We start from the raw sequence: 44,028 nt of genomic DNA, 5'->3' as shown, positions 1-44,028 counted from the left end.
CGCCGAAGACGAACAGGTCGCCGCTGCGCAGCTCCACGTCCGTGTACGGGCGGGTCCGGGACACGGTGTTGCCGAAGCGGAAGACGCAGCTGTCGCCGAGGCTCAGCGACACCACGGGCGCGTGTGACGTCTCGTCGCTGTCCCGGTGCATCCCCATGCGGGCGTCGGCGTCGTAGAAGTTGACCAGCGCGATGTCGTACGCGGCCTCCCGTGCGGCGTGCGCGCCGAACGCGTCGGTCAGCGCGCGGCGGCCCAGTTCGCCGAGCCGCCGGGGGAAGGGTTTCACCGGCGCACCGTCGCCGTCCACGACGGTGCGCGCGTAACCGTACGGATACCAGTGCCATCCGAGGCACACCTGCCGGGCGGTCATGGTGCCGCCTCCGGGCGTGCGCACGGTACGCAGTCCGGCGGGCGGGCGGGACCACGCGCGGCAGTGGTCGAGCAGTTCGCGCTGCTCCCGCGCGTCCAGCCAGTCCGGCAGGTGCACCGCGCCCGGCGCGATCTCGCTCCGCTCCCTCGGGAACAGCTCGGTGTCCATGCCTCCCATCCTCCCCCATACGTGCTGAGCTGCGGCTCGGCTAGCCTGGTCGGACGATGAACGACCGTATGACGACTCCGTGGGGCGAGCCGGTGCTGGCCCGGTTCCCCGAGGATCCGCGGGACAGGCTGCGCGCCTGGGACGCCTCCGACGAGTATCTCCTCAGGCATCTCGCCGACCGGCGGGTTCCGCTGTCCGGCACGGTAGTGGCCGTCGGCGACCGCTGGGGGGCGCTGGTGACGGCGCTCGCCGCGCACCGGCCCACGCAGGTCACCGACTCCTGGCTCGGGCAGGAGGCGACGCGGCTGAACCTGGCGCGCAACGGCGTGGAGCCCGGCGCGGTCCGGCTGCTCACCACGCAGGACCCCCCGCCCGCCCGGATCGACGTCCTGCTCGTCCGCGTGCCGAAGAGCCTCGCGCTGCTGGAGGACCAGCTGCTGCGGCTGGCTCCGGCGGTGCACGGGGGCACGGTGGTCGTCGGCACGGGCATGGTGAAGGAGATCCACACCTCGACGCTGAACCTGTTCGAGCGGATCCTCGGCCCGACCAGGACCTCGCTCGCGGAGAAGAAGGCGCGGCTGATCTTCTGCGAACCTGATCCGGCGCGGGTCCGCCCCGCGAACCCGTGGCCGTACCGCTACACGCTGCCCGTCGGCATCGGCCCGGTCTCGGGCCGGACGGTCGTCAACCACGCCGGGGTCTTCTGCGCCGACCGCCTCGACATCGGTACCCGCTTCTTCCTCCGGCACCTGCCCGCCGCCCGCGAGGGCGGCCGGGTGGTGGACCTGGGCTGCGGGAACGGCGTCGTCGGTACGGCGATGGCGCTGGCCGATCCGCGGGCCGAGGTGCTGTTCGTGGACGAGTCCTTCCAGGCGGTGGCGTCGGCGGAGGCCACGTACCGGGCGAACGACGTGTCCGGGCACGCCGAGTTCCGGGTCGGCGACGGCCTGTCGGGGGTACCGGACGGCAGCGTCGACCTCGTCCTCAACAACCCGCCCTTCCACTCCCACCAGGCGACGACCGACGCCACCTCCCGGCGCATGTTCACCGGCGCCCGGCGTGCCCTGCGCCCGGGCGGCGAGCTGTGGGTGGTCGGCAACCGGCACCTGGGGTACCACGTGAAGCTGCGGCGCCTGTTCGGAAACAGCGAAGTGGTGGCGAGCGACCCGAAGTTCGTGGTGCTGAGGGCCGTGAAGCGCTGAGTCCCGTCATCAGGGGCGGCGGACGGGTTCGCCCGGGACCGTCCCACCGGGTCACGGGGCGTTCACCCGGGGCGCGCGTGCGGCGCTGGTCAGGGTCCCGATGATCGTCGCCACCGTGCGGGACATCGCCTCCCGGCCGGCCGTGAGGTAGCCGCGGGAGTCGGCCGCCTCGGGGTGGGCGGTGAGGTACGCCCTGATCGCGCCCGTCATGGCGAGGTTCAGGGCGGTTCCGACGTTGACCTTGGCGATGCCGCCCCTGACCGCAGCGGCGAGTTCGCCGTCGGGCAGGCCCGAGGAGCCGTGCAGGACGAGGGGGACGTCGAGGGTGGCGGCCAGCCGTTCGAGGAGGCCGTGGTCGAGGGTGGCGGTGCGGGTGGTCATGGCGTGTGTGGTGCCGATGGCGACGGCCAGGGCGTCCACACCGGAGTCGGCGACGAAGGCGCGGGCCTGGTCGGGGTCGGTGCGGGCGCCGGGGGCGTGGGCGTCCAGGGCGGGCCGGCCGGCCTTGCCGCCGATCTCGCCCAACTCGGCCTCCACCCACAGCCCTTGGGCGTGGGCCCAGTCCACTGCCGCCCGCGTCGCGGCGAGGTTTTCGGCGTAGGGCAGCCGGGCGGCGTCGTACATCACGGAGCCGAAGCCGGCGTCGGCGGCCTGGCGCAGCAGGGTGTCGCTGCGGACGTGGTCGAGGTGCAGCGCGACGGGCACGGCGGCCTGCTCGGCGGCGGTGACGGCGGCGCGGGCGAGCGGGAGGAGCCGGCCGTGGCGGTACGTGACGGCGTTCTCGCTGACCTGGAGGACGACGGCGGCGTTCACGGACTCGGCGCCGGTGACGACGGCCTCGATGTGTTCGAGGGTGATGATGTTGAACGAGGCGACCGCCGAGCGCCGCGCGGTGGCACGGCCGACGAGTTCGCCGGTGGTGGTGAGGGGCACGGGTCGTCCTTTCCGGCGGTTCAGGGCGCGAGGACGACCGAGCGGGTGAGGTGGCGGGGCCGGTCGGGGTCCAGGCCGCGGGCCGCGGCGACGGCGACGGCCAGCCGCTGGACGCGGACGAGTTCGGCGAGCGGGTCGAGGGTGCCCTCGATCCACAGCCCTCCGGTGTCCCTCACCTGTCCGGCCAGTCCCTTGGGGGCGTCGCCGAGCATCCAGGTGGCGGTGCCGGAGGTGGTGACGCTGATGGGGCCGTGCCGGTACTCCATCGCCGGGTAGGCCTCCGTCCAGGCGAGTGCGGCCTCGCGCATCTTCAGCCCGGCCTCGTTGGCCAGACCGACGGTCCAGCCGCGGCCGAGGAAGGTGAACTGCGTGCAGTCCATGAGCCCTTCGGGCAGAGGGGCGGCGAGGGCCGTGCGCGCGTCCTCGACGACCCGGCCGGTGTGCAGGCCCAGGTGGGCACGGAGCAGGGTGAGGGCCGTGGTGGCGAACCGGGTCTGCACGACGGAGCGTTCGTCCGCGTGGCCGAGCACGACGGTCTCGTCGGCGAGCGACACCACCGGGCCGGCCGGGTCGGCGGTGAGCGCGGTGGTGGGCGTGCGCCCCTTCAACCGGTCGAGCAGGTGGAGGACCTCGGTGGTGGTGCCGGAGCGGGTGAGGGCGACGACCCGGTCGTAGGCGCGGTGGTGCGGGAACTCGGAGGCGGCGAACGCGTCGGTCTCGCCCTGCCCCGCGCCCTCACGCAGGGCGGCGACGGCCTGCGCCATGAAGTACGACGTGCCGCAGCCGGTCACCGCGACCCGCTCGCCGGGAGCCGGGAGCACCGGGGCATGCGCCGGGGCCTGTTCGGCGGCGCGCTGCCAGCACTCCGGCTGGCTGGTGAGTTCGTCCTCGACATGCGTCATTGCCGCACCCCTGAAGCTAGATGATTTTTCCTGCAAGATAGAGCGACCTTTCGAGCAGAATCAAGCATGCTGCGCTCAGCCGGGTGGGTTAGGGTCGCCGCAGACGCGGAGAACGGCCGGAACGGGAGGGGCGGATGTCACGGGACGCCCGCTGGAAGACGCTGCTGGAGCTGCTCGTCGAGCGCGGACGGCTGGACGTCGACGAGGCGGCCGGCGAGCTGGCGGTGTCGGCCGCGACGATCAGGCGCGACTTCGACCGGCTCGCCGAGCAGCAGATGCTGGTGCGCACCCGGGGCGGCGCAGTGGTGCACGGGGTGTCCTACGAGCTGCCGCTGCGCTACAAGACGGCACGGCACGCGTCCGAGAAGCAGCGCATCGCGAAGGCGGTGGCCGATCTCGTCGCTCCGGGCGAGGCGGTGGGGCTGACCGGGGGGACGACGACCACGGAGGTGGCGCGGGCGTTGGCCGTGCGCGGTGATCTCGCGTCCGGGTCACCCTCGCTGACCGTGGTGACGAACGCGCTGAACATCGCGGGCGAGCTGGCCGTGCGGCCACAGTTCAAGATCGTGCTGACCGGAGGGGTGGCGCGGGCCCAGTCGTACGAGCTGGTCGGGCCGCTCGCGGACGGTGTGCTGGGACAGATCACCCTGGACATGGCGGTGCTCGGTGTCGTCGCCTTCGACGCCGCGCACGGGGCCGCGGCCCACGACGAGGCGGAGGCCGCGGTCAACCGGCTGCTGTGCGAGCGGGCCGAGCGGGTGGTCGTGGCCGCCGACTCCAGCAAGCTGGGCCGGCGGGCGTTCGCCCGGATCTGTGCGGCGGAGGCGGTGGACGCCCTGGTCACGGACTCCGCGGCGGACCCGGAGGCCGTGCGCCGCTTCGAGGAGGCCGGGCTGCGGGTGACCGTGGTGTGAGCCCGCCTCCGCCCGCCTCCCGCACCCCGTTCGTCCCGCTCGATCCGCCGGACGGGCCTAGGCTGGACAGAGCGGTGCATACGGGACGACGTGCGCCGCCAGGGAGGCTGCGATGGACGGAAGGGCCAAGAACCGGGACGCCTCCGGGACACCGCGGTACGTGCCGATCGCCGATCACGGGCTGATCGGCGATCTGCGCAGTGTGGCACTGGTGGGGACCGACGGCACGATCGACTGGTACTGCTGCACGGCCTTCGACGCGCCGAGCGTGTTCGCCGCCGTCCTGGACGCCGAGCGGGGCGGCAGCTTCGAGCTGGCGGCGGCCCTGCCGGCCAGCACCAAGCAGTTCTACTTCCCGGACACCAATGTCCTGATCACCCGCTTCTTCACCGAGGAGGGTGTCGGCGAGGTGCAGGACTTCATGCCCGTCGTCGACGATCCGGTCGAGGAGCGGCGGCACCGGCTGATCCGGCGGGTGCTGTGCGTCCGCGGTTCCGTGCCCTTCCGGACGCGGGTGGCCCCGCGGTTCGGCTACGGCTCCCAGCCGCACACCGTGCGGCTGACCGGGGACATCGCGGTCTTCGATTCCCCCGACCTCTCCCTCGCCCTCACCGCGACCGTCCCCCTGGAGGCGGACGAGGCGGACGTACGGGCCGACTTCAAGCTGAAGGAGGGCGACACGGCGGTGTTCGCCCTGGACCGGGTCGGCGGAGACGTGGCTCCCAGCCGGTGCGAGTGCGGGGAGGCGGAACGGCAGTTCGCCGCGACGGTGGCGTACTGGAGGCGCTGGCTGTCCTCCTCCCGCTACCGGGGCCGCTGGCGGGAGATGGTGCACCGCTCCGCGCTCACACTGAAGCTGCTCACCTACGAGCCGACCGGCGCGATCGTGGCGGCACCGACGACCAGCCTTCCCGAGGAGATCGGCGGGGAACGCAACTGGGACTACCGCTACGTGTGGGTGCGCGACGCCGCGTTCTGCGTGTACGCGCTGCTGCGCCTGGGGTTCTCCGAGGAGGCCGCGGCGTTCATGGGGTTCGTGTCCCGGCACGTCAGCCCTGGTGACGGCACCCCGTCCGGCCCCTTGCAGATCATGTACGGCATCGACGGCCGCACCGACCTTCCCGAGGTCGAACTCGGTCACCTCGAGGGCCATCAGGGCTCGGCACCGGTGCGGATCGGCAACGCCGCGGCCGGTCAGCTGCAGCTCGACATCTACGGGGCGCTGATCGACTCGATCTATCTGTACAACAAGTGGGCCGAGCCCGTCTCCAGCGAGCAGTGGGACCACGTGACGGCGCTGACGGACTGGGTGTGCGCGCACTGGGACCAGCCCGACGAGGGCGTCTGGGAGACGCGTGGCGGCCGCAAGAACTTCCTGTACTCGCGCCTGATGTGCTGGGTGGCGATCGAGCGGGCCATCAGGATGGCCCGTCAGCGCGGACTGCCCGCCGACCTCCCCCGCTGGCGGGCGAGCAGGGACACCATCTACCGGTGGATCATGGAGCGTGGCTGGTCCGCGTCACGCCGGGCGTTCGTGCAGCACGAGGACGGCGACGTGCTGGACGCGGCGGTGCTGATGATGCCGCTGGCGAAGTTCATCGCGCCGACCGACCCCAAGTGGCTGTCGACGCTCGACTCGCTCACCGAGGACCTGGTGTCGGACTCCTTGGTCTACCGCTACGACCCGCGGGTGAGTCCCGACGGACTGCGCGGCGACGAGGGAACGTTCTCCATGTGCTCCTTCTGGTACGTCGAGGCGCTGACCAGGGCCGGACGGCTCGACGAGGCGGCCCTTGCCTTCGAGAAGATGCTGACGTACGGCAACCACCTCGGCCTGTACGCCGAGGAGATCAGCCACACCGGGGAGCAGCAGGGCAACTTCCCGCAGGCGTTCACCCACCTCTCCCTGATCAGCGCCGCGTTCAATCTGGACCGCGCACTGGGCTGAGGCTCAGTGTCCGTGGCCGTCGGAGTGTTCCGGGGTGCCGCTCGGGGGTGCCCCGGCCTCTCCGGTGTGCACGGTGAAGGCCGCGGTGCGGACGACGCCGTCGTGCTTGAAGTCGAGGAACAGCCGGTAGCTGCCGCCGGTGGGGGCGGTCGCCGCGAAGGAGACCTCCGGGCCGGGCTCGGTCGTGCCGTCGCCGGGTTCGCCGTGGGGGTGGACGTGCAGGTAGGCGAGGTCTCCGGAGCGCAGGGCGACGAGGTGGCCGTAGGCGCCGAGGTAGGGCTGGAGGTCGGTGACGGGTTTGCCGTCACGCGAGACGCTGAGCCGCAGATCACTCGACCGGCCGGGCCGCAGCGAGCCGGTCAGCTCGACCTCGTAGCCGTCGACGCGTGCCGTGGCACGGGCCGGGGGCAGTTCCTGCGGCCGGTAGGAACCGGAGGCGGCGAGGTCCGCGCCCAGGGTGAGGTTCTCCGCGCCCCGCTCCGCCGGCGTGAAGTCGGCGAAAACCCGGTATCCGCCGGCCCGGGGCAGGTCGACGGGGGTGCTCCAGGTGCCGTCGGCCGCGCGGGCGGGGTGGAGATGGCGGTAGGTGAGCAGATCGCGTGAGGCGACGATGAGGTGGAGTTCCTTGTCGTGCTCGCGGCGGTACTCGGTCACGGCGCGCCCCTGGTCGTCCCGGACGGTGAAGCGCAGGTCGGCACGGTCCCCGGCGGTGACGCGCGGAGTCTCCAGGTCGAGGGTGTAACCGCCCTCGGCGATCTGCAGCCCGCCGGCCGGAGCGGTCTCGTGTCCGCCGCCCCCCGTCGCCGCCGGTGCGGAGGGTTCGTGCTGCTCGTCATGTGCCGGGGCACGGTCCGCGACGACCGGGTCGAGTACCTCGCCGACGCCGTAGGCCGTGCCGAAGGTGGCGGCCAGGGCGGCGGCGAACGCCGTGATCTTCAGTCCGGTGTTCATGACCGTCTCTCCTCGACAAACAGGGTCCGCGGCTCACGCCGAGCCGATCGATACTGCTCACCATACCCCTAGGGGGTACCAAGTCAAGCCGTTTCACCCCTTGCCTCAGATACCCATGGGGGGTATACATGGAGATCCACGGCGGGTACCCCCGCCCCGTATCAGCCCCAGGAGTGCAGCATGACCGTCCGTACGGCAGGTACCGATGCCGAGGTGGAACTCGCGATCGGCGGGATGACCTGCGCCTCCTGCGCCGCCCGCATCGAGAAGAAGCTCAACCGGATGGAAGGGGTCACCGCCACCGTCAACTACGCCACCGAGAAGGCGCGGGTCAGCTACGGCGGAGACGTGACCGTCCGTGATCTGATCACCACCGTCGAGGCCACCGGCTACACGGCCCAGGAGCCGACCCCGCCGGACGAGCCGGCCCGGGAGGACGACGAACCCGACCTGCTCCGGCCCCTCAGACAGCGGTTGATCACGGCGGTGGCCCTGGCGGTGCCCGTCGTGGCGATGGCGATGGTCCCGGCGCTGCAGTTCGAGTACTGGCAGTGGCTGTCCCTCACCCTGGCGGCGCCCGTCGTGACGTACGCGGCGTGGCCCTTCCACCGGGCGGCGTTCACCAACGCGCGGCACGGTGCCGCCACCATGGACACGCTCATCTCGGTGGGCACCTCGGCCGCGTTCCTGTGGTCCCTGTGGGCCCTCTTCCTCGGCACGGCCGGCACGCCCGGTATGACCCACCCCTTCGAACTGACCATCGCCCGCGGCGACGGCGCCGGGAACATCTACCTGGAGGCCGCCGCCGGGGTGACCGCCTTCATCCTCGCCGGCCGCTACTTCGAGGCACGCGCCAAGCGGAAGGCCGGAGCGGCGCTCCGGGCCCTGCTGGAGCTGGGCGCGAAGGACGTCACCGTGCTGCCCGCCGACGGACCCGAGAAGACGGTTCCCGTCGCCGAACTGAGGGTCGGCGACCGCTTCCTGGTGCGCCCCGGCGAGAAGATCGCGACCGACGGAACCGTCGCCGAGGGCTCCTCCGCGGTGGACGCCTCGATGCTCACCGGCGAGTCGGTGCCGGTGGAGGTCGCCGCAGGGGACCCGGTCACCGGAGCCACCCTCAACGTCGGCGGGCGTCTCGTCGTGACGGCCACACGGGTCGGCGCGGACACCCAACTGGCCCGGATGGCCAAGCTGGTGGAGGACGCGCAGAACGGAAAGGCCGCCGCGCAGCGGCTCGCGGACCGGATCTCCGCCGTCTTCGTGCCCGTCGTCATCGCCCTGGCCCTGGGCACCCTGGGCTTCTGGCTCGGCAACGGCGCCGGACTGACGGCCGCGTTCACCGCCGCCGTGGCCGTCCTGATCATCGCCTGCCCGTGCGCCCTCGGCCTGGCCACCCCCACCGCCCTGATGGTCGGCACCGGGCGCGGCGCCCAGCTCGGCATCCTCATCAAGGGCCCCGAAGTCCTGGAGTCCACCCGCCGCGTCGACACCGTGGTCCTCGACAAGACCGGCACCGTGACCACCGGCCGGATGACCCTGCTGTCCGTACACACCGCGGACGGCACCGACGAGAAGGACGTACTCCGGCTCGCGGGCGCGTTGGAACACTCCTCCGAGCACCCCATCGCGCGGGCGGTCACCGACGGCGCGCGGGAGAGGCTGGGCGGGCCGCTGCCCACACCGGAGGACTTCGCGAACGTCCCCGGGCTCGGTGTCCAGGGCGTCGTCGACGGCCACGCGGTCCTCGCCGGCCGCGACGGGCTCCTGCGGGAGTGGTCCCTGGTCCTCCCCGGGGACCTGGCCCGGGCCAGGGACACGGTGGAAGAGGCGGGACACACCGCCGTCCTGGTCGCCTGGGACGGTGAGGCGCGCGCGGTACTGGAGATCGCCGACGCCGTGAAGGAGACCAGCCCCGAGGCCGTCCGCCGGCTGCGCGCGCTCGGTCTGCGGCCGGTCCTGCTGACCGGCGACAACGAGGCGGTGGCCCGCTCGGTCGCCCGGGAGGTCGGTATCGCACCGGAGGACGTCATCGCCGAGGTGCTGCCGCAGGACAAGGTGGACGTCGTCAAGCGGCTCCAGTCCGAGGGCCGTTCGGTCGCGATGGTCGGCGACGGGGTCAACGACGCGGCCGCGCTCGCGCAGGCGGACCTCGGTCTGGCCATGGGCACCGGAACGGACGCGGCCATCGAGGCCGGCGACCTGACGCTGGTCCGGGGGGACCTGCGGGCCGCGGCGGACGCCATCCGCCTCGCCCGCCGCACCCTCGGCACCATCCGGTCCAACCTGTTCTGGGCGTTCGCCTACAACGTCGCCGCACTGCCGCTCGCGGCTGCCGGCCTGCTGAACCCGATGATCGCGGGGGCGGCCATGGCGTTCTCGTCGGTCTTCGTGGTCGGCAACTCGCTGCGCCTGCGCACGTTCCGGGCCGCCTGAACCGCCGGGGCGGGCGGGCTCCCCGGATGGATCATGCGTACCGTGGGCACTGGGTGATTCCCGCCCCATGGTGCGGGTACGCCACCGAAGGACGCCACCGCGGGAGAGACAGATGAGCGAGCCGCCCACCACCGACCAGGACGTCACCCGTCCGCTCACCAGGCCCGTACCGCCCGCCGACGGACTGCGCAGGGTCGCCTCCGCGGTACTCGGCGACCTCAGGGCCGTGGACGGCGCCCTGTACGCCGCGGTCGCCGCCACCCCGACGCCGACCCTCGACCGGGCACTGCGCCGTCTCTCCCACGCGGCCGACCACTCCAAGATCTCGTTCACCATCGCGGGAGCGCTCACCCTGGCCGGCTCACGGCCGCGCCGGGCGGCGCTCGCCGGGGTGGGAGCGATCGCCGTGGCGTCGGCTTCGGCCAACCTGCTGGGCAAGCGCCTGGTGCGCAGGGACCGGCCGGACCGGGAGGCGGCGCGAGTGACCGTGGACCGCCACGTGCCGATGCCCACGTCGGCGTCGTTCCCTTCCGGGCACACCGCGTCGGCGGTCGCGTTCGCCACGGCGGTGGGAACGGTGCTGCCCGCGGCGTCGGTGCCCTTGGGGGCGTTGGCGGGAGCGGTGGGCTACTCGCGTATCCATACGGGTGTGCACTACCCGGGCGACGTGGCCGCCGGGGCGGTGCTCGGCATCGCCAGTGCCGCGACGGCGTTGGCCGTGGCGTCGGCCCGTCTTCCCGCGTCGTACGCGCGCGGGCTCCGCCGGCGCTGAGCCGCCCCACGGCCCCTCGGGGCCGACGCTTCCTTCGTCATCGGCGCCGGGTTCAGGGCGTGTTCACGCCCCTCGGCGCGGAGGCGGTCCCCCGCGTGGGTGCCGGCCGGGGGTGGCGCAGCCCGGCACCGGCGGGGTGCCGTCACTCCCACCCGTGCACCGTCGGAATCCTGAGGTGCCGGGGGAGAGCGCGCACGCCGGGCCGCCGCCGCCCGAGCGGCCGACGCGAGCCGTCACCGGCACCCTCTCCCGACGGCTGCGAGCGGCTCACTCAACGGCGTCCAACGCCGGAGCGATGGTGGCGAAGGCCCGGTCGGTCAGGTCGGCGGGGTCCTCGGCACCATCGCTGTCGCTCCACCGCTGCAGCACGGTGTCGAAGGCGGTGAGCGCCATCCCGGCGGCCAGCCGCGGGTACAGATCGGTCCCGGGGTCGAGCCCCAGTCGCTGCGCCACTTCTGCTGCCAGGTCGTCGCGCCACTGGTCCTGGCGCTCCAGGAAGCGTGCGCGCAGGGCGGGGGTGCGCAGAATCAACTGAACCACGCGCAGTGCCTTGTCGGAATGGCCGGCACAGGCGGCCATGGGGACCCGGACAGCGTGCCGCAGTGCCACGGAAGGCTGTTCCCCGAGGGGGCGAGCCGCCAGCTCGGCGCGCACGCCGACGCCCATGTCGGCCAGGAACTGGACGACCACGTCCTCCTTGGAAGCGAAGTACCGGAAGAACGTGCGCTTGGACACGCCGGCGGTGGTCGCGATCTCGTCGATGGTGACCGCGTCGAACCCCTTCGATGCCAGTAGCTGCAGCGCCGCTTCACTCAGCTCGTCGGAGACGAGCCGGCGTTTGCGCTGGGCCATGGTCACTTCAGGACGGGAACTCACCAGCTGATCATACCGCCATGCCATCCATGGCGCTCGGTGACTTGTTGACACCAAGTGCCATGCGCGGCAGTGTGTGCCGCATGACGAAGAAGCTGCGCTGGACCGCCGATCAGATCCCGGACCAGGCCGAGCGGGTGTGTGTCGTCACCGGGGCCAACAGCGGCCTCGGCCTGGCGACCACCCGGGCACTCGCCCGCAAGGGCGGGCACGTGATCCTCGCGGTCCGGGACGAGGCGAAGGGCCACCGGGCCGCCGCAGAGATCACCGCTGAGCAGCCCGGCGCCGACCTCGAGGTGCGCCGTCTCGACCTGGCCGACCTCGATTCGGTCCACGCGTTCGCCGATCGGCTGCGCGCCGACCATCCGCGGCTGGACGTGCTGGTCAACAACGCCGGTGTGATGGCGCCGCCCCGCTCACTGAGCGCGCAGGGCCACGAGTTGCAGCTCGCCTGCAACCACCTCGGCCACTTCGCGCTCACGGGTCTGTTGCTCGACCTGCTGACCGACGGCAACGACCCCCGCGTGGTCACGGTGAGTTCGGCCAACCACCGGCTGGGGCACCTCCACTTCGACGACCTTTCCGGCGAGCGTGCCTACTCGCCCATGGGGTTCTACAACCAGTCGAAGTTCGCCAACGCCGTCTTCGGACGGGAACTCCACCGGAGGCTGACCGCTGCCGGCAGCTCGGTGCGCAGCGTGCTCGCCCACCCCGGCTACACGTCCACCAACCTCCAGACAAGCGCACCGGTCGGCCTGGTGAAGGTGCTGTTCGGCCGCATCCTCGCCCCGCTCGCCCAGCCCCCGGAGCAGGGCGCACTGCCCCAGTTGTACGCGGCCACCGCGCCGGACGTGGCGGGCGGCGAGTTCATCGGACCCGACGGCTTCGCCGAGCTGCGCGGCGGTCCGACGCAGGTGCAGTTGTCCACCGCGGCGGCCGATCCCCGGACCGGCCGCCGCCTGTGGGAACTGTCGGAACACCTCACCGACGTGCGGTTCGTGTTTCCGGCCACCTCCTGACCGAGGGGCGGGGGTGTTCGCCCGCAGTGGCCGGCGCGCCCGACTCCTCAGCGCCCTCCAGCCGACCGTGCGCAACACCGGCGGTCCGGCGGTCGACGGATGGACGCTGCGCCGGGCGTTCCCCCTCCGGCCGGCGGATCACCCCCATGTGGGGCGGAACCCCGGCCCGGAGCGGTGCCGAGGACACGGTCACCTCCGCCTCCTGCACGGCGTCGATCCCCGCGTCCGGCGCGGCGACGCTCGGCTTCACCGGCACGCGGTCCGGCGCGCCCTCCAGCCCCACGGCGTTCGGCCTCAACGGCGCGGACTGTTCCGCGGCCTGAGGGGCCGCTGCCCGGAAGGCCCCCCCTTCCGGGCAGCCACTCCCGCGGGCTCAGACGAGGTGGGCGAAGACCACCAGGTTCTCCGTGTAGTCCTTTGCGGCGCGGTCGTAGTCGCCGGCGCAGGTGATGAGCCGGACCTGCGCGTCCGGCGCGTCGGCGTACACACGCTCGTCGGGGAAGTCGTCCTTGTCGAAGGACTCCGTCTCGTCCACCACGAACGTGGCCTTGCTGCCGTCGGCGCGCAGCACCCGGAAGCGGTCCCCCTTCTCCAGTTCGCTGAGCCGCGCGAACACGGCCGGAGACGTCTTCGTGTCCACGTGGCCGGCGATGATGGCCGTACCGCGTTCTCCCGGAGAGGCACCCTTGGCGTACCAGCCGACCAGGTTGGTGTCGTGGGCCGGAGGCGGCTCGAGCTGCCCCTTGGCGCCGATGGCGAGGTCGGTGAACGGCGCGTCGACGCCGATGCCGGGGATGAGCAGCCGGGTCGGCTCGGACCGCGGCAGATACCTGTCGGCCGACGCGCGGGGAGCGGGCTCACCCGCGGCCGGGTCGGTGGAGCCGGACGGCGCCGCGGAGACGGCGGGGGACGTGCGGGGGGCGTGTGCGTCGTCGGGGGGATCCTCGCCGCCGCCCATCAGCGTCGCGGCCAGCACCAGGCCGGCCCCGCTCCAGAAGACCGCCGTCATTATGGCGCGCAGTCTGCGCCTCGCCGGCGACGCCGGATCGGGTTCGAGGGGGGTGGGAGGACTGGCCGGCATCGGGGGAACCACCTCATTCGGGCACGGCAGGGGGCAAGGCACACGGAAGAGCGAGCGGGGCCGTCATGACGCGCGCGGCGCGTGCGACGGCCCCGGCCGCTATGACGCCGGGCATGGCTCAGGCCACGTTCCCGGTGGCCTTCTTGCGGCGCAGCGCGTAGGCACCGGTGCCGAGGACCGCGAGTGCGGCCAGACCGCCCGCGGTGACACCGGGCTCGGCGAGCCCGCCGCCGCCGGTGTGCATGCCGCCGCGCGGCTTCTCGTGCTTCCACTCCTTGTCCTGCTTGCCGCCGTAGGAGTCCTCGCTGTGCGACTCGCCCTTGTCCTTGTAGGTCTCGGGGTCGTACTTCGGGTCCTTGGCGGTCCCCCAGTCCTCCTCGTTCACGGCGGCCAGGGCGCCACCGCCGGTGTGCATCCCACCGTGCGGCTTGCCGTACTCCTCCTCCTTCTTGTCCTCCTTGCCCTCCTTCTCCCAGTCCTTCTCGCCCACGGCGGCCAGGGCACCACCGCCGGTGTGCATCCCACCGTGCGGCTTGCCGTACTCCTCCTCCTTCTTGTCCTCCTTGCCCTCCTTCTCCCAGTCCTTCTCGCCCACGGCGGCCAGGGCACCACCGCCGGTGTGCATCCCGCCGTGCGGCTTGCCGTACTCCTCCTCCTTCTTGTCCTCCTTGCCCTCCTTCTCCCAGTCCTTCTCGCCCACGGCGGCCAGGGCGCCACCGCCGGTGTGCATCCCGCCGTGCGGCTTGCCGTACTTGTCTTCCTTGTCGCTCTTGCTCTCCTTGTCCTGCTCCTTGCTGTAGGAAGAGGCGTCGTTACCGTCCCCGGCGTGGTCGGCGTAGGCCACCGGCGCGGCGATGGCGAGGGCCGCCGTGGCCGTCGCAGTGGCGAGCACCATGCGGGCAGAGCGCATTTGAGAGTCCTTCCGCTGGAGGCCGGGCAGCTGACTTCTCGTCAGCACGGACGTCCCGATCTCCGGCATGATCCACGCTCAGTCATGCCACCCGGTCCCACCATCCGGGACGTTCACACGGGTTAATCCCTCCACCCTCGCGGCGGCACCGGACCGTGCGCCCGCCGCCCCCGCCCACCCCGCGACTCCCTTGCCCCCGGTCCGATCGCCACCTAGCCTGCCTTTTGTGCCGCTAATAAACAAAACCCGTACGCACAGCGCTGTGCCGGGTACCGACCTCGTCCGCCTCCGTCTCGCCCTGACCGCCTTCTTCGCCCTCGACGGCTTCGTCTTCGCCGGCTGGGTCGTACGCATCCCGGCCATCAAGGAGCAGACCGGTGCCTCCCCGAGCACCCTGGGCCTCGCCCTGCTCGGCGTCTCCGCCGGGGCCGTCGTCACCATGACGCTCACCGGCCGGCTCTGCCGCCGGTACGGCAACCACCTCGTCACCGTGGTCTGCGCGGTGGTCCTCTGTCTCAGCGTGGGCCTGCCTCCACTGACCCACTCCGCCGCCGCGCTCGGCGCCGTGCTCCTGCTGTTCGGCGCGGCCTACGGGGGGATCAACGTCGCCTTCAACAGCGCCGCCGTCGATCTGGTGGCCGCGCTGGGGCGGCCCGTCATGCCCAGCTTCCACGCCGCGTTCAGCCTCGGCGGCATGATCGGGGCCGGGCTGGGCGCGCTGGTCGCCGGTTCGCTGTCGCCGGCCCGGCACCTGTGGGGACTCGCCGTCGCCGGGCTGCTGGTGACCGCGGTCGCGGGACGGGCCCTGATGCGGTGCGAGCCGCTCACCCCGGCGGACGGCGGACGGCCCGAGCGGTCGGCCCCGCGCCGGACGGACCGGCGCACCCGCGCTCTTGTGATCGTCTTCGGGCTCATCGCGCTGTGCACCGCTTACGGCGAAGGGGCACTGGCCGACTGGGGGGCGCTCCATCTCGAGGAGGACCTCGACGCCTCGCCCGGCGCGGCCGCGGTGGGTTACTCCCTCTTCGCTCTCGCCATGACGATCGGGCGGCTCAGCGGTACGACGCTCCTCGAACGGCTGGGCCGGACGCGTACCGTCCTCGCGGGCGGCTCCACCGCGGCGGCCGGGATGCTGCTCGGGGCGCTCGCCCCGTCCCTGTGGGCGGCCCTGCTCGGCTACGCCGTCACCGGCCTCGGTCTCGCCAACCTCTTCCCGGTGGCCGTCGAACGGGCGGGCGCCCTCGCGGGCCCCAGCGGTGTGGCGACCGCTTCCACGCTGGGCTACGGCGGCATGCTCCTCGGCCCGCCCGCGATCGGCTTCATGGCGGACTGGTTCAGCCTCCCGGCAGCACTGACCAGCGTGGCGGTGCTGGCCGCGGTGGCCACCGTCATCGGCTTCGCGACCCGCCACACGCACGGCTGATGCCGTGAGGGCCCCGGCCGTCCGGGTGGCCGCGCGGTGAACCGGATCGGACGTGCGGTGCCGGGGTACCCGGGCGTCGGCGCCCGCCGGTCATCGCCGCCGGCGGCGCCGACCGCGTGACCGCCCCCCACCACGGACAAGGGAGAGATCGTGACCGAACAGCGCAACCCCGTCGATCAGCATCCGACCCCCGACTTCCCCTCCCAGGACCAGCCGCATCCCGGCTGGACCGGCCCCATGGACCCGCCGCCGGACCACGGCGAGGACTCCTACCGGGGCAGTGGCCGGCTGACGGACCGCACGGCCGTGATCACCGGTGGGGACTCGGGAATCGGCCGGGCGGTAGCCCTCGCGTTCGCCCGGGAGGGCGCCGACGTGGTCTTCACCTACCTGGAGAGCGAGAAGGACGACGCCGCCGAGACGGCGCGGTGGGTGGAGGAGGCCGGCCGGCGCGCCGTGCCCGTCGCCTGCGACGTACGCGAGGAGGAGAACTGCCGGGCGCTGATCGACCGCGCGGTGTCGGAGTTCGGCCGGATCGACATCCTGGTGAACAACGCGGCGTACCAGATGTCGCAGCCCGACGGGATCGAGGCGATCTCCACCGAGCAGTTCGACCGCGTGCTGCGGACCAATCTGTACGGCATGTTCTGGCTGTGCAAGATGGCCCTGCCGCACATGCGGGAGGGCGGCAGCATCATCAACTCGGCTTCCGTGCAGGCGTACAAGCCCAGTCCGCACCTGCTGGACTACGCGACCACGAAGGGTGCCATCGTCACGTTCACCCAGGGGCTGGCGCAGATGGTCATCGACCGGGGGATCCGGGTCAACGCCGTCGCACCGGGCCCCGTGTGGACGCCGCTGATCCCGGCGACGCTGCCGGACACCACGGAGTTCGGCAAACAGGCGCCCATCGGACGGCCGGCCCAGCCGTCCGAGATGGCCCCGGCGTACGTCTTCCTCGCCTCCCAGGAGGCGTCGTACATCACCGCGGAGATCGTCAACGCGACGGGCGGGACCCCGCTGCCGTAGGTCCGCGGACCCGGGCGAGGACGGCCCGTGGCCCGTCCGTGCGCCCGGCGGGTTGCTTGCCCGCCGGGCGCACGCCTGTGTGACTCCAGGAGGCAGTGGCATCGAGTGAACGCGGGGGGCGGGTGTGACGGGACGCGGGGGACACCGGACCCAGGCCGAGCGAGACGCGGTCACCGTCGAGACCGGATACGCGCTGTGCAGCGCGTTCTTCGCGGCGGCCGTGGTCCTGGGCGCCGTCGCGGGGCCGGCGCTGCTCTTCGAACTGCCGGACGTCGTCGAGGCGGCCTCGGTCCGCGGCGGACGGGTGCTCGCCGCGGACCTGTTCGTCGTCCGCACGGTCGCCGTACTGGTCCGCTTCCGACGGGTTCAGCCGAGCCAGCCCGGCCGCACCAGCCCCGACTCATAGGCCAGGACGACCAGTTGGGCCCGGTCGCGGGCACCCAGTTTCACCATGGCGCGGCTGACATGGGTCTTTGCGGTGAGCGGGCTGACGACCAGGCGGCGGGCGATCTCCTCGTTGGACAGGCCGATCCCGACCAGTGCCATGACCTCCCGCTCCCGCTCGGTGAGCCCGGCCAGGGCATGGGCGGCGGCGGGTTCCTTGGAACGGGCCGCGAACTCGGCGATCAGCCGCCGGGTCACCCCGGGCGACAGCAGCGCGTCACCGCCGACCACCGCCCGCACCGCGCGCAGCAGTTCCTCCGGCTCCGTGTCCTTGACCAGGAAACCCGAGGCTCCCGAGCGGATCGCCTCGAAGACGTACTCGTCCAGCTCGAAGGTGGTGAGCATGACCACCTTCACGTCCCCCAGTTCCGCGTCGCGCGTCACGCGGCGGGTGGCGGCGAGGCCGTCGAGCGCGGGCATGCGGATGTCCATCAGCACCACCTCGGGCCGCAGTTCGCGGATCAGGCGCACGGCCTCCTCGCCGTCGGACGCCTCCCCCGTCACCTCGATGTCCGGCTGCGCGTCCAGCAGCGCGCGGAAACCCGCCCGGACCAGTGCCTGGTCGTCGGCGAGCAGTACGCGGATCACCGGTCCTCCTCCGGCTCGATCGGAAGTACGGCCAGCACCCGGAACCCGCCGCCGGGGCGCGGGCCCGCCTCGATGGTGCCGTCCAGCGCGGCGGCCCGCTCCCGCATCCCGGCGAGACCGTTCCCGCTGCCTCCCGCGTCCGCCCCGGTGGCGGGCCCGTCGTCGTCGACGCGCAGCCGCAGCCGCCCCTCGTCCTGGTCCAGGTACACGCGCGCCTCCCGTGAAGCCGAGTGCCGTACGACATTGGTGAGGGCCTCCTGGACGATCCGGAACGCGGCCAGGTCCGCGCCGGGCGGCAGCCGCGGTGGCTCCCCCCGGACCGTGACGGTGAGTCCCGCGCTCGCGGCCTGCTCGACCAGTTCCAGCAGACGGTCCAGACCGGGTGCGGGAGCGCGGGGCGGCGCGGCGCCGGGCGCACGGAGCGTGTCGAGCACCTGACGCACCTCCCCGAGCGCCTCCTTGCTCTTGCCCTTGATCGTGGTCAGCGCGGTGCGCGCCTGCTCCGGGTCGCTGTCCAGCAGCGCGAGGCCGACGCCCGCCTGCACGTTGATGACGGAGATGCTGTGCGCGAGCACGTCGTGCAGTTCCCGGGCGATCCGCAGCCGCTCCTCGTCAGCTCGCCGCCGCGCCGCCTGAGCCCGCTCGGCCCGCTCCCGCGCCCCTTGCTCACGGCGGATCCGGGCCAGCTCCGAGACGGCCACGAGCGCCACCAGCCAGGTGGCGATCACGATCGCCTGGTTCCACGAGGCGGCCCCGTCACCGGACGGCGGCAGCCGGCGGTACAGGACGTGGGCGATCAGCACGTGTCCCGTCCAGAGCGCCGCCATCGCGAGCCAGGCCGCTCGCCGGTGTCCCGAGACGACGGCGCCGAAGCAGGCCACGACGACGGTGAGGAACACCGGCCCGTAGGGGTAGCCGGCCGCCGCGTAGAGCAGGACGGCCGCCACGGTGCCGCACACCACGAGGACGGGATGGCGCGTCCGCCACAACAGGCCCGCGCCCGCCACGACCAGCAGGACCCACCCGAAGGGGTCGAGGGCGACCCGCTCGCCCTCCTGGGCGTGGGCCGCGAAGGTGGTACCGACCAGCACGAACGCCGTGAGCAGCACCGTGGACGGCCAGGGCCACCGGGGGCGCGGGCTCCCGGCACCCCCGACGTCGTCCCCGCCGGCCTCGTCGCCCCCGCGGGCGTCGTCGCGTGCGTCGGCCCAGCGGCTCCACCCGGGCGGGCCGTGCCACCACGACCGGGGCGGCCGTCCGCGGCGCCACCGGCCCGGCGGTCCGCCGGCGCGTCCACGCTGCTCGTCCATGTCCGCCACGCTAGACGCCGCGGGCCCCGGGCGGCGTCAGCCGGGCGTGGCGATCAGACGTACTCCCCGTGGAGTACGCCCGGCCGCCCGGCCCTCTACGACCGGACGGCGGGTGCGCCCGGGCGGGTCGCGGGACCCGGCTGCGGAAAGACCAGACCCACCGTGTGCGCCAGTTGCCCGGCCGCGTGGCGGAAGAACGTGTCGCGGTCCTCCACGACCCGGTTGAACTGGCCGAAGAGCTCGAACCCGATCAGTCCGAACAGCTGGGCCCAGGCGGCGACCATGGTCGCCACCACCTCGGGCGGCAGATCGGGGGCGATGTCGGCGGCCATCCGCACGGCCTCGGGCCTCAGCTCGGACGGCAGCGGGGGTTGGGCGAGGCCGAGGCCCCGCTCCGCGTCACGCAGGATGCCGATGAAGACGGCGGCGGCGCGTCCGGCGGCCGGGACGGTCGTGTCGGGCGCGCTGTAGCCGGGCACCGGCGTGCCGTAGATGAGCGCGTACTCGTGCGGATGCCCGAGCGCCCAGGCGCGCACGCCCTCGCACACGGCGGTCCAGCGGTGCACGGGCCCGACGCCGGCGGCCGCGTCACGGGCCGCTTCGGCCGCCTCGCCGAGGGACTCGTAGGCGTCGATGATGAGGGCGGTGAGCAGGTCGTCGCGGCTCGGGAAGTAGCGGTAGAGCGCGGAGGAGGCCATGCCGAGCTCGCGGGCGACGGCCCGCAGGGAGAGCTTGACGGCACCTTCCTCCGCCAGTTGTCTGCGGGCCTCTTCCTTGATGGCCGCCGTCACTTCGATCCTGGCCCGGGCACGGGCGCCGTGTGTGCTGCTCATGGGAGGAAGTGTTCCACGGAGCAGAGCACCGCACACAAACGCGAGCGACGAACACGTTTGCGAGCAGCGCCAACAAACGCGAGCACTGCTCTTGCTTCAGAACGCCCACCTCGGGCAGACTGGCACCACGAGCGAGAGCACTGCTCACAAATGTGAGCGTTGATCTCGCAGTGAACCGGTGCTCACCCATGCGAGCGCCGAACATCCACACCTACGGGGGCCCCATGTCCACGCACGTCCAGAAGCCCGGCTGGTTCACCGTCAACGTCCTCAACCGGCTCGTCGCCTGGCTGACCGGCCGCGGACTGAGCGTCTGGGGCTCCCGCGTCCTCGCCGTCCGCGGCCGCAGGAGCGGCCAGTGGCGGACGACCCCGGTCAACCTCCTCATCGTCGACGGCGAGCGGTACCTCGTGGCACCGCGCGGCCACGTCCAGTGGACCCACAACATGCGCGCGGCCGGCGGCGGCGAGCTGCGCCTCGGCAGGAGCGTCGAGGCCTTCACCGCCACCGAGGTCGCCGACGACGACAAGCCGCCGCTGCTGCGCGCCTACCTCGGGCGGTGGAAGGCGGAGGTCGGGGTCTTCTTCAAGGGGGTCGGCCCCGCCTCCTCCGACGACGAACTGCGCCGCATCGCCCCCGACCACCCGGTCTTCCGGATCACGGTCAGGAGCTGACGTCGTCCCCCGCGGGTCGCCGGTCCAGCGCGAGCAGGGCGCGGTGGGCCATCGGGTGGGTGCGGACCAGTTCGCCGAGCGACGTGGAGCCCCGCGTGATGTCCTTGAACGCCTTCCAGGCCGGGCGGAAGCCGGTGAGAACGGCGTGGAACACCCCTGGCCGCCGCTCGAAGGCCGCCAGCATCCGCTTGCCGACGCTCATCTCCACGCCGAGGCCCGCCTTGACGGCGAAGGCGTAGTTCAGCGCCTGGCGGCGCGCGTCCACGGCATCGTGCGCCTCGGCGACGCGCACCGCCCACTCCCCCGCGAGCCGTCCCGACCGCAGCGCGAAGGAGATGCCCTCACGGGTCCACGGCTCCAGCAGTCCGGCCGCGTCCCCGCAGACCAGCACCCGGCCGCGCGACAGCGGCGAGTCGTCGGCGCGGCAGCGGGTCAAGTGGCCGGAGGAGATGCTCGGTTCGAAGCCGGCGAGGCCGAGCCGCCCGATGAAGTCCTCCAAGTACCGCTTGGTGGCGGCGCCTTCACCGCGCCGTGAGATCACGCCGACAGTCAGCGTGTCGCCCTTGGGGAAGACCCATCCGTAACTGCCGGGCATGGGGCCCCAGTCGATGAGCACCCGTCCCTTCCAGTCCTCCGCGACCGTCTCCGGTACCGGGATCTCCGCCTCCAGGCCCAGATCGACCTGGTCGACCTTGACCCCGACGTGCGCTCCTATGCGGCCCGCGCTGCCGTCCGCGCCGACCACGGCCCGTGCCAGGACCGTCTCGCCGCCCTGCAGGACGACGGCGACCGTGCGCCGGTCCGGTACGGCCGAGCCGTGTTGCTCGACCCGTTGCACCGCCACTCCGGTGCGCAGTTCGGCGCCGGCCTTCTGCGCGTGCTCCACGAGCTGCTGGTCGAACTCGGGCCGGTTGATCAGCCCGAACAACATCTGGCGGGAGCGACGGGTGCGGCTGAAGCGGCCGTTGCTGGAGAACGTCACCGCGTGCACCCGGTCCTTCAGCGGCAGCTCGAAGCCCGGCGGGAGCGAGTCGCGCGAGGGACCGATGATGCCGCCGCCGCACGTTTTGTAGCGCGGCAGCTCCGCCTTCTCCAGCAACAGCACGCGCCGCCCCGCGACCGCCGCCGCGTAGGCGGCCGAGGCCCCCGCGGGTCCCGCGCCCACCACGACGACGTCCCACACCTGCCGCACGTCGTCCGCCGAAGAGTTCTCGCTGCTCACGATGGTCTACTGCTCCCGATCCAGCCGCCTGCCACTCTGTCCCCCCGCATCCTACGGCGGCGATCGACTGGGGCCACTGTGGGAGGATCGGCGGCGTAAGTGCCCCGTACACGGGGCCTCACGCACACCGCACGATCTTCTCGTACGGAGAAGTACGCAGAAGTACAACGTCGCACCCACAAGGAGCGTGCCCATGTCGTCGAATCCCGTCGCCGCGACCGTCGCCTCGCTGATGCCCAGGGCGAAGGAGGAGCTCACCGAGCTGGTGGCCTTCAAGTCGGTGGCGGACTTCGGCCAGTTCCCGCGCGGCGAGAGCGAGGGCGCCGCCCGCTGGATCGCCGACGCGCTGACCGCCGAGGGCTTCCAGGACGTGGCCCTGCTGGACACCCCGGACGGCACGCAGTCGGTGTACGGCTACCTCCCCGGCCCGGAGGGCGCCAGGACGGTACTGCTCTACGCGCACTACGACGTGCAGCCGCCGCTGGACGAGTCCGGCTGGACCACGCCGCCCTTCGAGCTGACCGAGCGGGACGGCCGCTGGTACGGACGCGGGACCGCCGACTGCAAGGGCGGCGTGATCATGCACCTGCTGGCGCTGCGCGCGCTGAAGGCCGACGGCGGCGTCCCCGTGCACGTGAAGGTGATCGTCGAGGGCTCCGAGGAGCAGGGCACCGGCGGCCTGGAGCGGTACGCCGAGGAGCACCCCGACCTGCTGACGGCCGACGCCGTCGTGATCGGCGACGCGGGCAACTTCCGCGCCGGTCTGCCGACGGTCACCTCCACGCTCCGCGGCATGACGCTCGTCCGGGTGCAGATCGACACCCTCGAGGGGAACCTCCACTCCGGCCAGTTCGGCGGAGCCGCTCCGGACTCGCTGGCCGCGCTCGTGCGCGTACTGGACTCGCTCCGCGCCGAGGACGGCAGCACGACCGTCGACGGGCTGGCCGGCGACGGCGCCTGGGACGGACTGCACTACGACGACGAGCAGTTCCGCAAGGACGCGAAGGTCCTCGACGGGGTGGAGCTGATCGGTTCGGGCACGGTCGCCGACCGCATCTGGGCGCGCCCCGCGGTCACCGTGCTCGGCATCGACTGCCCGCCGGTGGTCGGCGCCACGCCGTCCGTGCACGCGAGCGCCCGCGCGCTGATCAGCCTGCGCGTGCCGCCGGGCGTCGACGCGGCCGAGGCGACCGGACTGCTGCGTGCGCACCTGGAGGCCCACACACCGTGGGGAGCGCGGGTGAGCACCGAGCAGGTCGGTCAGGGACAGGCGTTCCGCGCGGACACGACCAGCCCGGCCTACCGGGCCATGGCCGACGCGATGGCGGCCGCCTACCCGGGGCAGGAGATGAGCTACGCCGGCCAGGGCGGCTCGATCCCGCTGTGCAACACCCTCGCCGCCCTGTACCCGAAGGCGGAGATCCTGCTCATCGGTCTGAGCGAGCCGGAGGCCCGGATCCACGCGGTGGACGAGAGCGTGTCCCCGGACGAACTGGAGCGGCTGTCGGTCGCCGAGGCGCTGTTCCTGCGCGGCTACGCGTCCGGCACGAACTGACAGCGGCGGTTCCCCGCTCTGCCGAGAGCCAAGTCCCCCCGACCGGACGGGGACTTGGCCCTACGGTAGGCCCATGGACGTCATCGAACTCCTCCCCCGCCTCCACCTCCTGCGCTTCCCGGTCGGGCAGGCCTACCTCTGGCGAGACGGCCGGGCAGGGCACGGGGACGAGCTGACGCTGATCGATGCCGGGCCTGCGGGCTCCGGGGCGGCGATCACCGAGGCCGTGACCGCGCTCGGCCGGCACCCCCGGGACGTACGCCGGGTCGTGCTCACCCACTTCCACGAGGACCACGCGGGTGGGGCGGCCGAGGTGGCGGCGCTGACCGGTGCCGAGGTCCTGGCCCACCGGCTGGACGCGCCGCACGTGCGTGGTGAAGTGCCGGGTCCGCCACCGGTGTTCGAGGAGTGGGAGCGGCCGCTGCACGAGCGGGCGGCGCGGCTGCTGCCCCCGGGGGGCTTCGCACGTCCCTCGCGCGTCACGGAGTTGGCGGACGGGGACGTCCTCGACGTGGGCGGCGGGGCGTGCGTCGTGCACGTACCGGGACACACGTGGGGCAGTGTCGCGCTGCATCTGCCCCGGTACGGCGTGCTGTTCACCGGTGACACGGTGGCCGCCTCGCCCGTGGACGGCACCGTGATGCCGGGCGTGTTCAACCTCGACGGTCGCCGGGTCCTCGCCGCGTGCCACCGGCTGGCCGCTCTCGGCGCGGAGGTGGCCTGCTTCGGGCACGGCGAGCCGGTGACCGAGCGCGCGGCCCGGTCGCTGCGCGCGGCGGCCGTACGCGCGGGCGCGGCGGAGGCCGTCGAGGAGGACCCGGTTCCGCGTGACTGAGCCGCGGGATTCACCCCACCGGCACTCCGGCCTCCAGGTAGACGGCCTTGCCGCGTTCCCGTGCCCGCAGCGCCCCGCGCAGCCGTTCGTAGCGGACCGGTGGCAGCAGTTCGGCGGCCTCGGCCTCGGAGACGAAGCGCCAGCCGCGCAGTTCCGGTCCGGGCAGGAGCAGCTCCCCTGCCTGCGCGGAGTCGAGCCGCCCGCCGTTGAAGAGCAGCCGCAGGCCGCCGTACCCGGGCGGCGCGGGCGGCTCCCAGTCGACGACGAGGAGCGCCGGTACGTCGTCGAGGCGGATCCCCGTCTCCTCGGCCACCTCGCGCATCCCCGCACGCGCGGGGGCCTCACCGCGTTCGACGACTCCGCCCGGGAACTCCCAGCCCGCCTTGTAGGTCGGGTCGACGAGCAGCACGCGGTCCTGCTCGTCGAAGAGCAGGACCCCGGCGGCGACCGTCTCCGCGGTGGGCTCGGGCGTCTGCACGATGTCACAGGGGGGAACCGCCCCGCCGCCCACCGCCTCCGCGATCCGCAGCGCGGTGTCGTACGGGGTGAGGGCCGTGCTGTCGACCGGGTAGGCGTCCGCGGTGAGCCAGGCGGCGAGGGCCGCTTTGTACGGCTCGATGTGATCGTACGCCCACTGCCTGACGCGTATCTCCCCGTCGGGAAGGCTCGCCGGGACCTCACGGGCGGCTATGCGTTGGCGCAGGATCGTTTCCGCCGGAGCGAGGAGGACGTGCCTGACCGGAATCCGGCGGGCGGCGAGCCCGCCGAAGATCTCGTCGCGGTACTCCTGGCGCAGCAGGGTCATGGGGACCACGAGCGTTCCGCCGAGCTCGGCGAGCATCGCGGCCGCCGTGTCGATCACGAGTCGTCGCCAGATCGGGACGTCCTGGAAGTCGCCGACCTCGGCGAGGCGCTTGGGCGGGAGCAGCTTCTCCAGTGCTCCGCCGATGACCTCGGGGTCGAGGAGCGTGCTGTTCGGGATCAGCTCGATCAGTTCACGCGCGGTGGTGGTCTTCCCCGCGCCGAACGCGCCGTTGATCCAGACGATCACGGTTCCCCCTCTTCTGTTGGCCCCCTGTGGCTTGCCCGCTCCACCCTGCCACGGAAACCGGCTCCCGTTGAGACCGCATGAGAGCGGCGCCGGTGCCCCTCCCGTCGAGTGCACCGGCGCCGCGCGGCTCCGTCGTGGGACGCGTCAGTCGTCGTCCCGGTCGACGTCCAGGGCCAGGGTGTTGCCCTCGGCGACGGTCCGGTCGAGGGTGCTGAGGGTGTCGTCGACGTCGAGCCCGCCGACGCTCTCACCCAGCGCGTGCGACGGGGTGACGGCCGCGACGACGAATCCGGTGGCGAGGGAGGCGATGGCGAGCATGCTGCGCTTCTTCATATCCGGCTCAACTACGGAGACCGCCCCGGGGTCACGCACCTTTTCGGAAAGGGTGCCGGAGGATCGCGGACCCGGCTCCCCGCCGGCCGTCCCGCGCCCTCACACCCCGGCGACCGCCTGGTCCGTCCTGCCGGCCAGGGCCGCCGCGGCGGCGCCCACCAGGCCCGCGTCGGTGCCCATCTGCGCCGGGGCCACCGCGAGACGCTGGACGAAGGACAGGGTGGCGTAGTCGGTGAGGGCCCGGCGCAGGGGGGCGAAGAGGACCTCACCCGCCTTGCCCACGCCCCCGCCGATCACCGCTATGTCGATCTCCACGAGGGTCGCGGTGGCCGCGATACCGGCGGCCAGCGCCCTGGCCGCCCGTTCGAAGGAGGCCACGGCCACGGAGTCCCCGGTGCGGGCCGCCGCCGCCACCGCGGCGGCGGAGGTGTCCCCGTCCACGCCGGGCCGCCAGCCGTTCTCCAGGGCGCGGCGGGCGATGTTGGGCCCGCTCGCGATCCGCTCCACGCAGCCCCGCGAGCCGCAGGGGCACAGGTCCCCGTCGAGCTCCACACTGATGTGGCCGATGTGGCCGGCGTTGCCGGTGGGCCCCGGGTGGAGCCGGCCCCCCAGCACCAGGCCGCCGCCGACCCCCGTCGAGACGACCATGCACAGCGCGTTGTCGTGTCCGCGGGCCGCACCCTGCCAGTGTTCGGCGGCCGTGATCGCGACGCCGTCGCCGATCAGCTCCACCGGCAGCCCGCCGACCGCGTCCCGGACCCGGGCGACCAGCGGGTAGTCACGCCAGCCCGGCACGTTCACCGGGCTCACCGTGCCGGCGGAGGCGTCCACGGGGCCGGCGCTGCCGATGCCCACGGCGCCGGCGCGCCGCCAGAGCGGGGACACGGTGAGCTCGCCGATCACCGCCTCGACCGCACGCATCACGGTCTCACCGTCCTCGCGCGCGGGCGTCGGCCGCTGGGCGCGGAGAAGGATCCCTCCCCGGCGGTCCACCAGAGCGCCGGCGATCTTGGTGCCGCCGATGTCGAGCGCGGCCACGAGGTCGGTGTACATCAGTGTCGGATCTCCCCGTCGAACATGGAAAAACTTCTGAGAGCGCTGAGAACGACCATGCGCGACCAGGAGCCAGCACATGGAGCACGGGCGGCGGCCCCGTCGTGCGGCGATGTACGGGCCGGAGTGTGCGAGGGACAGTGTCTACGAGGGTGACAACGTTGTCCAGGCTCTATGCTCGACGCCACATCCTCATACAACCCCATGGACCTACGCATCCCCGTGGCCGACAGGACAGGACACCGCACCGTGCCGGAGACGACCCGCCGCACCGACCGCCTCCCCGGGACCCGTTACGGCAACCGCCCCACCATGAAGGACGTGGCGGCCCGCGCCGGGGTCGGACTCAAGACGGTCTCCCGGGTCGTCAACGGCGAACCCGGGGTCACCGCCGAGACCGAGCGCCGCGTCCAGGAGGCGATCGAGGCACTCGGCTTCCGCCGCAACGACAGTGCCCGGGTGCTGCGCAAGGGCCGCACCGCCAGCATCGGCCTGGTGCTGGAGGATCTGGCGGACCCGTTCTACGGGCCGCTGAGCCGGGCGGTGGAGGAGGTGGCCCGCGCCCACGGCGCGCTGCTGATCAACGGCTCGAGCGCGGAGGACCCCGACCGTGAGCAGGAACTGGTGCTGGCACTGTGCGCCCGGCGGGTGGACGGACTGGTGGTGATCCCGGCCGGCGACGACCACCGTTACCTGGAGCCGGAGATCAAGGCGGGCGTCGCCACCGTGTTCGTGGACCGCCCGGCCGGGCACATCGACGCGGACGTCGTGGTGTCGGACAACTTCGGCGGGGCCCGCGACGGCGTCCGCCACCTGATCGCGCACGGACACCGCCGGATCGGCTTCATCGGCGACATGCCCCGCATCCACACCGCGGCCGAGCGGCTGCGCGGGTACCGGACCGCCCTGGAGGACGCGGGCATACCGGTGGCGGACTCCTGGATGTCGCTGGGCGTCACCGACCCCGAGCGGGTGCGCCGGGCGGCCCGGGAGATGCTCTCCGGCCCCGAGCCGGTCACCGCGATCTTCACGGGCAACAACCGGGTGACGGTCACCGTGATCCGGGTGCTGGCCGGGCAGACCCGCCCGGTCGCCCTGGTCGGTTTCGACGACATCGAGCTCGCCGATCTGCTCCAGCCGGGCGTCACCGTCGTCGCGCAGGACGCGGCGGCGCTCGGCCGGACCGCGGCCGAGCGGCTGTTCCGTCAGCTGGACGGCACCCTGCTCACCCCGGAGCGCATCGAGCTGCCCACCCGGCTGATCACCCGCGGCTCCGGCGAACTGCCGCCCGCGGACTGAGCGCGCGGTGCCGGTGGAGGAGGACCGCACGCTGCGGGCGCTCGGGCTGGACGAGGCACCGCGCACGCATCCGCTGCTGTATCCGGGGGCCTGGCCGCGGGAGTCGGGGCTGCTCGACGGGCACCGGCTGCTGCCGCTGGACCGCCTGGTGTACGAGGACCGCGTACCGGTGCTCGCCGTCGGTTCCAACGCCTGCCCCGGGCAACTGCGGCACAAGATGGCCGGGTCCGGGATCGTCACGGCGCTGCCGATGGTGCGCGCCCGGGTGACGGGCGTCGGCATCGGTGTCTCGGCGCACGTCAGCCGCATGGGCTACGTGTCCCACTCGCCGGTCGCCGCGCCGGGGACGGTGCGGGAGCTGTTCGTGCTCTGGCTCGACGCCCGGCAGGCCGCGGTGATCGACGCGAGCGAGGGCGTTCCGCGCCCGGACGGCAATTTCCTGCGCGCGTGGCTGCCCGCGCCCGACGTGCGGATCGAGCTCGCCGACGGCTCGGTGCTGCCCGGCGCGCACGCGTACGTCAACCGTCACGGCGTGCTGCACGACGGTTCCGGTGTCCCCCGCGCCCATCCGGGCCAGCGGCCGCTGCTCACCGACCTGCTCGCGAACGTACCCGGTCTGCGGGAGCTGTTCGGTGCCTCCCCCGAGGAGTTCTGCGCACGGGCCCGCGCCGACCGGAGACTGTGCGCGCGGGGCACACGGCTGTTCGCGGAGAAGGGGATGGTGACCGTCTGCGGCCTGGAGCGGTACGTGGAGTCCCCCCAGTAGGCGAGCCCGGTACCGGTGCCTCGCTGAGGGCACCCCTGCGTCCGGCTGGGGCGGCGCGGACCGCCGGCGCGGCCGGGGCGTCCTCGGGCACCCGGCGCAGCAGGTCGCCGGGCCGCCATCGAGCACCTCACGGAGGGCGGCCGGGGTCGTGCGGCCCACCGTGCCGGCTCGGCCGCTCCTGGGCACCGCCACGTTGGCCGGGGTGGTTCCCACGCCTTCGGCGAGTCCGCCCACGGACCTCTTCCGTTCGGCCGGCGTCATATCCCGAGCGCGGACACCCGCAGGGCCGCGGCGACGGACACGCGATGGACGGCGTGGGCATGGGGGAAGGGGGCGTGGAAGAGGACGGCCCCGCCGCGCCATCGTCACCAGGCGCCAGACGCCAGACGCCAGACGCCAGACGAGGACGGTTTGTGCCGCCGGCCCAGGTCACTCGTCGGCAGCGGCACCCCGCACATGGGCGCTTCCCGCCCCGGACTACCGGGCGGAGTCGGCCGGGCCGCCCCGCCGGGGTGCGGCGAAGCCCTCCAGGTCCGACCGGGTCAGCCCGGTGGCCCGCGCGACCTCGGAGGTGTCCAGGGCACCGCAGTCCAGCCCCCGGATCAGGTGGCCGGCCAGGGCCTTGGCGGTGGCGGGTTCGTCCATGACGTCGCCGCCGACGCGGTCGGCGTACCGGGTCAGGCGGGCGGCGGCCTGCCGGAAGCCCTCGCGGTAGAAGGCGAAGACGGCCGCGTACCGGGTCGGAAGGTGTCCGGGATGCATGTCCCAGCCCTGGTAGTAGGCGCGGGCCAGGGCCCGGCGGGTGAGGCCGTAGTGCAGGCGCCAGGCGTCGTGGACCTTCTCGGTGGGGCCGACGGGCAGGACGTTGGTGGAGCCGTCCGACACACGCACGCCGGTGCCCGCGGCGGCCACCTGCATGACGGCCTTGGCGTGGTCGGCGGCCGGGTGGTCGCTCGCCTGGTGGGCGGCGGAGACGCCGAGGCAGGCGCTGTAGTCGAAGGTTCCGTAGTGCAGGCCGGTGGCGCGGCCCTCGGCGGCCTGGATCATACGGGCGACGGCCGCGGTGCCGTCGGCGGCGAGGATGGCCTGGCTGGTCTCGATCTGGATCTCGAAGCCGATCCGGCCGGACTCGAGGGAGCGCGCCTCCTCGAAGGCCTCCAGGAGCCGGACCATGGCGGTGACCTGCTCGGGACAGGTGACCTTGGGCAGGGTGAGGACCAGCCCGTCGGGCAGGCCTCCGGCCTCCGTCAGGCCGGTGAGGAAGATGTCGAGGGTGCGGATGCCCCGGTCGCGCACGGCGGCTTCCATGCATTTCATCCGGATGCCCGTGTACGGGGCCGCGGTGCCCGCCGCGTACGCCTCGGCGACGAGCCGTGCCGCGCGGGCCGCGTCCGCGTCCTCCTCGGCGTCGGGACGGCCGCCGTAGCCGTCCTCGAAGTCGACGCGCAGGTCCTCGACCGGCTCGCGTTCCAGTTTGGCGCGGACGCGGCCGTACACGTCCTCGGCCAGTGCGCCGTCCAGACCGAGGACGGCGGCGAAGGACGCCGCGTCAGGGGCGTGTTCGTCGAGCGCGGCGAGTGCCCGGTCGCCCCAGGCGCGCGGGGTGCCGGCGGCGAAGGCGTCGGCGGGGACGTAGACGGTGTGGACGGGCTGGCGGGTGCCGGGGTCTCCGGGGTAGCGGCGCTCCAGTTCGGCGTCGACCGGGGCGAGGCGGGCCCCGATCTCCTCGGTGACGGCGTCCGCGAGACTCGTCACCACCCGCTCCTGCTGCCCCTGACCCATTCCACACCCTCGCATGCTTTCGCGATACGGAATCAACATTTTGTAGAAGGACGTTAACCGGCGGTCTTCCGGCCGGTCAACACCGTCGAGTCAACACCTTGCGGTGCGGGAGCGGGAGCGGCACCGGAGCGGTGACGCGGCGAGGCCCCCGCGACCGGTGCGGTCGCGGGGGCCTCGGACATGCCGGGAGGGAATCAGCCCTTGCGGGTCTTGATCTCCTCGGTCAGCTGCGGGACGACGTCGAACAGGTCGCCGACGACGCCGTAGTCGACCAGGTCGAAGATCGGGGCCTCGGCGTCCTTGTTGACGGCCACGATGGTCTTCGAGGTCTGCATACCGGCCCGGTGCTGGATCGCGCCGGAGATGCCGGAGGCGATGTACAGCTGCGGCGAGACCGACTTGCCGGTCTGGCCGACCTGGTTGGTGTGCGGGTACCAGCCGGCGTCGACGGCGGCACGCGAGGCACCGACGGCCGCGCCGAGCGAGTCGGCGAGCGCCTCGATGATCGCGAAGTTCTCCGCGCCGTTGACACCACGGCCGCCGGAGACCACGATCGCGGCCTCGGTCAGCTCCGGACGGCCGGTCGACTCACGCGGCGTACGGCCGGTCACCTTGGTGCCGGTCGCCGCGGCGGAGAAGGTCACCGACAGGGCCTCGACGCTGCCCGCGGCCGGGGCGGCCTCGACGGCGGCCGAGTTCGGCTTCACCGTGATGACCGGGGTGCCCTTGGAGACGCGGGACTTGGTGGTGTAGGAGGCGGCGAACACCGACTGCGCGGCCACCGGGCCCTCGTCGCCGGCCTCCAGGTCGACGGCGTCGGTGATGACGCCGGAGCCGATGCGCAGCGCCAGACGCGCCGCGATCTCCTTGCCCTCGGCGGAGGAGGGCACCAGGACGGCGGCCGGGGACACGGCCTCGTGGGCGGCCTGGAGGGCGTCCACCTTCGGCACGACCAGGTAGTCGGCGTACTCGGAGGCCTCGTGGGTGAGGACCTTCACCGCGCCGTGCTCGGCGAGCGCGGCGACGGTGTCGGCGGCACCGTTGCCCAGCGCGACGGCGACGGGTTCGCCGATGCGGCGGGCCAGGGTCAGCAGCTCCAGGGTCGGCTTGCGGACGGCACCGTCCACGTGGTCGACGTAGACGAGAACTTCAGCCATGGGACTTCTTCTCTCCTGCTTGCGAAGTGTGAGGGGGCGGGAACGCGAGGTGAGCCTCGGCTCGGACGAACTTCCGGCTCGTGAGGCCGTGTCAGACGAACTTGCGCTCCGCGAGGAAGGCGGCGAGCTGCTTGCCGCCCTCGCCCTCGTCCTTGACGATCGTGCCCGCGGTGCGGGCCGGACGCTCGGTCGCGGCGTCGACCGTGGTCCAGGCGTTGTCCAGACCGACTTCGTCCTCGTCGATGTCGAGGTCGGACAGGTCCCAGGACTGAACCGGCTTCTTCTTCGCCGCCATGATGCCCTTGAAGGACGGGTAACGGGCCTCGCCCGACTGGTCGGTGACCGACACGACCGCGGGGAGGGAGGCCTCGAGCTGCTCGGAGGCGGCGTCGCCGTCACGGCGGCCCTTGACCGTGCCGCCCTCGACGGACACCTCGGACAGCAGGGTCACCTGCGGCACGCCCAGACGCTCCGCGAGCAGCGCCGGCACGACGCCCATGGTGCCGTCGGTGGAGGCCATGCCGGAGACGACCAGGTCGTAGCCGGCCTTCTCGATCGCCTTGGCCAGGACCAGGGAGGTGCCAATGGCGTCGGTACCGTGCAGGTCGTCGTCCTCGACGTGGATCGCCTTGTCGGCGCCCATGGACAGCGCCTTGCGCAGCGCGTCCTTGGCGTCCTCGGGACCCACCGTCAGCACGGTGATCTCCACGTCGTCGTCGGAGTTCTCCGAGATCTGCAGCGCCTGCTCGACCGCGTACTCGTCCAGCTCGGAGAGCAGACCGTCCACATCGTCACGGTCGACGGTCAGGTCATCGGCGAAGTGCCGGTCGCCAGTGGCGTCGGGCACGTACTTCACAGTGACAACGATCCTCAAGCTCACGCCGGCTCTCCTACTGCATCGTCATTTCTGGCTGCCTGCCTCCAGGCAGCATAGGCGCCTGAAGCGGGCGATCCCGGTCGGGGCGACCCACGCTCCGAACGAAATATTACTCGTCAGTACACCCAGTTCATTCCCGCTAAGCAAGCGCTTTGAACTGTGACCTTCGCAACGCAGCGTAACCGGAACTCGACGGGTCCGCGACCAGGAAGGACCCGGCTCAGTCGCGCAGACCGTTGAAACGTCCCTGGTGGTAGAGGAGCGGGCGGCCGTGTCCTGTCGCGTCGCCCAGCAGGACCTCGGCGACCACGATCCGGTGGTCGCCCGCGGGCACCCGCGCCACCACCTTGCACACCATCCAGGCGGGCACGTCGTCCAGCACAGGAACCCCCTCGGGCCCGTCCCGCCAGGCGGTGGCCGGGCCGAAGCGGTCCGCGCCGCTGCGCGCGAAGGTCGCCGCCAGTTCCCGCTGGTGCTCCCCGAGGACGTGCACGCCGACGTGGTCGCTCGCCGCGATCACCGGCCAGCTGGAACCGCCGGTACCGACTCCGAAGGACAGCATCGGGGGCTCGGCGGAGACGGAGGCGAGCGAGGTGGCGGTGAAGCCGACCGGGCCCCGGCTGCCGCGCGCCGTGATCACCGCGACGCCCGCCGCATGCCTGCGGAAGACGGAGCGCAACAGGTCGGGCGAGGCGGGCCGGGCGGTGCCGAGGTCGGACGGGGCCGTCATGAAACTGTCCTTCTGCGAGAGGTGACGAGCGGGTTCGCGGCTGCTCACCGGCCCGGTCGGCGCACGCGCGCGGCGCGGGCGGCCGCCGCGCGGCCGGGTACCCGCCTGAGACGAAGGAGTTCCGAGGACATGGAGTCAGGCTGACGACGGGTGGCATGCACAGTCAAGTCGGTCAGGCGATGTGGGAGATGCCTCACCGCGGTCCGGGCAGTCCTCACAGCGCCTCCCCGAGGGCGGCGATCACGTCCGCCTTGCGCGGCTGTCCGGTCGCGCGCCGCACGATCCGGCCTTCGGCGTCGAGGACCAGCACCGTCGGGGTTCTGACGATCTCCAGCCGGCGTACGAGATCCAGACGGGCCTCGGCGTCGATCTCGACATGAGTCACGCCCGGCACCAGGCGGGCCACCTCGCCGAGCACCCTCCGGGTCGCTCGGCAGGGCGCGCAGAAGGCGCTGGAGAACTGCACGAGCGTCGCCCGCTCCCCCAGTTCGGCCTCCAGCTCCGCCCAGGCCGCCTTCGCCCCGGATCCCGCCACTTGGTCCCGATCCCGCACTCGACCTCTCCCGCCACGGTCCGCCGTCACCCGGCCCAAGCGTTCCGGCGACCGCGGAAATTCCCCGGCGTCCGGGCGAGCACCGAGGTCGATCAGGGATCGACGTGACAAGAATCTCGCCACCCGCGGGCGTCAGGGCTGGTTCACGGGCCGTTCTTCGGGCACCATCTGCGACAAGCCGTAAAACCTACGGCTGCGTAACCTCGACTGGGAGCCTTCACCCAGGCAGAGAAGGAAGGGTTCCTACCCGCCCATGGCAGAACTCGTCTACCGGCCCGTCGTCGGCTTCGCCCGCACCCTGTTCAAGGCGTGGGATCTCAAGATCGACTGCCAGGGTTCGGAGAACATCCCGCGCTCGGGCGGCGCCGTGCTGGTGAGCAACCACATCAGCTACCTGGACTTCGTCTTCAACGGCCTTGCGGCGCTCCCCCAGAAGCGGCTCGTGCGTTTCATGGCGAAGGAGTCGGTCTTCCGTCACCGCGTCTCCGGTCCTCTGATGCGCGGCATGAAGCACATCCCGGTGGACCGCGCGCGGGGCGAGGCGGCCTACGAGCACGCGCTGCGGTCGCTGCGGTCGGGAGAGATCGTCGGCGTCTTCCCGGAGGCGACGATCTCGCAGTCGTTCACGCTGAAGAGCTTCAAGTCGGGTGCCGCGCGCATGGCGCAGGAAGCGGGCGTGCCGCTGATCCCGATGGCGGTGTGGGGCACGCAGCGGCTGTGGACCAAGGGCCACCCGCGCAACTTCAAGCGCAGCCACACGCCCGTCACCATCCGCGTGGGCGAGGCGATCGAGGCGTCCAAGGACAAGTACGCCGGTGCGATCACCCGTCAGCTGCGCGAGCGCGTGCAGGAGCTGCTGGAGGCGGCGCAGCGGGCGTACCCGGTACGGCCCAAGGGCCCGGACGACACCTGGTGGATGCCCGCCCATCTCGGCGGTACGGCCCCGACCCCGGAACAGGTCCGTCAGGCCGAGGCGCTCTGACACCCGCCGCCCCGGCCCTCCTCGCCACGGACTCCTCGGGCGCTGCCCGCACGGTTTCGCGGACGTCGGCGGCGGGGCCGGCCGGGGCCGTTCAGGCGGCGGGGTGGACGGTGACGCGTGCCCCGGGGCTGAACTTCTCCACCAGGCCGGCCAGCTCGGCGGCCGCCGCCTCCACCTCGGGGACCGGCATCGGGGCCATGCTCTCCAGCAGGAAGACGCCCGAGGTGGTCTCCTCGGTGAGCCGGGTGCGCGGGCCCTGGCGCCAGTTCCATCGGCGGCAGGTCACGCCGGTGTCGTCGCGCCACACCACCTCGCCGGGATCGGGGTGCTCGACGGTCTCGTCTCCCCCGGCGACGGTCAGGAAGTCCTCCTCGCCGGTGGCCCGCACGAGGCGCAGACCACCCCGGATACGGTCCATGTCCTCGCCGCCCACGGGGACGAGGTGGCCGACGCTGATGGCGTTGTAGAGGTCGACGAGCAGGTTGATCCGGGGCAGTCCCGCCTCCGACAGGGCCCGCCTGGCCAGCGCCTCCGCCGAGTTGCGGGTGCGGGACGGCTTGGAGCCGAACGCCGCGTAGACCTCGCGCCAGGCGGTCATGTGCGGGTCCTCGTGCGGGGCCCTTCCCCGCAGGCGCCCGGCGAGCCGGCGGGCCGCGTCGTCGAGCAGCGCGGAACTCGCCTCCGTACTCGGCCCGTTGACCAGGTCGCGCGCCTCGACGGTGACATGGGTGAAGCCGGGCGCGAGGGCCCGCACCTCGTCGGACACGGTCGGCGTGAGAGTCATGACCCGCCTTGGGTTCGGAGTGCAGTGGGGAGCGTCGGCCACAGGTGCGGCCGGTCGGACGCGGCTCTGAGGGCGCTCAGGACGACCGGATGCGGTGCAGCGTACAGCACCGGATGGTCCATCTCGTTGGACGCCGGGTCGGGCGTGAAGGCCAGCCGCTCACCGTCCAGGGAGAATTGCGCATCCACTCCCGGCTTGTTGCCCCGGGGGTCCTGCCGGTGCCAGGCACCGTGGAACCGCACGGCGACCAGGCCGTGGACGACGCCGAGGTTCTGGTAGCAGAGCGCGGTCGGGATGTCCTCGGCGCGCAGCAGCGCGGCGAGCGCGTGCGCCTTGGCGTAGCAGACGCCCGTGCGGTGCTCCAGCACGTCGGAGGCCCGCCAGGTGACGCGGAGATCGCCGGAGTCCTGGGAGTGCGCAATGACGTCGCGCACGAACTCGAACGCCGCCCGCGCATACTCATACGAGTCCGCCACGTCGGCGGCGAGACGCCCGGCCGTCCGGCGGACCAGTGGATGGTCATGGTCGATCGCCTCGTCGGCGGCCAAGTAGGCGGAGAGGTCCGGGTTCTCCTGGATCAGCTGCATGGCGCCAGAGCATAGGCAGGCGGCCGACCGACAGTCAATGCATTTTCGGTCGACCGCATACCTATGCAGTTATGAGCGGGCCATCTCCTCCTTGAGCGCCGCCACGAACGTGTCCACGTCGTCCTCGGTGGTGTCGAAGGCGCACATCCAGCGGACGTCGCCCGCCGCCTCGTCCCAGAAGTAGAAGCGGAACCGCTTCTGCAGGCGCTCGCTCACCTCGTGCGGCAGCCGCGCGAAGACGGCGTTGGCCTGCACCGGGTAGAGGATCTCCACACCGTGCACGGCGCGCACGCCCTCGGCCAGGCGCTGGGCCATCTCGTTGGCGTGCCGGGCGTTGCGCAGCCACAGGTCCCGGGCCAGGAGGGCTTCCAACTGCACCGAGACGAAGCGCATCTTGGACGCGAGCTGCATGGACAGCTTGCGCAGGTGCTTCAGGTGCCGGATGCCGTCCGGGTTCAGCACCACGACCGCCTCGCCGAACAGGGCGCCGTTCTTGGTGCCGCCCAGCGAGAGCAGGTCGACGCCGACCGCGTTGGTGAAGGTGCGCATCGGCACGTCCAGCGTGGCGGCGGCGTTGGCCAGCCGGGAGCCGTCGACGTGCACCTTCATGCCGCGGGCGTGGGCGTGCTCGCAGATGGCACGGATCTCGTCGGGCGTGTAGACCGTGCCCAGCTCGGTGGCCTGGGCCAGCGAGACCACCTGCGGCATCGCGCGGTGCTCGTCGTCCCAGCCGTAGGCCTGCCGGTCGATCAGCTCGGGGGTGAGCTTGCCGTCCGGGGTGGGCACGGTGAGCAGCTTGATGCCGCCGACCCGCTCCGGCGCCCCGCCCTCGTCCACGTTGATGTGGGCGCTCTCGGCGCAGATCACCGCGCCCCAGCGGTCGGTGACCGCCTGGAGCGCGACGACGTTGGCGCCGGTGCCGTTGAAGACCGGGAAGGCCTCGGCCGTGGGGCCGAAGTGGCTGCGTACGACCTGCTGGAGGTTGTCGGTGTACGCGTCCTCGCCGTAAGCGACCTGGTGCCCGCCGTTGGCCACGGCCAGGGCGGCGAGCACCTCCGGGTGGACCCCGGCGTAGTTGTCGCTGGCGAAACCGCGGACGTCCGGGTCGTGATGACGACGCGCGTCGGTCCTCGGTGGGTTCACGGCTTCTCGGTCAGCCACAGACGGTTTCCGTTCACTTCCGCGGCGGGCTTCTCCCAGACTCCGGCGATGGCCTCGGCCAGGTCCTTGACGTCCGTGAAACCCGCGAACTTCGCGTTGGGGCGGTCGGCGCGCATCGCGTCGTGCACCAACGCCTTCACCACCAGGATCGCAGCCGCCGACGTCGGCCCCTGCTCGCCCCCGGCCTTGCGGAAGTAGTCGGCCATGGCCAGCGTCCACGCCTCGGCGGCCGCCTTGGCGGCGGCGTACGCGGCGTTGCCCGCTGTGGGCCTGCTCGCGCCGGCCGCGCTGATCAGGAGGTACCGGCCGCGGTCGCTGCGCTGGAGCGCCTCGTGGAAGGCGAGGGTGGTGTGCTGCACCGTGCGCACCAGCAGCAGCTCAAGGAAGTCCCAGTCGTCCAGGCTGGTCTTGGTGAAGGTCTCGCTGCCGCGCCAGCCACCGACGAGGTGGACCAGCCCGTCGACGCGGCCGAACTCCTTCTCGACCCGGGCGGCCCAGTCACGGGTCGAGTCCAGGTCGAGCAGGTCGACCGTGTCACCGGTGACGGTGGCGCCGCCGTGCGCGTAGCGCGCCGCGTCGACCGCCTCCGCCAGCCGCTCCGGGTCGTTGTCGGAGCCGATGACCGTCGCCCCGGCCTCGGCCAGCCTGAGCAGTGCCGCACGTCCCGCGGGCCCTCCCGCGCCGGCCACCGCGATCACCGCACCGTCGAGCGCCCCGTTCCCCATGATCCTCGCCTCCTGAGCAGTGTTGTGGACGAGATCGCTCACGCGGCGACCCGCTCGGCGCCGTCCGCCGTGATGCCCTTGGTGGAGGCGATCACGTTCTTCAGCTTCTTGGACAGTGCCTCATAGAACATGCTCAGCGGAAACTCGTCCGGAAGCACGTCATCGACGAGTTTCCGCGGCGGCAGCGTCAGGTCGAGGGCGTCGGGGCCCTTGGCCCACTTGGAGCCCGGGTGCGGGGAGAGGTAGGTGGAGACCAGCTCGTACCCCGCGAACCAGTGCACCAGCTTGGGGCGGTCGATGCCGTCCCGGTACAGCGTCTCGATCTCGGCGCACAGCTGGTTGGTGACCTGCGGCGCGCGCTCCCAGTCGATGGAGAGCTTGTTGTCGGTCCAGCGGACGACGTCGTGCCTGTGCAGGTAGGCGAAGAGGAGCTGGCCGCCGAGCCCGTCGTAGTTCCGCGTCCGCTCGCCGGTGACGGGGAAGCGGAACATCCGGTCGAAGAGCACCGCGACCTGCACGTCACGGGCCTGCGGGACACCCTCACCGGCGAGCTTCACCGCCTCCTTGAAGGCGGTGAGGTCGCAGCGCAGCTCCTCCAGGCCGTACATCCAGAACGGCTGCCGCTGCTTGATCATGAACGGGTCGAACGGCAGGTCGCCGTGGCTGTGGGTGCGGTCGTGAACCATGTCCCAGAGCACGAACGCCTCTTCACACCGCTTCTGGTCGTGCACCATGGCGGCGACGTCCTCGGGCAGCCGGAGGCCCAGGATGTCGACGGCGGCCTCGGTGACACGGCGGAAGCGCGCGGCCTCGCGGTCGCAGAAGATGCCGCCCCAGGTGAAGCGCTCGGGGGCCTCCCGCACGGCGATGGTCTCGGGGAAGAGGACCGCGGAGTTGGTGTCGTAGCCCGCGGTGAAGTCCTCGAAGGTGATGCCGCAGAACAGCGGGTTGTCGTAGCGGGTGCGCTCCAGCTCGGCCAGCCAGTCGGGCCAGACCATGCGCAGCACGACCGCCTCGAGGTTGCGGTCGGGGTTGCCGTTCTGCGTGTACATCGGGAAGACGACGAGGTGCTGGAGGCCGTCCTCGCGGTTCGCGGCCGGCTGGAAGGCCAGCAGCGAGTCGAGGAAGTCGGGCACCTCGAAGCCGCCGTCGGCCCAGCGGCCCAGGTCCTTGGCCAGCGCCTCGTGGTAGACGCGGTCGTGCGGGAGCAGCGGGGAGAGCTCTTCGACGGCGCCGATCACGGTCCGCACCGCGCTCTCGGCCGCGGCGCGGTCCGGGGCCGCGTCGGCGTCGAAGTCGATCGAGCCGTCCTTGGACTGCCAGGGCCGGATCCGCTCCACGGCATCCTTGAGCACGGGCCAAGCCGGGTGCTCAACCACCCTGGACACCGAAGGAACCTTCCCCTCCGAGCCCAGCTGCACAAGAATTTCCGTCATGTCCCATCCTCCACAAAAAAACCTCGCGTAAGGAGACCGTATACACAGGCGGTTTCTCCCAGCAAGGGGCTCCTCCGGAAAATATCCTGCCTCACCCCAGGCCTCACCGCATTTTTTCCTGTTGAACACCGGGGTAAACGACGCTGTGTGCGATCGGCGTTCGGCCTCTGGACGCGGCGGGCACAGGCGATACGGTCCAGGAGGGCCGTAGGGACGCGGCCCCCCGCCGCCGTCGACGGAAGCGAGTCGAGTCTTGAACTTCCTCACCATCGGTCACCGCGGAGTCATGGGTGTCGAGCCCGAGAACACCCTCCGGTCCTTCGTCGCCGCCCAGGAAGCGGGCCTCGACGTCATCGAACTCGATCTGCACCTGAGCAAGGACGGCGCGCTCGTCGTCATGCACGACGCCGAAGTGGACCGTACGACGGACGGCACGGGCGCCGTCGCCGACAAGACACTCGCCGAGCTGCGCGCCCTGGACGCCGGGCGCGGCGAGCGCGTCCCGCTCTTCGAGGAGGTCCTGGACGCCGTCCGGTCCCCGCTCCAGGCCGAGATCAAGGACGTGCGGGCGGCACGCGCGCTGGCCGAGGTGATGAACGAGCGGGACCTGGCCGGGCGGGTGGAGGTCGCGTCGTTCCACGACGAGGCGGTCACCGAGATCGCCCGGCTGGTGCCCGGGGTGCGGACGGCACTCGTCGCCGGAAGGTACGGCACCGACGTGGTGGACCGCGCGGTCGCCGCCGGGGCCTCGACCGTCTGCCTCGACATCCGCCGGCTCACCCTGGAGATCGTGGAGCGGGCACGCAAGGCGGATCTGGCCGTCGTCGGCTGGGTGGTCAACACCCAGGACCACCTGAGGCTGGTCAGGGCGCTGCAGCTCGACGGGGCGACCACCGACTACCCGGAGATCAAACGCACCGGCCGCTTCACCGCGTGAGGGGCCCGGCGCCTCACGACGCCCGGGTCAGCTCCTTGACCAACAGCTCGAACTGCAGGTCGTCGCGCTGCGGGATGCCGAAGCGCTCGTCGCCGTACGGGAAGGGCGTCATCCTCCCCGTACGGCGGTAGCCTCGCCGCTCGTACCAGGCGATCAGGTCCTCGCGCACGGAGATGACCGTCATGTGCATCTCCTCCACGCCCCAGATCTCGCGGGCCCGCCGCTCCGCCTCCGCGATGATCGTCCTGCCGAGTCCGGCACCCTGGAGGGCGGGGCTCACCGCGAACATCCCGAAGTACGCGTAGGTGCCACGGTGTTCGAGCTGGCAGCAGGCGACGATCCGGCCCTCGCGCTCCACCGTGAGCAGCCGGCTGTCCGGCGAGGTGATGACCTCCAGCACGCCCTCCGGGTCGGTGCGCTGACCTTGGAGGATGTCCGCCTCGGTGGTCCATCCGGCCCGGCTGGAATCCCCCCGGTACGCCGACTCGATCAACGCGACGAGGGCGTCCACGTCGGCGTCGGTGGCGTCGCGGAAGGTCAGTGCGGCGTCGGTGGCGGATTCCATGGGCACGTCTCCGGGTTCGTGTGCGCCGGCTTCGGCGTGGTGCGGACGGGGACGAGACTAACCCGGGCGTTACGCTCGGCCGCATGGTGCATGTACTGGGCAGCCGCATCCTGCTCCGCCCCACCGATCCGGACCGCTCCCGCGCCTTCTACGGCGAGCAGCTGGGCCTCGCCGTCTTCCGCGAGTTCGGCACGGGCCCGGAGCGCGGCACCGTCTACTTCCTCGGCGGCGGGTTCCTGGAACTGTCGGGCCGTTCGGGCTCCTCCGCGGCGGCGTCGCCGGATGTACGGCTGTGGCTCCAGGTCGAGGACGTCGCGGCCGCGCACGAGGAACTGGTGGCCGAGGGCGTCCCCGTCGTCCGCCCCCCGGTGCAGGAGCCATGGGGACTGGTCGAGATGTGGATCGCGGATCCGGACGGGACGCCCGTCGTCCTCGTCGAGGTCCCGGCCGGGCATCCGCTGCGGTACCGGCCGGGAATCTGACGGCCGCCGATCAGCCGGGTCGGTGCTCCCAGCCCCGGTCGGTGCGGGTCAGTTCGCGGAAGCCGGCGCGGGCGAGACGGCCGAGCGCGTTCCGGTCGGTCTCCGGTTCGTAGGCGACCAGCCGGTCGACACCGCACAGCCGGAGCCAGTCGGCGGCATGGGCGAGGAGCCGCTGCTCGAGCCCGGTGCCGTATGCCGAGGGCTCGACGTGCAGGTTGCCGATGTCCGCGAGGCCGCCGGCCCGCGTGAGGCGTTCGGGGCGGGCCAGTGCCGTGTCGACCTCGATGAAGCCGCGGGCGCAGCCGTCCGCGCAGGCCGTGAAGCGGGTGCCGCACTCCCCCACGGTGCGCCCGACGGTGAGGCACACCGGCCGGCGCCCCGCGCCGGAACAGGGCGCCGGCTGTTCGGCGTGGCCGGGGTGCTGGGCCCGGTGGTACCGCTGACCCGCGCGCCGCGGGAGGCCGTGGCCTGCTGCACCACCGTGTGCGGCCGGAGGGCCGGCCCGTCGCGGCCGCGCCCCCGGTGGATCACGGACGGCGCGGAGTCCGACGGCATGGTGACGGTGGACGAGACGTTCCCGCACGAGGTGCCCGCGCACTGGCTGCCGTACTTCCGGTCGACGGCGTGGACTCCGCGGCGGTGACGGCCACGGCGGTGGAGGGCACGGTGCTGATGAAGTCCCTCTCGCCTCTGTGGGGTCTGTGCGTGGCGGGGCTCCGGGACCCGCGGGGCGCGCGATGTCCGGCGTGAACCGGGCCGGCCGGCGAACGGTGAGCGCCGGCGGCGCGGCGCGCCGTCACGCGCGCAGCGCGCCCAGGCGGCCCTCCAGCTGCCCGAGCAGCACGCCGAGCAGGGCGGCGAGCTCGCCGAGCTCCGGGCCGTCCAGGCCGGACAGCACCGCCGTCTCGTAGGCGAGCTGGGCGGGCAGGATGCCGTCGACCGTGTCGCGTCCGGCGTCGGTGAGGCGGACGTGCGCGACCCTGCGGTCGCGGGTGTCGCTGCGGCGTTCGACGAGTCCCCGTTCGGTGAGCTGTTTGAGGCGCTTGGTGACGGCGGCTCCCGAGGAGAAGGTCTCGCGGGCCAGCTCGCTGGGGGTCAGCTCGTGGCCGGTGCGGCGCAGCGCGCCGAGCAGGTCGAACTCGGCTCGGGAGAGCCCGGCCCGGCGCAGCGGGGCGTCCTCCGCCTGCTGGAGCAGGGCGGCACAGCGGTTGATGCGGCCGATGACCTCCATGGGGCCGGTGTCCAGGCCGGGATGGACGGCCTGCCACTGCCGGACGACCGCGGCTACGGTGTCGCCTCGCCGTCCGGGCAGGTACCCGCCGCCGGCCGTCATCTCCTCGGGGCCGGTCGCCGATGGTCCTTCGGTCGCCGTCATGGCCGTACGTCCTCCGTGTGCGTGCCCGTGCCGGGGTCCGGGAGCAGTACCCGGCGTCGTACCGTCGCCGCGAGCGTACGGTGTCCCGCCTGCTCGGCGAGCGCGACCCGCTCCTGGGCCGGGGTCCGCCGCCACCACTCGCCCGCCGCGGCGTCGGCGGCGGTCCGCAGGTCGGCCAGGGCGGCGGCGAGGTCGCGGCGGGCGCTCTCCAGGGCCGCGGGCGCGGGCCGCGGGTCGGCCAGGACGCGTTCGGCGCCCTCGCGGGCCCGGTCCGCGGCGCCGAGGCGGCGCAGGACCCGGTCACCCGCGCTCCGGTTGGTGACGGCCAGGGCGGCGGCGAACCCGGCCAGGGCGCCGACCAGGGTGTCCACGGTGCGCTCGGTGACCAGGTCACCGGTCCGCTGGTGGCCGGCGAACTCGGTGACGAGCAGGGCCAGCGGGGTGACGCAGACGGTGCCGAGCCAGTAGTTGCGGCCGATGAGCGCTTCGGCGCCGAAGCTGAACAGCAGGCAGCACAGCACGAGCGCGAGCGGACCGAGGTGGGCGACGGGGGCGACGGCGGCGAAGAGCAGGACGCCGGCGAGATTGCCGACGACGCGCTGCACGGTGCGGCTCCAGGTGCGGGTGAGGCCGGCCTGGTGGAGCGCGGCCGCTGTGACCAGGGCCCAGTAGGGGCGGCCGATGCCGAGGGCGAGGGACGCGAAGCCGGCGAGCGCGCAGCCGAGCGCGGTGCGGACGACGATCGGGACGAGCGGTCCGAACCGGTCCCGCGGGGGCGGCGGGGCGGTGCGCTCGCCGGCCGCCCCGGGACGTGCACCGGCGACGTCCGTGCCGGGGCCGTCGGGGCGCGGGACGGCACCGGTGCCGCGCAGGGCGCGGGACCAGGTGCGCAGGCGCGTGGGGTCGGCGCCGGCCGGCGCGGCGAGGGCGGTTTCCGCGCGGACCACGAGGTCTGCCAGGGCCCGGCGGGTCACGGAGGGCCGGATGCCGGCGGCGAGCAGGGC

The 44,028-nt window shown here is 72.8% G+C and carries 47 protein-coding genes; 19 read left to right on the top strand and 28 right to left on the bottom strand.

The genetic code is table 11. The features are described 5' to 3' along the window. On the bottom strand, positions 1-538 hold a 538-nt coding region (locus BU52_RS30370), incomplete at its 3' end, for an alpha-ketoglutarate-dependent dioxygenase AlkB (RefSeq protein WP_037940570.1). Positions 539-606: 68 nt separating this feature from the next. Here BU52_RS30370 and BU52_RS30365 point away from each other — a divergent pair. Next, positions 607-1,740 carry a methyltransferase gene (locus BU52_RS30365; protein ID WP_037940568.1) on the top strand — a complete coding sequence of 378 codons (1,134 nt, stop codon included), beginning with the start codon at positions 607-609 and terminating at the stop codon, positions 1,738-1,740. A 51-nt stretch (positions 1,741-1,791) separates the two neighbouring features. Here the strand turns inward: BU52_RS30365 and BU52_RS30360 are convergent, their stop codons facing one another. Next, the gene (locus BU52_RS30360; protein ID WP_037940566.1) at positions 1,792-2,673 is read right to left on the bottom strand and encodes a class II fructose-bisphosphate aldolase; all 882 of its coding nucleotides are present in this window, start codon (positions 2,671-2,673) and stop codon (positions 1,792-1,794) included. Between the two features lie 20 nt (positions 2,674-2,693). Then, the gene (locus tag BU52_RS30355) at positions 2,694-3,575 is read right to left on the bottom strand and encodes an SIS domain-containing protein (protein ID WP_037940564.1); all 882 of its coding nucleotides are present in this window, start codon (positions 3,573-3,575) and stop codon (positions 2,694-2,696) included. Positions 3,576-3,709: 134 nt separating this feature from the next. On the opposite strand from BU52_RS30355, the gene BU52_RS30350 reads away from it, so the two are divergent. Beyond that, positions 3,710-4,489, top strand: coding sequence for a DeoR/GlpR family DNA-binding transcription regulator (locus tag BU52_RS30350; RefSeq protein ID WP_037940561.1), 780 nt, complete (start codon positions 3,710-3,712; stop codon positions 4,487-4,489). Between the two features lie 112 nt (positions 4,490-4,601). Next, entirely contained in the window at positions 4,602-6,437 is a 1,836-nt protein-coding gene (locus tag BU52_RS30345) for a glycoside hydrolase family 15 protein (protein ID WP_051858722.1), read from the top strand. A gap of 3 nt (positions 6,438-6,440) precedes the next feature. On the opposite strand, the gene BU52_RS30340 is transcribed toward BU52_RS30345, so the two are convergent. Then, positions 6,441-7,388 (bottom strand): hypothetical protein, encoded by a 948-nt coding sequence (locus tag BU52_RS30340; protein ID WP_037940560.1) that lies wholly within the window; start codon positions 7,386-7,388, stop codon positions 6,441-6,443. A 180-nt stretch (positions 7,389-7,568) separates the two neighbouring features. On the opposite strand from BU52_RS30340, the gene BU52_RS30335 reads away from it, so the two are divergent. Both BU52_RS30335 and BU52_RS30330 read left to right on the top strand, forming a co-directional pair. Further along, on the top strand, positions 7,569-9,821 hold the full coding sequence (locus BU52_RS30335) for a heavy metal translocating P-type ATPase (protein WP_037940559.1): 2,253 nt from the start codon (positions 7,569-7,571) through the stop codon (positions 9,819-9,821). A 112-nt stretch (positions 9,822-9,933) separates the two neighbouring features. After that, a complete protein-coding gene (locus tag BU52_RS30330; protein ID WP_037940558.1) occupies positions 9,934-10,593 on the top strand; it encodes a phosphatase PAP2 family protein in 660 nt (219 codons plus the stop codon). 267 nt (positions 10,594-10,860) lie between these two features. On the opposite strand, the gene BU52_RS30325 is transcribed toward BU52_RS30330, so the two are convergent. After that, complete coding sequence (locus BU52_RS30325; protein WP_078903528.1) at positions 10,861-11,493, bottom strand: acyl-CoA-like ligand-binding transcription factor; 633 nt, start codon at positions 11,491-11,493, stop codon at positions 10,861-10,863. Positions 11,494-11,549: 56 nt separating this feature from the next. On the opposite strand from BU52_RS30325, the gene BU52_RS30320 reads away from it, so the two are divergent. Together BU52_RS30320 and BU52_RS36660 are read left to right on the top strand one after the other, a co-directional pair. After that, on the top strand, positions 11,550-12,485 hold the full coding sequence (locus tag BU52_RS30320) for an oxidoreductase (protein WP_037940553.1): 936 nt from the start codon (positions 11,550-11,552) through the stop codon (positions 12,483-12,485). A 146-nt stretch (positions 12,486-12,631) separates the two neighbouring features. Further along, the gene (locus tag BU52_RS36660; protein ID WP_235216462.1) at positions 12,632-12,808 is read left to right on the top strand and encodes a cellulose binding domain-containing protein; all 177 of its coding nucleotides are present in this window, start codon (positions 12,632-12,634) and stop codon (positions 12,806-12,808) included. Between the two features lie 50 nt (positions 12,809-12,858). On the opposite strand, the gene BU52_RS30315 is transcribed toward BU52_RS36660, so the two are convergent. Together BU52_RS30315 and BU52_RS33085 are read right to left on the bottom strand one after the other, a co-directional pair. Then, entirely contained in the window at positions 12,859-13,494 is a 636-nt protein-coding gene (locus tag BU52_RS30315) for a class F sortase (RefSeq protein ID WP_037940552.1), read from the bottom strand. Between the two features lie 190 nt (positions 13,495-13,684). Continuing rightward, positions 13,685-14,476: a hypothetical protein gene (locus tag BU52_RS33085; protein ID WP_037940548.1), complete on the bottom strand. Its 792-nt coding sequence runs from the start codon at positions 14,474-14,476 to the stop codon at positions 13,685-13,687. Positions 14,477-14,738: 262 nt separating this feature from the next. On the opposite strand from BU52_RS33085, the gene BU52_RS30305 reads away from it, so the two are divergent. From BU52_RS30305 to BU52_RS30295, 3 genes are all read left to right on the top strand, one after another. Continuing rightward, positions 14,739-15,899 (top strand): MFS transporter, encoded by a 1,161-nt coding sequence (locus BU52_RS30305; RefSeq protein ID WP_037940547.1) that lies wholly within the window; start codon positions 14,739-14,741, stop codon positions 15,897-15,899. Between the two features lie 150 nt (positions 15,900-16,049). Continuing rightward, the gene (locus tag BU52_RS30300; RefSeq protein ID WP_037940545.1) at positions 16,050-16,928 is read left to right on the top strand and encodes an SDR family oxidoreductase; all 879 of its coding nucleotides are present in this window, start codon (positions 16,050-16,052) and stop codon (positions 16,926-16,928) included. 124 nt (positions 16,929-17,052) lie between these two features. Beyond that, the gene (locus BU52_RS30295; RefSeq protein WP_037940542.1) at positions 17,053-17,334 is read left to right on the top strand and encodes a DUF6332 family protein; all 282 of its coding nucleotides are present in this window, start codon (positions 17,053-17,055) and stop codon (positions 17,332-17,334) included. Here BU52_RS30295 and BU52_RS30290 read toward each other — a convergent pair. The 3 genes from BU52_RS30290 to BU52_RS30280 all read right to left on the bottom strand — a co-directional run bounded on the left by BU52_RS30290 (position 17,295) and on the right by BU52_RS30280 (position 20,103). Beyond that, positions 17,295-17,960 (bottom strand): response regulator, encoded by a 666-nt coding sequence (locus BU52_RS30290; RefSeq protein WP_037940540.1) that lies wholly within the window; start codon positions 17,958-17,960, stop codon positions 17,295-17,297. The two genes, BU52_RS30295 and BU52_RS30290, sit on opposite strands and share 40 nt — an antisense overlap. Continuing rightward, positions 17,957-19,270, bottom strand: a complete 1,314-nt coding sequence (locus BU52_RS30285) for a sensor histidine kinase (RefSeq protein WP_107061309.1) — start codon at positions 19,268-19,270, stop codon at positions 17,957-17,959. The genes BU52_RS30290 and BU52_RS30285 overlap by 4 nt, the downstream gene beginning before the upstream one ends. A 95-nt stretch (positions 19,271-19,365) precedes the next feature. After that, a complete protein-coding gene (locus tag BU52_RS30280) occupies positions 19,366-20,103 on the bottom strand; it encodes a TetR/AcrR family transcriptional regulator (protein WP_037940534.1) in 738 nt (245 codons plus the stop codon). A 224-nt stretch (positions 20,104-20,327) separates the two neighbouring features. On the opposite strand from BU52_RS30280, the gene BU52_RS30275 reads away from it, so the two are divergent. Then, a complete protein-coding gene (locus BU52_RS30275) occupies positions 20,328-20,777 on the top strand; it encodes a nitroreductase family deazaflavin-dependent oxidoreductase (protein ID WP_037940576.1) in 450 nt (149 codons plus the stop codon). On the opposite strand, the gene BU52_RS30270 is transcribed toward BU52_RS30275, so the two are convergent. Further along, positions 20,767-21,999, bottom strand: coding sequence for a geranylgeranyl reductase family protein (locus BU52_RS30270; RefSeq protein WP_037940532.1), 1,233 nt, complete (start codon positions 21,997-21,999; stop codon positions 20,767-20,769). The genes BU52_RS30275 and BU52_RS30270 overlap by 11 nt on opposite strands. Before the next feature lie 193 nt (positions 22,000-22,192). Between BU52_RS30270 and BU52_RS30265 the strand changes: the two genes are divergently transcribed. Both BU52_RS30265 and BU52_RS30260 read left to right on the top strand, forming a co-directional pair. Next, the gene (locus tag BU52_RS30265) at positions 22,193-23,554 is read left to right on the top strand and encodes a dipeptidase (RefSeq protein ID WP_037940531.1); all 1,362 of its coding nucleotides are present in this window, start codon (positions 22,193-22,195) and stop codon (positions 23,552-23,554) included. A 73-nt stretch (positions 23,555-23,627) separates the two neighbouring features. Then, on the top strand, positions 23,628-24,389 hold the full coding sequence (locus BU52_RS30260) for an MBL fold metallo-hydrolase (RefSeq protein WP_051858721.1): 762 nt from the start codon (positions 23,628-23,630) through the stop codon (positions 24,387-24,389). 10 nt (positions 24,390-24,399) lie between these two features. Here BU52_RS30260 and BU52_RS30255 read toward each other — a convergent pair whose 3' ends face one another. From BU52_RS30255 to BU52_RS30245, 3 genes are all read right to left on the bottom strand, one after another. Next, positions 24,400-25,440 (bottom strand): NUDIX hydrolase, encoded by a 1,041-nt coding sequence (locus tag BU52_RS30255; RefSeq protein ID WP_037940528.1) that lies wholly within the window; start codon positions 25,438-25,440, stop codon positions 24,400-24,402. 144 nt (positions 25,441-25,584) lie between these two features. Further along, positions 25,585-25,773: a hypothetical protein gene (locus BU52_RS30250; RefSeq protein ID WP_037940527.1), complete on the bottom strand. Its 189-nt coding sequence runs from the start codon at positions 25,771-25,773 to the stop codon at positions 25,585-25,587. 99 nt (positions 25,774-25,872) lie between these two features. Then, positions 25,873-26,826 (bottom strand): ROK family protein, encoded by a 954-nt coding sequence (locus tag BU52_RS30245; RefSeq protein WP_037940526.1) that lies wholly within the window; start codon positions 26,824-26,826, stop codon positions 25,873-25,875. Positions 26,827-27,030: 204 nt separating this feature from the next. Between BU52_RS30245 and BU52_RS30240 the strand changes: the two genes are divergently transcribed. After that, a complete protein-coding gene (locus BU52_RS30240) occupies positions 27,031-28,125 on the top strand; it encodes a LacI family DNA-binding transcriptional regulator (RefSeq protein ID WP_200881351.1) in 1,095 nt (364 codons plus the stop codon). Between the two features lie 7 nt (positions 28,126-28,132). Beyond that, on the top strand, positions 28,133-28,891 hold the full coding sequence (locus tag BU52_RS30235) for a hypothetical protein (protein ID WP_037940522.1): 759 nt from the start codon (positions 28,133-28,135) through the stop codon (positions 28,889-28,891). Positions 28,892-29,368: 477 nt separating this feature from the next. Here the strand turns inward: BU52_RS30235 and BU52_RS30230 are convergent, their stop codons facing one another. From BU52_RS30230 to BU52_RS30210, 5 genes are all read right to left on the bottom strand, one after another. Then, positions 29,369-30,673: a DUF6986 family protein gene (locus BU52_RS30230; protein ID WP_037940521.1), complete on the bottom strand. Its 1,305-nt coding sequence runs from the start codon at positions 30,671-30,673 to the stop codon at positions 29,369-29,371. Between the two features lie 194 nt (positions 30,674-30,867). After that, positions 30,868-31,830 carry an electron transfer flavoprotein subunit alpha/FixB family protein gene (locus tag BU52_RS30225; protein ID WP_037940520.1) on the bottom strand — a complete coding sequence of 321 codons (963 nt, stop codon included), beginning with the start codon at positions 31,828-31,830 and terminating at the stop codon, positions 30,868-30,870. 91 nt (positions 31,831-31,921) lie between these two features. Beyond that, entirely contained in the window at positions 31,922-32,710 is a 789-nt protein-coding gene (locus tag BU52_RS30220) for an electron transfer flavoprotein subunit beta/FixA family protein (protein WP_037940519.1), read from the bottom strand. 217 nt (positions 32,711-32,927) lie between these two features. Continuing rightward, positions 32,928-33,437: a flavin reductase family protein gene (locus BU52_RS30215; RefSeq protein ID WP_037940518.1), complete on the bottom strand. Its 510-nt coding sequence runs from the start codon at positions 33,435-33,437 to the stop codon at positions 32,928-32,930. 214 nt (positions 33,438-33,651) lie between these two features. After that, positions 33,652-34,029 carry a TlpA family protein disulfide reductase gene (locus tag BU52_RS30210; protein ID WP_407702072.1) on the bottom strand — a complete coding sequence of 126 codons (378 nt, stop codon included), beginning with the start codon at positions 34,027-34,029 and terminating at the stop codon, positions 33,652-33,654. A 214-nt stretch (positions 34,030-34,243) separates the two neighbouring features. On the opposite strand from BU52_RS30210, the gene BU52_RS30205 reads away from it, so the two are divergent. Beyond that, positions 34,244-34,972, top strand: coding sequence for a lysophospholipid acyltransferase family protein (locus BU52_RS30205; protein ID WP_037940515.1), 729 nt, complete (start codon positions 34,244-34,246; stop codon positions 34,970-34,972). Between the two features lie 91 nt (positions 34,973-35,063). On the opposite strand, the gene BU52_RS30200 is transcribed toward BU52_RS30205, so the two are convergent. The 5 genes from BU52_RS30200 to BU52_RS30180 all read right to left on the bottom strand — a co-directional run bounded on the left by BU52_RS30200 (position 35,064) and on the right by BU52_RS30180 (position 39,665). Continuing rightward, positions 35,064-35,756: a B3/B4 domain-containing protein gene (locus BU52_RS30200; RefSeq protein WP_037940514.1), complete on the bottom strand. Its 693-nt coding sequence runs from the start codon at positions 35,754-35,756 to the stop codon at positions 35,064-35,066. Next, positions 35,753-36,343, bottom strand: a complete 591-nt coding sequence (locus BU52_RS30195; RefSeq protein WP_037940513.1) for a transglutaminase domain-containing protein — start codon at positions 36,341-36,343, stop codon at positions 35,753-35,755. The genes BU52_RS30200 and BU52_RS30195 overlap by 4 nt, the downstream gene beginning before the upstream one ends. Before the next feature lie 69 nt (positions 36,344-36,412). Beyond that, positions 36,413-37,486, bottom strand: coding sequence for a threonine aldolase family protein (locus BU52_RS30190; protein ID WP_037940511.1), 1,074 nt, complete (start codon positions 37,484-37,486; stop codon positions 36,413-36,415). Next, complete coding sequence (locus BU52_RS30185; protein ID WP_037940509.1) at positions 37,483-38,229, bottom strand: SDR family NAD(P)-dependent oxidoreductase; 747 nt, start codon at positions 38,227-38,229, stop codon at positions 37,483-37,485. The genes BU52_RS30190 and BU52_RS30185 overlap by 4 nt, the downstream gene beginning before the upstream one ends. Before the next feature lie 38 nt (positions 38,230-38,267). After that, the gene (locus tag BU52_RS30180; RefSeq protein WP_037940506.1) at positions 38,268-39,665 is read right to left on the bottom strand and encodes a DUF6421 family protein; all 1,398 of its coding nucleotides are present in this window, start codon (positions 39,663-39,665) and stop codon (positions 38,268-38,270) included. A 253-nt stretch (positions 39,666-39,918) separates the two neighbouring features. Between BU52_RS30180 and BU52_RS30175 the strand changes: the two genes are divergently transcribed. Beyond that, positions 39,919-40,602 (top strand): glycerophosphodiester phosphodiesterase, encoded by a 684-nt coding sequence (locus tag BU52_RS30175; protein WP_037940505.1) that lies wholly within the window; start codon positions 39,919-39,921, stop codon positions 40,600-40,602. Positions 40,603-40,615: 13 nt separating this feature from the next. Here the strand turns inward: BU52_RS30175 and BU52_RS30170 are convergent, their stop codons facing one another. Next, the gene (locus BU52_RS30170; protein WP_037940503.1) at positions 40,616-41,167 is read right to left on the bottom strand and encodes a GNAT family N-acetyltransferase; all 552 of its coding nucleotides are present in this window, start codon (positions 41,165-41,167) and stop codon (positions 40,616-40,618) included. 83 nt (positions 41,168-41,250) lie between these two features. Here BU52_RS30170 and BU52_RS30165 point away from each other — a divergent pair, with 83 nt between their 5' ends. Continuing rightward, positions 41,251-41,649: a VOC family protein gene (locus BU52_RS30165; protein WP_037940501.1), complete on the top strand. Its 399-nt coding sequence runs from the start codon at positions 41,251-41,253 to the stop codon at positions 41,647-41,649. Positions 41,650-41,659: 10 nt separating this feature from the next. On the opposite strand, the gene BU52_RS36655 is transcribed toward BU52_RS30165, so the two are convergent. Continuing rightward, complete coding sequence (locus BU52_RS36655; RefSeq protein WP_327151347.1) at positions 41,660-42,016, bottom strand: GNAT family N-acetyltransferase; 357 nt, start codon at positions 42,014-42,016, stop codon at positions 41,660-41,662. Between the two features lie 42 nt (positions 42,017-42,058). Between BU52_RS36655 and BU52_RS36650 the strand changes: the two genes are divergently transcribed. Then, positions 42,059-42,292 carry a hypothetical protein gene (locus BU52_RS36650; RefSeq protein WP_051858720.1) on the top strand — a complete coding sequence of 78 codons (234 nt, stop codon included), beginning with the start codon at positions 42,059-42,061 and terminating at the stop codon, positions 42,290-42,292. 153 nt (positions 42,293-42,445) lie between these two features. On the opposite strand, the gene BU52_RS30155 is transcribed toward BU52_RS36650, so the two are convergent. Both BU52_RS30155 and BU52_RS30150 read right to left on the bottom strand, forming a co-directional pair. Beyond that, the gene (locus tag BU52_RS30155) at positions 42,446-43,024 is read right to left on the bottom strand and encodes a MarR family winged helix-turn-helix transcriptional regulator (RefSeq protein ID WP_037940500.1); all 579 of its coding nucleotides are present in this window, start codon (positions 43,022-43,024) and stop codon (positions 42,446-42,448) included. Next, a partial coding sequence (locus tag BU52_RS30150; protein ID WP_037940498.1) for an FUSC family protein occupies positions 43,021-44,028 on the bottom strand: 1,008 nt, incomplete at its 5' end. The genes BU52_RS30155 and BU52_RS30150, both read right to left, overlap by 4 nt.

Origin of the sequence: Streptomyces toyocaensis (assembly GCF_000725125.1) — a bacterium.
GTDB classification, from domain to species: Bacteria; Actinomycetota; Actinomycetes; order Streptomycetales; family Streptomycetaceae; genus Streptomyces; species Streptomyces toyocaensis.
Note: the sequence above shows the minus strand (reverse complement) of the source record. Positions and strands in the feature narration are given on the sequence as shown.

Coding starts and splice junctions, on each gene's coding strand:
- BU52_RS30365 (WP_037940568.1), top strand. CDS start 607: ATGACGACTCCGTGGGGCGAGCCGGTGCTGGCCCGGTTCCCCGAGGAT.
- BU52_RS30355 (WP_037940564.1), bottom strand. CDS start 3,575: ATGACGCATGTCGAGGACGAACTCACCAGCCAGCCGGAGTGCTGGCAG.
- BU52_RS30350 (WP_037940561.1), top strand. CDS start 3,710: ATGTCACGGGACGCCCGCTGGAAGACGCTGCTGGAGCTGCTCGTCGAG.
- BU52_RS30345 (WP_051858722.1), top strand. CDS start 4,602: ATGGACGGAAGGGCCAAGAACCGGGACGCCTCCGGGACACCGCGGTAC.
- BU52_RS30340 (WP_037940560.1), bottom strand. CDS start 7,388: ATGAACACCGGACTGAAGATCACGGCGTTCGCCGCCGCCCTGGCCGCC.
- BU52_RS30335 (WP_037940559.1), top strand. CDS start 7,569: ATGACCGTCCGTACGGCAGGTACCGATGCCGAGGTGGAACTCGCGATC.
- BU52_RS30330 (WP_037940558.1), top strand. CDS start 9,934: ATGAGCGAGCCGCCCACCACCGACCAGGACGTCACCCGTCCGCTCACC.
- BU52_RS30325 (WP_078903528.1), bottom strand. CDS start 11,493: ATGGCATGGCGGTATGATCAGCTGGTGAGTTCCCGTCCTGAAGTGACC.
- BU52_RS30320 (WP_037940553.1), top strand. CDS start 11,550: ATGACGAAGAAGCTGCGCTGGACCGCCGATCAGATCCCGGACCAGGCC.
- BU52_RS36660 (WP_235216462.1), top strand. CDS start 12,632: ATGTGGGGCGGAACCCCGGCCCGGAGCGGTGCCGAGGACACGGTCACC.
- BU52_RS30315 (WP_037940552.1), bottom strand. CDS start 13,494: ATGACGGCGGTCTTCTGGAGCGGGGCCGGCCTGGTGCTGGCCGCGACG.
- BU52_RS33085 (WP_037940548.1), bottom strand. CDS start 14,476: ATGCGCTCTGCCCGCATGGTGCTCGCCACTGCGACGGCCACGGCGGCC.
- BU52_RS30285 (WP_107061309.1), bottom strand. CDS start 19,270: ATGGACGAGCAGCGTGGACGCGCCGGCGGACCGCCGGGCCGGTGGCGC.
- BU52_RS30280 (WP_037940534.1), bottom strand. CDS start 20,103: ATGAGCAGCACACACGGCGCCCGTGCCCGGGCCAGGATCGAAGTGACG.
- BU52_RS30275 (WP_037940576.1), top strand. CDS start 20,328: ATGTCCACGCACGTCCAGAAGCCCGGCTGGTTCACCGTCAACGTCCTC.
- BU52_RS30265 (WP_037940531.1), top strand. CDS start 22,193: ATGTCGTCGAATCCCGTCGCCGCGACCGTCGCCTCGCTGATGCCCAGG.
- BU52_RS30260 (WP_051858721.1), top strand. CDS start 23,628: ATGGACGTCATCGAACTCCTCCCCCGCCTCCACCTCCTGCGCTTCCCG.
- BU52_RS30250 (WP_037940527.1), bottom strand. CDS start 25,773: ATGAAGAAGCGCAGCATGCTCGCCATCGCCTCCCTCGCCACCGGATTC.
- BU52_RS30245 (WP_037940526.1), bottom strand. CDS start 26,826: ATGTACACCGACCTCGTGGCCGCGCTCGACATCGGCGGCACCAAGATC.
- BU52_RS30240 (WP_200881351.1), top strand. CDS start 27,031: ATGGACCTACGCATCCCCGTGGCCGACAGGACAGGACACCGCACCGTG.
- BU52_RS30230 (WP_037940521.1), bottom strand. CDS start 30,673: ATGGGTCAGGGGCAGCAGGAGCGGGTGGTGACGAGTCTCGCGGACGCC.
- BU52_RS30225 (WP_037940520.1), bottom strand. CDS start 31,830: ATGGCTGAAGTTCTCGTCTACGTCGACCACGTGGACGGTGCCGTCCGC.
- BU52_RS30215 (WP_037940518.1), bottom strand. CDS start 33,437: ATGACGGCCCCGTCCGACCTCGGCACCGCCCGGCCCGCCTCGCCCGAC.
- BU52_RS30205 (WP_037940515.1), top strand. CDS start 34,244: ATGGCAGAACTCGTCTACCGGCCCGTCGTCGGCTTCGCCCGCACCCTG.
- BU52_RS30200 (WP_037940514.1), bottom strand. CDS start 35,756: ATGACTCTCACGCCGACCGTGTCCGACGAGGTGCGGGCCCTCGCGCCC.
- BU52_RS30195 (WP_037940513.1), bottom strand. CDS start 36,343: ATGCAGCTGATCCAGGAGAACCCGGACCTCTCCGCCTACTTGGCCGCC.
- BU52_RS30185 (WP_037940509.1), bottom strand. CDS start 38,229: ATGGGGAACGGGGCGCTCGACGGTGCGGTGATCGCGGTGGCCGGCGCG.
- BU52_RS30180 (WP_037940506.1), bottom strand. CDS start 39,665: ATGACGGAAATTCTTGTGCAGCTGGGCTCGGAGGGGAAGGTTCCTTCG.
- BU52_RS30170 (WP_037940503.1), bottom strand. CDS start 41,167: ATGGAATCCGCCACCGACGCCGCACTGACCTTCCGCGACGCCACCGAC.
- BU52_RS30165 (WP_037940501.1), top strand. CDS start 41,251: ATGGTGCATGTACTGGGCAGCCGCATCCTGCTCCGCCCCACCGATCCG.
- BU52_RS30155 (WP_037940500.1), bottom strand. CDS start 43,024: ATGACGGCGACCGAAGGACCATCGGCGACCGGCCCCGAGGAGATGACG.